Source organism: Microbacterium sp., from assembly GCF_047605725.1.
GTDB lineage: Bacteria > Actinomycetota > Actinomycetes > Actinomycetales > Microbacteriaceae > Microbacterium.
The window spans coordinates 1-47684 of the sequence record NZ_JASGFE010000017.1 but is presented as its reverse complement, the minus strand read 5'-3'; the positions used below and the strand labels follow the sequence as shown (position 1 = coordinate 47684).

42 protein-coding genes and 1 tRNA gene are annotated in these 47684 nt (G+C 70.8%); 26 read left to right on the top strand and 17 right to left on the bottom strand.

Annotation, left to right across the window (positions count from 1 at the left end; genetic code table 11):
• Positions 1 to 350 precede the first annotated feature (350 nt).
• From groES to QM641_RS05635, 3 genes are all read left to right on the top strand, one after another.
• On the top strand, positions 351 to 647 hold the full coding sequence (groES, locus tag QM641_RS05645; protein WP_415114315.1) for a co-chaperone GroES: 297 nt from the start codon (positions 351 to 353) through the stop codon (positions 645 to 647).
• Positions 648 to 792: 145 nt separating this feature from the next.
• A complete protein-coding gene (rarD, locus tag QM641_RS05640; RefSeq protein WP_415114313.1) occupies positions 793 to 1695 on the top strand; it encodes an EamA family transporter RarD in 903 nt (300 codons plus the stop codon).
• A gap of 128 nt (positions 1696 to 1823) precedes the next feature.
• Positions 1824 to 3173, top strand: coding sequence for an ABC transporter substrate-binding protein (locus QM641_RS05635; RefSeq protein WP_415114311.1), 1350 nt, complete (start codon positions 1824 to 1826; stop codon positions 3171 to 3173).
• A 57-nt stretch (positions 3174 to 3230) separates the two neighbouring features.
• Here the strand turns inward: QM641_RS05635 and QM641_RS05630 are convergent, their stop codons facing one another.
• The 4 genes from QM641_RS05630 to QM641_RS05615 are packed head-to-tail and all read right to left on the bottom strand — an operon-like array spanning position 3231 to position 7309.
• Positions 3231 to 3974 (bottom strand): ABC transporter ATP-binding protein, encoded by a 744-nt coding sequence (locus tag QM641_RS05630; protein WP_415114309.1) that lies wholly within the window; start codon positions 3972 to 3974, stop codon positions 3231 to 3233.
• Positions 3964 to 4992, bottom strand: a complete 1029-nt coding sequence (locus tag QM641_RS05625) for an ABC transporter ATP-binding protein (RefSeq protein ID WP_415114307.1) — start codon at positions 4990 to 4992, stop codon at positions 3964 to 3966. Before QM641_RS05625 ends, QM641_RS05630 begins: the two co-directional genes overlap by 11 nt.
• On the bottom strand, positions 4985 to 5971 hold the full coding sequence (locus tag QM641_RS05620; RefSeq protein ID WP_415114305.1) for a branched-chain amino acid ABC transporter permease: 987 nt from the start codon (positions 5969 to 5971) through the stop codon (positions 4985 to 4987). Before QM641_RS05620 ends, QM641_RS05625 begins: the two co-directional genes overlap by 8 nt.
• A gap of 9 nt (positions 5972 to 5980) precedes the next feature.
• Positions 5981 to 7309 carry a branched-chain amino acid ABC transporter permease gene (locus QM641_RS05615; protein ID WP_415114303.1) on the bottom strand — a complete coding sequence of 443 codons (1329 nt, stop codon included), beginning with the start codon at positions 7307 to 7309 and terminating at the stop codon, positions 5981 to 5983.
• 324 nt (positions 7310 to 7633) lie between these two features.
• Here QM641_RS05615 and guaB point away from each other — a divergent pair, with 324 nt between their 5' ends.
• The 4 genes from guaB to QM641_RS05595 all read left to right on the top strand — a co-directional run bounded on the left by guaB (position 7634) and on the right by QM641_RS05595 (position 12783).
• On the top strand, positions 7634 to 9139 hold the full coding sequence (gene guaB, locus QM641_RS05610; RefSeq protein WP_415114301.1) for an IMP dehydrogenase: 1506 nt from the start codon (positions 7634 to 7636) through the stop codon (positions 9137 to 9139).
• Positions 9140 to 9351: 212 nt separating this feature from the next.
• Positions 9352 to 10224, top strand: a complete 873-nt coding sequence (locus QM641_RS05605) for an endonuclease domain-containing protein (protein ID WP_415114299.1) — start codon at positions 9352 to 9354, stop codon at positions 10222 to 10224.
• Positions 10225 to 10850: 626 nt separating this feature from the next.
• Positions 10851 to 11969: a GuaB3 family IMP dehydrogenase-related protein gene (locus tag QM641_RS05600; protein WP_415114319.1), complete on the top strand. Its 1119-nt coding sequence runs from the start codon at positions 10851 to 10853 to the stop codon at positions 11967 to 11969.
• Position 11970: 1 nt separating this feature from the next.
• The gene (locus QM641_RS05595; protein WP_415114297.1) at positions 11971 to 12783 is read left to right on the top strand and encodes an SURF1 family cytochrome oxidase biogenesis protein; all 813 of its coding nucleotides are present in this window, start codon (positions 11971 to 11973) and stop codon (positions 12781 to 12783) included.
• 113 nt (positions 12784 to 12896) lie between these two features.
• On the opposite strand, the gene QM641_RS05590 is transcribed toward QM641_RS05595, so the two are convergent.
• A complete protein-coding gene (locus tag QM641_RS05590) occupies positions 12897 to 13058 on the bottom strand; it encodes a hypothetical protein (RefSeq protein WP_415114295.1) in 162 nt (53 codons plus the stop codon).
• Between the two features lie 308 nt (positions 13059 to 13366).
• On the opposite strand from QM641_RS05590, the gene QM641_RS05585 reads away from it, so the two are divergent.
• Together QM641_RS05585 and guaA are read left to right on the top strand one after the other, a co-directional pair.
• Entirely contained in the window at positions 13367 to 13834 is a 468-nt protein-coding gene (locus QM641_RS05585) for a DUF3817 domain-containing protein (RefSeq protein ID WP_415114293.1), read from the top strand.
• Complete coding sequence (gene guaA / locus QM641_RS05580) at positions 13831 to 15414, top strand: glutamine-hydrolyzing GMP synthase (protein WP_415114291.1); 1584 nt, start codon at positions 13831 to 13833, stop codon at positions 15412 to 15414. The genes QM641_RS05585 and guaA overlap by 4 nt, the downstream gene beginning before the upstream one ends.
• 52 nt (positions 15415 to 15466) lie before the next feature.
• Here guaA and QM641_RS05575 read toward each other — a convergent pair whose 3' ends face one another.
• Both QM641_RS05575 and QM641_RS05570 read right to left on the bottom strand, forming a co-directional pair.
• The gene (locus QM641_RS05575) at positions 15467 to 16411 is read right to left on the bottom strand and encodes a sulfite exporter TauE/SafE family protein (protein ID WP_415114289.1); all 945 of its coding nucleotides are present in this window, start codon (positions 16409 to 16411) and stop codon (positions 15467 to 15469) included.
• 214 nt (positions 16412 to 16625) lie between these two features.
• Positions 16626 to 17525 carry a Bax inhibitor-1/YccA family membrane protein gene (locus tag QM641_RS05570; protein WP_415114287.1) on the bottom strand — a complete coding sequence of 300 codons (900 nt, stop codon included), beginning with the start codon at positions 17523 to 17525 and terminating at the stop codon, positions 16626 to 16628.
• 124 nt (positions 17526 to 17649) lie between these two features.
• Between QM641_RS05570 and QM641_RS05565 the strand changes: the two genes are divergently transcribed.
• Positions 17650 to 18645: a glycerophosphodiester phosphodiesterase family protein gene (locus QM641_RS05565; RefSeq protein ID WP_415114285.1), complete on the top strand. Its 996-nt coding sequence runs from the start codon at positions 17650 to 17652 to the stop codon at positions 18643 to 18645.
• A 12-nt stretch (positions 18646 to 18657) separates the two neighbouring features.
• Here QM641_RS05565 and QM641_RS05560 read toward each other — a convergent pair whose 3' ends face one another.
• Positions 18658 to 19986: an MFS transporter gene (locus tag QM641_RS05560; protein ID WP_415114283.1), complete on the bottom strand. Its 1329-nt coding sequence runs from the start codon at positions 19984 to 19986 to the stop codon at positions 18658 to 18660.
• Between the two features lie 105 nt (positions 19987 to 20091).
• On the opposite strand from QM641_RS05560, the gene QM641_RS05555 reads away from it, so the two are divergent.
• Positions 20092 to 21018, top strand: coding sequence for an ABC transporter ATP-binding protein (locus tag QM641_RS05555; RefSeq protein WP_415114281.1), 927 nt, complete (start codon positions 20092 to 20094; stop codon positions 21016 to 21018).
• Positions 21015 to 22094 carry an ABC transporter permease gene (locus tag QM641_RS05550; RefSeq protein ID WP_415114278.1) on the top strand — a complete coding sequence of 360 codons (1080 nt, stop codon included), beginning with the start codon at positions 21015 to 21017 and terminating at the stop codon, positions 22092 to 22094. The genes QM641_RS05555 and QM641_RS05550 overlap by 4 nt, the downstream gene beginning before the upstream one ends.
• Positions 22095 to 22306: 212 nt before the next feature.
• Here the strand turns inward: QM641_RS05550 and QM641_RS05545 are convergent.
• Both QM641_RS05545 and QM641_RS05540 read right to left on the bottom strand, forming a co-directional pair.
• A tRNA-Met gene (locus QM641_RS05545) sits at positions 22307 to 22382 on the bottom strand.
• Between the two features lie 271 nt (positions 22383 to 22653).
• Entirely contained in the window at positions 22654 to 23052 is a 399-nt protein-coding gene (locus QM641_RS05540) for a YccF domain-containing protein (protein WP_415114276.1), read from the bottom strand.
• Between the two features lie 178 nt (positions 23053 to 23230).
• Between QM641_RS05540 and deoC the strand changes: the two genes are divergently transcribed.
• The 7 genes from deoC (at position 23231) to QM641_RS05505 (ending at position 30594) form a co-directional block, all read left to right on the top strand.
• Entirely contained in the window at positions 23231 to 23884 is a 654-nt protein-coding gene (gene deoC / locus QM641_RS05535; protein ID WP_415114274.1) for a deoxyribose-phosphate aldolase, read from the top strand.
• Positions 23885 to 23889: 5 nt separating this feature from the next.
• Positions 23890 to 25563, top strand: a complete 1674-nt coding sequence (locus QM641_RS05530; RefSeq protein ID WP_415114272.1) for a phospho-sugar mutase — start codon at positions 23890 to 23892, stop codon at positions 25561 to 25563.
• 65 nt (positions 25564 to 25628) lie between these two features.
• The gene (gene deoD, locus QM641_RS05525; protein WP_415114270.1) at positions 25629 to 26342 is read left to right on the top strand and encodes a purine-nucleoside phosphorylase; all 714 of its coding nucleotides are present in this window, start codon (positions 25629 to 25631) and stop codon (positions 26340 to 26342) included.
• Positions 26343 to 26608: 266 nt separating this feature from the next.
• Positions 26609 to 29026 carry an ATP-dependent helicase gene (locus QM641_RS05520; RefSeq protein ID WP_415114268.1) on the top strand — a complete coding sequence of 806 codons (2418 nt, stop codon included), beginning with the start codon at positions 26609 to 26611 and terminating at the stop codon, positions 29024 to 29026.
• 159 nt (positions 29027 to 29185) lie between these two features.
• A complete protein-coding gene (locus tag QM641_RS05515; RefSeq protein WP_415114266.1) occupies positions 29186 to 29437 on the top strand; it encodes a type II toxin-antitoxin system VapB family antitoxin in 252 nt (83 codons plus the stop codon).
• Positions 29434 to 29829: a type II toxin-antitoxin system VapC family toxin gene (locus QM641_RS05510; protein ID WP_415114264.1), complete on the top strand. Its 396-nt coding sequence runs from the start codon at positions 29434 to 29436 to the stop codon at positions 29827 to 29829. Before QM641_RS05515 ends, QM641_RS05510 begins: the two co-directional genes overlap by 4 nt.
• 63 nt (positions 29830 to 29892) lie before the next feature.
• A complete protein-coding gene (locus tag QM641_RS05505) occupies positions 29893 to 30594 on the top strand; it encodes an NUDIX hydrolase (RefSeq protein ID WP_415114317.1) in 702 nt (233 codons plus the stop codon).
• Positions 30595 to 30630: 36 nt separating this feature from the next.
• Here the strand turns inward: QM641_RS05505 and QM641_RS05500 are convergent, their stop codons facing one another.
• The 4 genes from QM641_RS05500 to QM641_RS05485 form a co-directional block, all read right to left on the bottom strand.
• Entirely contained in the window at positions 30631 to 30786 is a 156-nt protein-coding gene (locus QM641_RS05500; RefSeq protein ID WP_415114262.1) for a hypothetical protein, read from the bottom strand.
• 12 nt (positions 30787 to 30798) lie between these two features.
• Positions 30799 to 31158 (bottom strand): hypothetical protein, encoded by a 360-nt coding sequence (locus QM641_RS05495; protein WP_415114260.1) that lies wholly within the window; start codon positions 31156 to 31158, stop codon positions 30799 to 30801.
• A 119-nt stretch (positions 31159 to 31277) separates the two neighbouring features.
• On the bottom strand, positions 31278 to 31559 hold the full coding sequence (locus QM641_RS05490; RefSeq protein ID WP_415114258.1) for a helix-turn-helix domain-containing protein: 282 nt from the start codon (positions 31557 to 31559) through the stop codon (positions 31278 to 31280).
• A 62-nt stretch (positions 31560 to 31621) separates the two neighbouring features.
• Positions 31622 to 32512 (bottom strand): D-alanyl-D-alanine carboxypeptidase family protein, encoded by an 891-nt coding sequence (locus tag QM641_RS05485; protein ID WP_415114256.1) that lies wholly within the window; start codon positions 32510 to 32512, stop codon positions 31622 to 31624.
• A gap of 269 nt (positions 32513 to 32781) precedes the next feature.
• On the opposite strand from QM641_RS05485, the gene QM641_RS05480 reads away from it, so the two are divergent.
• The 4 genes from QM641_RS05480 to QM641_RS05465 all read left to right on the top strand — a co-directional run bounded on the left by QM641_RS05480 (position 32782) and on the right by QM641_RS05465 (position 40768).
• On the top strand, positions 32782 to 35691 hold the full coding sequence (locus tag QM641_RS05480) for a carboxypeptidase regulatory-like domain-containing protein (RefSeq protein ID WP_415114254.1): 2910 nt from the start codon (positions 32782 to 32784) through the stop codon (positions 35689 to 35691).
• A 110-nt stretch (positions 35692 to 35801) separates the two neighbouring features.
• Positions 35802 to 37676: an O-antigen ligase family protein gene (locus tag QM641_RS05475; RefSeq protein WP_415114252.1), complete on the top strand. Its 1875-nt coding sequence runs from the start codon at positions 35802 to 35804 to the stop codon at positions 37674 to 37676.
• Between the two features lie 344 nt (positions 37677 to 38020).
• Positions 38021 to 39049 (top strand): non-homologous end-joining DNA ligase, encoded by a 1029-nt coding sequence (ligD, locus tag QM641_RS05470; RefSeq protein WP_415114250.1) that lies wholly within the window; start codon positions 38021 to 38023, stop codon positions 39047 to 39049.
• A gap of 24 nt (positions 39050 to 39073) precedes the next feature.
• On the top strand, positions 39074 to 40768 hold the full coding sequence (locus tag QM641_RS05465) for a glycoside hydrolase family 13 protein (RefSeq protein WP_415114247.1): 1695 nt from the start codon (positions 39074 to 39076) through the stop codon (positions 40766 to 40768).
• 41 nt (positions 40769 to 40809) lie between these two features.
• Here the strand turns inward: QM641_RS05465 and QM641_RS05460 are convergent, their stop codons facing one another.
• Positions 40810 to 41856, bottom strand: a complete 1047-nt coding sequence (locus tag QM641_RS05460) for an ATP-dependent DNA ligase (RefSeq protein ID WP_415114245.1) — start codon at positions 41854 to 41856, stop codon at positions 40810 to 40812.
• Between the two features lie 96 nt (positions 41857 to 41952).
• Here QM641_RS05460 and argE point away from each other — a divergent pair, with 96 nt between their 5' ends.
• Entirely contained in the window at positions 41953 to 43128 is a 1176-nt protein-coding gene (gene argE, locus QM641_RS05455; RefSeq protein ID WP_415114243.1) for an acetylornithine deacetylase, read from the top strand.
• Between the two features lie 124 nt (positions 43129 to 43252).
• Here argE and QM641_RS05450 read toward each other — a convergent pair whose 3' ends face one another.
• Positions 43253 to 44473 carry an acyl-CoA dehydrogenase family protein gene (locus QM641_RS05450; RefSeq protein ID WP_415114241.1) on the bottom strand — a complete coding sequence of 407 codons (1221 nt, stop codon included), beginning with the start codon at positions 44471 to 44473 and terminating at the stop codon, positions 43253 to 43255.
• A gap of 231 nt (positions 44474 to 44704) precedes the next feature.
• Complete coding sequence (locus QM641_RS05445) at positions 44705 to 45370, bottom strand: TetR/AcrR family transcriptional regulator (RefSeq protein ID WP_415114239.1); 666 nt, start codon at positions 45368 to 45370, stop codon at positions 44705 to 44707.
• A gap of 160 nt (positions 45371 to 45530) precedes the next feature.
• On the opposite strand from QM641_RS05445, the gene sucC reads away from it, so the two are divergent.
• Together sucC and sucD are read left to right on the top strand one after the other, a co-directional pair.
• Positions 45531 to 46694, top strand: coding sequence for an ADP-forming succinate--CoA ligase subunit beta (gene sucC, locus QM641_RS05440; RefSeq protein WP_415114237.1), 1164 nt, complete (start codon positions 45531 to 45533; stop codon positions 46692 to 46694).
• Positions 46695 to 46716: 22 nt separating this feature from the next.
• Complete coding sequence (sucD, locus tag QM641_RS05435; RefSeq protein WP_415114235.1) at positions 46717 to 47619, top strand: succinate--CoA ligase subunit alpha; 903 nt, start codon at positions 46717 to 46719, stop codon at positions 47617 to 47619.
• The last annotated feature ends 65 nt before the right edge of the window (positions 47620 to 47684 follow it).

Below are 47684 nucleotides of genomic sequence, written 5' to 3'. Positions count from 1 at the left end.
CCACCCACCAGCCGCTGCCCCCACCACACCGTCACCAACCTCGCTGCATAGAACACCTAGCCCGCGGCCCCGCGGCCCCGCGGCCCCGCGGCCCCGCGGGCTGGCGCGGTTCGGCGCCAGTTCTCTGCGATGGCGCCACATGTTTCATAGGGCCAAAGCAGGAAAGTAGCGCCCACGAGAGCCGGGGCGACGCCAACGCAGGAAGGTGTCGCCAACAGTCATTGCTCAGGGCCGAGCGGAGGCCACCGATTGGCACTCGCGTTGCGTGAGTGCCAATGGCCCCCTAGACTTGCTTTAGCACTCTCGGCATGTGGGTGCTAACGAGTCTTGAAGCAAGAAAGAGGTAGACCGTGTCGGTTTCCATCAAGCCGCTCGAGGACCGCATCGTCATCAAGCAGGTCGAGGCAGAGCAGACCACCGCCAGTGGCCTGGTCATCCCCGACACCGCGAAGGAGAAGCCCCAGGAGGGCGAGGTCATCGCGGTGGGCCCGGGTCGCATCGACGACAACGGCAACCGCGTCCCGCTCGACGTCGCCGTCGGCGACCGCGTGATCTACAGCAAGTACGGCGGCACCGAGGTCAAGTTCGGTGCGGACGAGTACCTCGTGCTGTCGGCGCGCGACGTGCTCGCCGTCGTCGTCCGCTGACGCTGCGACAGTCCCCGGAGAGGGTCCGGATGCCACGGCATCCGGACCCTCTCGGCATCCCACGAGCCGGCACCGACCGGGATCGCCTGCGAGCCGGCGACCTTCCGCGGCGCCGACGGCCCGAGGCCGACCCTAGGCTGGATGAGTGAACCCGCCGGATCCCGCCCGTGAGCACACGCTCGGCGGGATCTTCGCCTTCTCGGCGTACCTGCTGTGGGGGTTCCTGCCGCTGTACTTCCTGGCACTGGCGCCGACGGGCCCGTGGGAGCTCGTGGCCTGGCGAATCGTGCTCTCACTCGTGGTCTGTGCGCTGCTGCTGACCGTCACCGGCACGTGGGCGCGACTTGTCACGATCCTGCGCAACCGCAGGCTGGCCGGCTGGACGGTGCTGGCCGGCATCCTGATCTACGTCAACTGGCAGGTGTTCGTCATCGGGACGCTCACCGGCCGGGTGCTGGAGACGAGTCTCGGGTACTTCATCAACCCGATCTTCACCGTGCTGCTGGGCGTGCTGGTGCTCAAAGAACGCCTGCGCGCGGCGCAGTGGGTCGCGGTCGCCATCGCGGGGGTCGCGGTCGTGGTGATCGTGGTCGGCTACGGCTCGTTCCCCTGGATCGCCCTCAGCCTGGCGGCGAGCTTCGGTCTCTACGGCCTTGTGAAGAAGCAGATCGGCCCATCGGTGGATGCCGTAAGCGGTCTCACCCTCGAATCGCTCTGGCTCACGCCGGTAGCTGTGGCGCAGTTGGTCGTGGTGGCGGCGACCGCGGGCTTGACCATGGGGCAGGTGAGCACGGCGCACACCGTGCTGCTCGTGTGCAGCGGTGCCGCCACAGCGCTGCCGCTGCTGCTGTTCGCCGCCGCGACGCGACGCGCGCCGCTGACGCTCATCGGCATGCTGCAGTTCCTGACGCCCATGATGCAGTTCGTCACCGGGGTCTGGCTGCTGGGCGAGCCGATGTCGGCTCCGCGCTGGGTCGGATTCGCTCTGGTGTGGCTCGCACTGGTCGTCCTGACGGTGGATTCGGTCCGACACGCGCGGTCGAGGTAACGATTCGATTCCGTTACCGGTCGTTAACAATCAGCGACCGTCGGAGAGCACCTGTTCGGTTTAGGTTGGATGCCAACTGGGGGGCGGCGCTCCGACGCCGTTCCGGGTCCATTCACACAAGGAGCAATATGAGCGTCACACGTTCACGCGCTGCACGGGTCATCGGCGGCATCGCCATGGTCGGTGCCAGCGCTCTCGTCCTCGTCGGCTGTGCCGGATCGAGCGGCGGAGGGGAAGCGACCGCCGAGGCGACGGAGTCGGTCAAGGCCGATCCGGCCGCGGGCTGCACGGCGGGAGACCCGAGCACCGGCCCGCTGCAGATCGCGACGATCCTGCCGCAGACCGGCAACCTCGCCTACCTCAACCCGCCCGCGGTCGCCGGCTCCGGCCTCGCGATCCAGGACATCAACGCGGCGGGGGGCGTGCTCGACCAGCCCGTCGTGGTCGACCCGGTCACCGACTCCGGCGGTGCTGCCGACATGTCGGTGTCGACGGCCTCGGCGAACGAGATCGTCTCGTCGGACGCGCAGATGGCGCTCGGCGCGGAGTCCTCCGGGGTGACGCTGAACTTCATCGACACGATCATGGAAGCGTGCCGCGTGCAGATCTCGCCCGCGAACACCGCCGACGCGCTGTCGGGCTACTCGAGCTACTACTTCCGCACCGCACCGCCGGACCGCGTTCAGGGGCCGGCGCTGGGGAACCTGATCCTCAGCGACGGCAACACCAAGATCGCGTTCCTGGTCTTCAACGACCCGTACGGCACGGGCCTGCGCGACCAGGTGGAGGCGACGGTCACCGACGGCGGCGGGGAGATCACCTACGGCGCCTCCGGCGACGGCACCGAGTTCCCTCCGGGACAGGAGACCTTCTCGTCCGAGGTGACGGCGGCCATCGACTCGGAGCCCGACGCGATCGTCGTGCTCGCGTTCGACGAGACCAAGAAGATCATCCCCGAGCTGCAGGCGCAGGGCTGGGACATGACCAAGCTGTACTTCTCGGACGGCAACACCGCCAGCTACGCGGGCGTGTTCGACGCGGGCACCCTGGAGGGCGCGCAGGGAACGATCCCCGGCTACTACCCGGACGACGCGTTCCGCACGCGTCTGAACGACTACTACAAGACGGTGGCGGGCGCCGACCTGACCGACTACTCGTACTCGCTCGAGTCGTACGACGCGGTCACCCTCACGGCTCTTGCCGCGCAGAAGGGCGGCGGCACCGACGCGGCGACGATCCAGGCCAACCTGGCGGCCGTCTCGGGTGCCGACGGCGGCGAGGAGTGCGAGGACTTCGCCTCGTGCAAGGCGCTGCTGGATGCCGGTGAGGACATCGCCTACCAGGCGAAGTCGGCCATCGGGCCGTTCAACGAGCAGAACGACCCGTCGTCGGCGCAGATCAGCGTCTACAAGTACGACGCGGACAACAAGCCGGTCTGGTACAGCTCCGTCGAGATGGATGTCGACGTCGCAGAGTGACCGTGTGACGCGGAGGGGGCGGATGCCGTGGCATCCGCCCCCTCTTGCGTGTCCGGTTCAGGCGACGTCGTCGGCGAGCGTGCCGAGGTACAGCTCGATGACCTTCGGGTCTTTCGCGAGCGCGCGGCCCTTGCCCTCGTAGGCGTTGCGCCCCTGGTCGAGCACGTAGCCCCGGTCGCAGATCTGCAGGCAGCGCCGCGCGTTCTGCTCGACCATGATGATCGTGACGCCGGTCTTGTTGATCTCACGGGTGCGGATGAAGGTCTCGTCCTGGCGCACCGGCGACAGTCCCGCGCTCGGCTCGTCCAGCAGCAGCACCTTGGGGTCCATCATGAGCGCGCGCGCCATGGCGACGGATTGGCGCTCGCCGCCGGAGAGCGAGCCGGCTCGCTGCCTGCGACGCTCGGCGAGCACGGGGAACAGCTCCCAGATCTGGTCGCGCCGCGTCGCGAAGTCCTTCGGGCGCAGGTACATCCCCATCTGCAGGTTCTCCTCGATGGTGAGCCCCGGGAAGACGTTGTTGGTCTGCGGCACGAATCCCACCCCGGTGCGCACGAGCTTGTCCGCGCGCTGATTGGTGATGTCCTCGCCGTCGAGAGTGACGGTGCCGGAACGGATGTTGACCAGGCCGAACAGCGCCTTCAGCAGGGTCGACTTGCCGGCGCCGTTCGGACCGATGATGCCGATCAGCTCACCGGGGTAGGCCTCGAGGGTGCACCCGTTGAGGATGTTGACGCCGGGGAGGTACCCCGCCACGACGTTGTCCGCCTTCACCAGCGGCCGGCCCGGGTCACCTGTCATCGTCTTCTCCCTTGGCGCCGGCCGCAGCCTCTGCCTCTGCCTCCGCCTCGGCCTCGACCGTCTTGAGGAAGTCGGTGTCGAGTGCGGCGTCGTCGCCGAGATCGGTGTCGTGGTGGGCGCCGAGGTAGGCGTCGACCACGGCCTGGTCGCTCATGACGGTCTGCGGGAGTCCCTCTGCGATGACGCGGCCCTGCGCCATCACGACCACCCAGTCCGAGATGTGGCGCACCATGTGCATGTCGTGCTCCACGAAGAGCACGGTCGTGCCCTCGTCCCGCAGGGCCATGATGTGATCGAGCAGCGACTGGGTGAGCGCGGGGTTCACGCCGGCCATCGGCTCGTCGAGCATGATCATCTTCGGGTCGCTCATGAGCGCCCGCGCCATCTCGAGCAGCTTGCGCTGTCCGCCGGACAGCTCTCCGGCGAGGTCGTTGCGCTTCTCGTACAGCTTGAAGCGGTGCAGCAGCGACATCGCCTTCTCGCTGATCTCCTTCTCGCGCGCGTCCCACAGCGGTTTCACGAGGCCGACGAAGAGGTTCTCGCCCGGTTGCGCGTTCGCGCCGATCATCATGTTCTGCAGCACCGTGAGGCGCGTGAGCGACTTGGTCAGCTGGAACGTGCGGACCATCCCGGCGCGCGCGACCTTGGATGCCCCGGTGTTGGCCATCGGCGTGCCGTCGAACTCCCAGCGGGCCGTGCCCGCGCGGCCGCGCGAGAACAGCCCCGGCGCCGAGGAGGGCTTGTCGAACCCGGTGATGAGGTTGAAGAACGTCGTCTTGCCCGCCCCGTTCGGGCCGATGAGCGCCGTGATCGCCCCGCGCTGGACCTCGAGGTGGTCGACGTCGACGGCCGTGAGACCGCCGAACTGCCGGACGATGTTGTCGACGACCAGGATCGGGTCGGGCTTGGCCGACCCGGGGGAGCGGTCCACGCGCTCGATGGCAGCGCGCAGCAGGGTGCGGTCGTAGGGGTAGCCGGGCTGGTTCTTCAGCGGCGAGGCGGTCGATCGGTCAGACATTGAAGGACAGCTCCTTCTTGTTTCCGAGGATGCCCTGTGGCCGGAAGATCACGATCAGCATGAGGGCGATGCCCACGAGCACCCAGGCGAACTGCTCGGTCTGCTGCGTGTTGAGGATCGTGTCGGGCACGAACTCCCCGGCGACCTGCACGATGAACAGCCGCACGCAGAGGAAGACGACCGAGCCGAGCACCGGCCCGAAGACGGTGACGGCGCCGCCCAGGAGAAGGATCGTCCACACCCAGAACGTCGTGGGTCTGCCGAGCCCGTCCGGCTGCACCGAGGCGGGCATCGTCATGATGATGCCGCCCAGGCCCCCGAGCAGTCCGCCGATCACGAGCGCCTGCATCTTGAACGCGAAGGCGTTCTTGCCGAGGCTCCGCACGGCATCCTCGTCCTCCCGGATGCCCTTGAGTACGCGCCCCCACGGGCTGCGCATGGCCAGCCACACGAACAGGCAGGCCAACGCGACGAGCGACCAGGCGACCAGGCGGGTCCACCAGTCGTTCACGCCGGTGTTCTGGTAGCTGAACCACAGGAACGTGGTCTTTCCGGGCGGGAGGAAGGACAGGGCGCTGAACGCCTCGCGGTACTGTCCGCCGGGGATGCCGTTGGCGCCGCCGGTGACGTTCGTGAGCAGGCTGGACCGGCCGACCATCCGCACGATCTCGGCGGCGCTGATGGTCACGATCGCCAGATAGTCTCCCCGCAGCCGCAGCGTGGGGATGCCGAGGACCAGCGCGAACAGCGTGCACGCGATCATCGAGATGAGCAGGGCCGGCCAGAACCCCATGCCGTTCATCGCGGGGATCGCGAATCCGTAGGCGCCGATGAGCATGAAGCCGGCCTGGCCCATGTTGATCAGCCCGGTGAACCCGAAGTGGACGTTCAACCCGATGGCCGCGAGCGCGAAGGCGGCGGTGGTGGGCGAGAGCGCGGTCTCGGCGAGCAGCTTGAGCAGTTGCATCCAGAAGTCCATGACGCTCCCCTATCCCACTCGCTCGCCGCGGCCGAAGATGCCCTGTGGTCGGAACAACAGGATCAGGATGAGCGCCAGCAGCGCCGTGGCGTATTTGAAATCGCCCGGCAGCCAGATGTTGGTGAGCTCGACCACCAGGCCGATGATCATCGAGCCGGCCAGCGCCCCGAATGCGGTGCCGAGTCCGCCCAGCGTGACGGCGGCGAAGATGAGCAGCAGCATCTGCCCGCCGGTGAACCAGCTGATGCCGTTGAGCACGAGTCCGAGCAGCACCCCCGCGAGGCCGGCCAGTCCTGCCGAGACCGTCCAGACGAGCCGGATGACGCGGTCGACGTCGATCCCCGACGCCGAGGCCAGCGCCGCGTTGTCGGCGATGGCGCGGGTGGCACGTCCCACGCGCGTGTAGAGCAGGATGAGCCCGACGCCGACCAGGACGACGACGGCGATCGCCATGGCGACGTAGGACTGCACCGTGAGGCGGATGCCGGCGATGATCACGCTCTGCGGCGAGGAGGTGTCGATGCGCACGGTGCCGGCCCCGTAGATCATCTGGAACAGGTACGCCATCGCCACCGACAGCCCGATCGAGACGATCATCATCTGCGTGAGGCTCAGGCGTCTGCGCCGAAGCGGGTTCCAGACGATGGCATCCTGCAACCAGCCGGTCGCCGCGCACAGGATCACCGCGAGCAGCCCCGCCACCCAGAGGTTCATGTCGAGCACGTTCGCGAAGGTGTAGGCCAGCAGGCCGCCCAGGGTCACCTGCTCGCCCTGGGCGAAGTTCGACAGCCCGGTGGTGCCGAACACGAGCGAGAGACCGATCGATGCCAGCGCGATCATGAGGCCGAGGCGGATGCCGGAGGCGAACTGCTGCCAGAAGCGCGACCACGAGAACGAGGAGCCCGAGGCGGTCTCGCCGCCCTCCGTGTCGCTGAGGCGGAACGCCTGCGAGATGTTGTTGTGCGGACCGGCGCTGACCGTGCGGGTGGTCTCGCCGACGATGAACTGACCGTCCGGAAGGGACTCCTCATCGAGGGACAGCTCGTACGTGCCCTGCTCGGTGACGGCGAAGACCCAGCGCCCGGTGTCGTCGGTCTCGACCGACTCCTCGTCGCCGCCCGGCGTGGTCAGTGTGATCTCCACGCCGACGGCGGCGTCGCCCTCGCTCGTGCGGATCGTGCCCTGGATGCAGCCGGTGGTCTCGTCGGGCGTGCACGTGACAGCCGCAGCCTGCGCCGGAGCGGGTGCGAGAAGCGCGAGCAGGGCGACCAGCGCCAGCAGCACCGCTCCCGCCCAGGCGCGGGAGCGGTGGACGTTCGATCGTGCGATTGTCGTCACTGCGATCCTTCAGGTTCTGACGTCGTTGCCAGGACGATAGGCGCTCATTGTGTCACTCGTGTTTCGGGTGAGCGGCCCACTCGGGCGGCGTTGTCGGCGTGTGCACTTCAGGACACCATGCGCGGCGGCGAGCAGCACGCCGCCGCGGCGTTCGATGCGCAATCGTTGTGAACATCATAGGGTGCGACGGCGTCTCACGCATGCTGAAACCGGGTCGCAGAGTGGAATGCCGGACCGGCCCGCTGGCTTAGAATGGAGTACGGCGCACCCTCGCGCGCCGGCCGTCGTCGACCAGAGCAACGCGCCGAGCGCGCAGGAGATCATATGGAGCACAACGACCCGTTCGGTTTCGTCGGACTGACCTACGACGACGTCCTGCTCCTTCCCGGGCGCACCGACGTCATCCCCTCCGAGGCCGACACGTCGTCGCGCGTGACCCGCCGCATCACGGTGGCCACGCCCTTGGTCTCCAGCGCCATGGACACCGTGACCGAGGCGCGCATGGCGATCGCGATCGCGCGCGAGGGCGGGCTCGGCATCATCCACCGGAACCTGTCCATCGCCGAGCAGGCCGCGATGGTCGACCGGGTCAAGCGCAGCGAGTCGGGCATGATCACCGACCCGATCACGACGACGCCGGATGCCACGATCGACGAGGTCGACGCCCTGTGCGCGACGTACCGCATCTCGGGCCTGCCGGTGATCGACGCCGACGGCCGGCTCATGGGCATCATCACCAACCGCGACATGCGCTTCGTGTCGGGCTTCGAACGCGAGACCACGCGCGTGCGCGATGTCATGACCAGCGAGGGCCTGGTCACCGGCCGGGTGGGCATCGGCGCGAACGAGGTCATCGCGCTGTTCGCGCGCCACCGCGTGGAGAAGCTGCCGCTCATCGACGACGACGGCAGGCTCGCGGGGCTCATCACGATCAAGGACTTCGACAAGAGCGAGAAGTACCCCCTCGCCACCAAGGACGATCAGGGGCGGTTGCGCGTGGGCGCGGCGATCGGCTTCTTCGGCGACGCGTGGGAGCGGGCCGAGGCGCTGCGCGACGCCGGCGTCGACGTGCTCGTGGTCGACACCGCCAACGGCCAGTCCGCCGGGGTCATCGACATCGTGCGGCGCCTGAAGGCCGACGCGAGCTTCGCGCACATCGACGTGGTCGGCGGCAACGTCGCCACCCGCGCGGGCGCGCAGGCGCTCATCGACGCCGGGGTCGACGCCGTCAAGGTGGGCGTGGGTCCCGGCTCGATCTGCACGACGCGCGTGGTCGCCGGCGTCGGCGTGCCGCAGGTCACCGCCGTGTACGAGGCGTCGCTGGCCGCGCGCGAGGCCGGCGTGCCGGTCATCGCCGACGGCGGGCTGCAGTACTCGGGCGACATCGCCAAGGCGCTCGTCGCGGGCGCGGATGCCGTCATGATCGGGTCGCTGTTCGCCGGCACCGACGAGAGCCCGGGCGAGGTCGTCTTCGTCGGCGGCAAGCAGTACAAGCAGTACCGCGGCATGGGGTCGCTCGGGGCGCTGCAGACCCGCGGCAAGCGCACGTCGTACTCGAAGGACCGTTACTTCCAGGCCGATGTGCCCAGTGACGACAAGCTGATCCCCGAGGGCATCGAGGGCCAGGTGGCCTACCGCGGACCGGTGTCGGCCGTCGCGTACCAGCTCGTCGGCGGACTGCGGCAGTCGATGTTCTACGTCGGGGCCCGCACGATCGACGAGCTCAAGGAGCGCGGCAGGTTCGTGCGTATCACCCCGGCGGGACTCAAGGAGTCGCACCCGCACGATGTGCAGATCGTGGTCGAGGCGCCGAACTACCGGGGGCGCTGAGTCCCGGCATCCACCCCCCTCACGAACTGCGGAGAATTGCGCGTACTTCGGAGGATTCGGCCCAGATCCTCCGAACTTCGCGCGACTCTCCGAACGTCGGATGCCGGGGGCGGGGCCTCGAGGACTCCTCCACAGCCGGGGAATCGGGTCGGGTTGTCCACATTTCGCGGCGGTGGCGCCCACGGAGCGCCTCGATCACGCAGAGTATCGGCATGGCCAGACCGATCAAGACCGTCGACGACCTGCACCGCTGGCTCGTCGCGCGCGAAGGCATCGCGCATCGCGACGACATCCTCCGCGCCGGGTTCGCGGTCGGCGTGCTGCGCGGACTGGTGCGCGATGGCGGGGCGCGCATGCTCCGGCGCGCGTGGGCGGCGCTGCCCGAGGCATCCGCCGATCTGGTGACGGCAGCCCGCGCAGGCGGTCGGGTGACGTGCGTCTCGCTCGCGCGGCGGCGGCGATGGTGGATGCCGGAGAGCGTGGGCGACGAGCTGCACCTGCAGCTGGCTCCGAGTGCGGGCGCGGCGCGGCTGGGTGCGGAGTGGAACGGTGTGCTGCACTGGACGAAGCCGGTCGCGACGCCGGCCGGCCGGGTGCTGGTCGCGCCCGTGCTCGACGCGCTCGCGCACATCGCGGTCTGCCAGCCCCGCGACGTCGCCCTCGTGCTGTGGGAGTCGGCGGCGCGCACGGAACGGCTCGCCCCCGAGGCGCTGCGGGCCGTGCAGTGGCGCACTCGGGCCGCCCGTGAGCTGGCCGAGTCGGTCACGGGCCTGTCCGACTCGGGCCTGGAGACCATCCTGGTGGCGCCGCTGCGCCGCTGGGGCCTGCGCGTCAGGCAGCAGGTGTGGCTCGCCGGCCATCCCGTCGATGTGCTCGTGGGCGATCGGCTGGTCGTGCAGACCGACGGGTACGAGTTCCACTCCACGAGCGCGCAGCGCACGCGCGACGTCGCGCACGACGCCGAGCTGCGGCTGCGCGGCTACACCGTGCTGCGCTTCACCTACGCACAGCTCGTGCATGACTGGCCGGCGGTGGAGCGGACCATCCTGCGCGCCGTCGCCGAAGGCCTGCACCTCGCCGCCTGACGTGCCCCGGCGCACTGCCTGACGTGCCCCGGCGTGCCGCCTGACGTGCCTCGGCGTGCTGCCTGACGTGCCCCGGGCGCCGCGGCTCCCGGCATCCGCCCGCCCTGCCTGCACGAACTGCGGAGTATCGCGCGTACTTCGGAGGATTCGGCCGAGATCCTCCGAACTTCGCGCGACTCTCCGAACTTTGGATGCCGGGGGGCCGGGACTGGGGCCGGGGCTGGGGGCCGGGGGCCGGTGCCGGGGGCCGAGGCCGAGCCCGGGTCCGGGGCTGGGGCCGGGGACCGGGGCTGGGGCTGAGGCGGGGCGGGGGCCGTGGGCCGGGGCGGGGCGCCGCCTGACGTGCCCCGGCGTGCCGCGTGACGTGCCTCGGCGTGCCGCTTGACGTGCCCCGGCGTGCCGCGGCTCCTGGCATCCGCCCGCCCTGCCTGCACGAACTGCGGAGTATCGCGCGTACTTCGGAGGATTCGGTCGAGATCCTCCGAACTTCGCGCGACTCTCCGAACTTCGTGGGCCGGGGGCCGGGCCGGGGGCCGGGGCTGGGCGGGGGCCGGGGGCCGTTGCCGGGGCCACGCACGGGACCCCGGAGGCCCGCGGACGACCCGGGTAGGCTGGAGCGCGTGACCATGGAGATCGAGCTCGGCCGCGCCAAGCGCGCCCGCCGGGCGTATGCGTTCGACGACATCGCGGTCGTCCCCTCGCGGCGCACGCGCAACCCCGAGGACGTCTCGACGGCCTGGTCGATCGACGCCTTCCAGTTCCAGATCCCGGTCCTGGGCGCTCCGATGGACTCCGTGATGAGCCCGCGCACGGCGATCGCGCTCGGCCGGCTCGGCGGCCTCGGCGTGCTCGACCTGGAGGGCCTGTGGACGCGCTACGACGACCCCGAGGCGCTGCTGGCCGAGATCTCCTCGCTCGCCGACGGCGAGGCGACGCGACGGATGCAGGAGCTCTACGCCGAGCCGATCAAGCCCGAGCTCGTGCGCGAACGGCTCGCCGAGATCCGCGCGGCGGGGGTCACCGTCGCGGGCGCCCTCACCCCGCAGCGCACCCAGGAGCTCTACGAGACGGTCGTGGCCGCCGGCGTCGACGTGTTCGTGATCCGCGGCACCACGGTCTCGGCCGAGCACGTCTCCAGCGTCGACCGGCCGCTGAACCTCAAGAAGTTCATCTACGACCTCGACGTGCCGGTGATCGTCGGGGGCGCGGCGACCTACACCGCTGCCCTCCACCTCATGCGCACCGGCGCGGCCGGTGTGCTCGTCGGGTTCGGCGGGGGCGCGGCATCCACCACCAGGGCGACCCTCGGTGTCCACGCTCCGATGGCGACAGCCGTCGCCGACGTCGCCGGCGCCCGTCGCGACTACCTCGACGAGTCGGGCGGCCGCTACGTGCACGTCATCGCCGACGGCGGTGTGGGCACATCGGGCGACATCGTCAAGGCGCTCGCGATGGGGGCGGATGCCGTCATGCTCGGCGTCGCGCTCGCCCGGGCGACCGACGCCCCCGGCGGCGGCTACCACTGGGGACCGGAGGCGCACCACGCCGAGCTCCCGCGCGGCCGCCGGGTCGCGGTCGAGCGGGTGGCCGACCTCGACGCGGTGCTGTACGGGCCCGCGCCGGTCGCCGACGGCACCGCGAATCTGATCGGGGCGCTGCGCAAGTCGATGGCGACGACCGGGTACTCCGACCTCAAGGAGTTCCAGCGCGTCGAGGTCGTCGTCGCCCCGTACACCGCCGGCTGAGATGAGCTCGACCGGTCCCGAGGTCTTCCCGCCGACCCTGCGCGAGGTCATGCTGCGGCCGTGGTGGCTCGGGATGCTCGTGTTCGCGCTCGCCGTCGCGGCGCTGTTCGCGTGGCTCGGGCAGTGGCAGCTCAGCCGTGCGGTCGACACGTCGGCCGCGCCGCCGGGCGCGACCGAGACGGTGCGTCCGATCGCCGACGTCGTCGCCCCGGGCGAATACCTCGCGGGGCCCCTCGTGGGGCAGAAGGTCGAGGTCGCGGGCTCGTTCGTGCCGGGCGACTTCCTCGTGGTCTCGTCGCGCTTCAACGACGGAGTGCAGGGCTATTGGGTGACCGGGCAGTTCCGGGTGGCCGGCACCGAGACACCGACCTCTCTCGCCGTCGCGGTCGGCTGGACCGACGACCGCGCGCAGGCGGATGCCGCGGCATCCGCTCTCGACGCCGACCCGCCGCAGGAGGTGACCCTCACCGGTCGCGTGATCTCGGACGAGGGCCCGGCGATGCCGCCTCGGGGCGGGCCGGTGACCGAGCTGACCCGCATGTCGCCGGCGATGCTCCTGAGCCGCTGGCACGATATCGCGGGGTTGGACGTGTACCGTCCGTACCTCACGTCGGCGGAGCCCTTCGGCGGGTTGACGGCCATCCACTCGCCGCCGCCCGACGAGGGCTCGGGCGTCAACTGGCTCAACATCTTCTACGCCCTCGAGTGGGCGGTGTTCGCAGGCTTCGCGTTCTACATGTGGTACCGGCTCGCGCGCGACGCCTGGACCCGGGAGGTCGAGGACCTGGAGGCCGCCGCCCCCGGCCCGGCGTGACCCGCCCGTCCCCGCGAGACTTCACCGGTGCACCGAGACAGCACGCTGGGCATGCAGTCTCGGTGCACGGCTGGAGTCTCGCGGATGTTAGGTGGGTGTGGGCGCGGGCGCGGTCACCACACGGCGATGCCGAACGACGGCGCGGTCAGGTCGAGACCGGACTCGTCCAGCGCGATCATGCTCCACGTGTTGCCGGTGCTGTCGGTGAACTCGTACGCCGGCACGACGTAGCGCTGGTAACCGTGTCCCGCGACCGTCGTCAGCCCGAGCCGCACCGAGACGATGGTGTGCTCGCCGATGTGCCAGGGGATGGCGGAACCGGCCGCCGGCGGTTCCGGAGGGCCGGTCGGCGGAGTCCACGTCGGGGTCGCACCAGCATCCGCGTCGCCGGCCGAGGTCCTGCCGCGGTGAACGGCGGACGAAGTAGCGGTAGACCGCGTCAAGGTGCGTTGCGACCTCGGCCGTGAACCATGCTCCGTCCCGGTTCATGGCGCTCCTCTCGGCGGCCCGCCGGTCCGCTCGAGGGGGATATGTCGCCTACCGGCCGATTCTTGCACGCGGCCCGCCGACTAGACTGGACGCCATGCCCCAGCCCAAGCTCGCCTCGTTTCCGGCGATCCGCGGGGCCCTGCGGTTCTACCAGATCGCCTCGGTGATCACCGGCACCATGCTGCTGCTGCTGTGCGCTGAGATGTGGGTCAAATACGGTCTCGGCTACGAGCTGTTCGCCGGCGGATCGGGCGGCCCGCTGTGGTTCGCGCCCGTCGTCGAGGGCCCGCACGGCACCGAGTCCACCGGCGACGGGGCCAACCTGTCGCTCGGCATCCTCGTCGCCCACGGCTGGTTCTACGTCGTATACCTCTTCGCCTGCTTCCGGGTGTGGAGCCTCATGCGCTGGGGATTCCCGCGCTTCCTGCTCCTGGCCCTCGGCGGCATCGTCCCGTTCCTGTCGTTCATCATGGAGGCCCGCGTCGGCCGCGAGGTGCGGGCGTATCTCGCGCAGCGCGAGGCCGCGGCATCCGTCCACGCCGCCCCGGAGGCCGCCCGGTGACCACCCAGACCGAGACCGCCCAGCGACCCGTCCTGGTGGTCGACTTCGGCGCGCAGTACGCGCAGCTCATCGCGCGGCGCGTGCGCGAGGCCGGCGTCTACAGCGAGATCGTGCCGCACACCGCCTCCGCCGCCGACATCGCGGCGAAGCAGCCGGTCGCGATCATCCTCTCCGGCGGTCCGTCGTCGGTGTACGAGCCGGGCGCTCCCACGCTCGATCCCGGAGTGCTCGGGCTCGGCGTGCCGACCCTGGGCATCTGCTACGGCTTCCAGGTGATGGCCCAGCAGCTGGGCGGCGAGGTCGCCAACACCGGGCTGCGCGAGTACGGGGCGACGGATGCCGCGATCACCGGCGACGGCGGCGTGCTGCTGGGCGGGCAGCCGGACGCGCAGACCGTCTGGATGAGCCACGGCGACCAGGTCTCCCGCGCCCCCGAGGGGTTCGAGGTGCTCGCGGCGACCGCCGCGACGCCGGTCGCGGCGTTCGGCGACTCCGAGAGGTGCTTCTACGGGGTGCAGTGGCACCCCGAGGTGAAGCACTCGGACTACGGGCAGCGGGTCATCGAGAACTTCCTGCACGGTGCTGCGGGCCTTCCCGCCGACTGGAACAGCGGCAACGTCATCGCCGAGCAGGTCGCCCGCATCCGCGAGCAGGTCGGCTCCGCGCGCGTGATCTGCGGGCTCTCCGGCGGGGTCGACTCCGCCGTCGCCGCGGCCCTGGTCCACGAGGCCGTGGGCGACCAGCTCGTGTGCGTGTTCGTCGACCACGGCCTGCTGCGCAAGGGCGAGCGGGAGCAGGTCGAGCACGACTACGTCGCCGCCACCGGCATCCGCCTCGTCACGATCGACGCGCGCGAGCAGTTCCTCACCGCGCTCGCCGGCGTGAGCGACCCCGAGCAGAAGCGCAAGATCATCGGCCGCGAGTTCATCCGCACCTTCGAGGCGGCCGAGCGCGACCTGGTGGCCGAGGCGGCGGCGGGCGGCGAGCCGATCCGCTTCCTCGTGCAGGGGACGCTCTACCCCGACGTCGTGGAATCCGGCGGCGGAGCGGGAACGGCGAACATCAAGAGCCACCACAACGTCGGCGGGCTCCCCGACGACCTGCAGTTCGAGCTCGTCGAGCCGCTGCGCACACTCTTCAAAGACGAGGTGCGCGCGATCGGGCGCCAGCTCGGGCTGCCGGAGGCGATCGTCGGGCGTCAGCCCTTTCCGGGTCCGGGACTCGGCATCCGCATCGTCGGCGCCGTCACCGCCGATCGCCTGGAGATCCTGCGCGAGGCCGACGCCATCGCCCGCGACGAGCTGACCAGGGCGGGCCTGGATGCCGAGATCTGGCAGTGCCCGGTCGTGCTGCTGGCCGAGGTGCGCTCGGTGGGCGTGCAGGGCGACGGCCGCACGTACGGGCATCCGATCGTTCTGCGGCCGGTCTCCAGCGAAGACGCCATGACCGCGGACTGGACCCGGCTGCCCTACGACGCGCTGGCACGCATCTCGAACCGCATCACCAACGAGGTGCGCGACGTCAACCGCGTCGTGCTCGATGTGACCTCGAAGCCTCCCGGCACCATCGAGTGGGAGTGACGCCGGCCGCGTGCCCGACGGGGCACGCGGCCGAGCTGCGACCGATCCGAGGTCAGACCACGGTCCCGCCGTGCGCTGCGGCGGCATTCCGCTTGGCGAGCTCGCTGATCGCGTCGGCGGACTCCAGGTTCGCCTCCAGTCGCCACTCGCGGAACGAGTAGACGAACGCCCCGACCCAGATCGCGATGACCACCGCGTAGGCGACCCACGTCGCGGTGGGGCCGAAGTCGAGCACGCTCGACCCGATCAGCGTCCGAACGTTCGTGAAGATGATCAGACCGCCGACGGTCGCACCCAGCAGCCGCGGGGGCAGGTGCCTCACGATGTAGGCCGCGAACGGTGCGGCGATGGCGCCGCCCAGGAGGATGAAGCCCGCATACGCGAAGTCGATGCCCTCGCCGCCGAGGTTGGCCAGGAACCCGATGGAAGCCGCGAGCGCGATGAGGAACTCGGACGTGTCGATGGTGCCGACCACCTTGCGCGGCTCCATGCGACCGGAGGCGAGCAGCGCCGGTGTGCCCACCGGCCCCCACCCGCCGCCACCGGTGGCGTCGATGAAGCCGGCGAACACCCCGAGCGGGGACAGGAACCGGGACTTCAGCGGCTTGCCGAGATTCTTCGTGTCGATGCCGCGGAAGGTGAACCTGACCAGCACGTAGACGCCCAGGAGCAGGAGGATCGTCGACATCAGCGGCTTCGCGAAGTCGGTGGAGAGGTTCGAGATCACTGTCGCACCGAGGAACGCGCCGATGGCGCCGGGGATGCCGATCCGGGCGACGACCTTCCAGTCCACGTTGCCGAAGCGCCAATGCGACAGGCCGGAGACGAAGCTCGTGCCGATCTCCGCCAGGTGGATGGTCGCGCTGATGACGGCGGGGGACATCGTCGTCAAGGCGATGAGGAACGTGGTCGCGGTGACGCCGAACGCCATGCCGAGGCTGCCGTCGACCAGCTGACCGAAAAGCCCGACGAGAGCGACGATGAGAAGGGTGGGCATGATGATTCTCCGAGCCTGGGGTCTGGGGCGGCAGCGTCCGTGTGGACGGTGCACGAACCGTGCGGTTGACCCACCTTCACAAAGATCATCGCGAAACGCGATCAGCCCGTAACGCGACGTCACGTCTCGCCGGAAGAAGGGCGATGCCGGGCGTCGCGGGGACGAAGGGGCCGCCCGGCGCGATGCCGGACGGCCCCTTCGGGAGGCGCTGAGGTCAGTTGTCGCCGCGCAGGATCGCGAGGATCCGCAGGATCTCGACGTACAGCCACACCACCGTGACCATGATGCCGAAGCCGCCGATCCAGCCCATCTCGCGCGGCGCGCCGTTGCGCACGCCCTGCTGGACCAGGTCGAAGTCCTGCACGAGCGAGTAGGCGGCCATGATGACCACGACCACGCCGATGACCAGACCCAGCGGGATGCCCATGAACGTCTGGCTGTAGAGGCCGAACGCGCCGGGTGCGACACCGGTCCACATGAGCACGAGGTTCAGCAGACCGAAGATCATGTAGCCGACGATCGCGACCATGAAGATCTTGTTCGCGCGGGCGCTGACGCGCACCTTGCCGTTGGCGAACAGCGCCAGGGTCGCCCCGACCACGGCGAGGGTCGCGAGGACGGCCTGGATGACCACCCCCGGCCAGATGAACTCGAAGAAGCCCGAGATGCCGCCGACGAACAGGCCCTCGAACGCCGCGTAGCCGAGGATGAGCCCCGGGCGCACCTTCTTGCGCGAGGTGAAGGTGACGGCCATCGCGAGGCCGAAGCCGCCGATCATGCCGATGATCCACGGCATCATCGTCGGCGCCCCGGCGGTGGCGACCGTCGACATCGTCCACAGCCAGCCGACCGCGGCTGTGACGACCAGGACCGCGAACAGGGCGAGCGTCTTGTGGACGGTGTCCTCGACGGTCATGCGCCCGGTGTCGATCGAGCCGGCCGGGGGAGCGGCGTACATGCCCTCCAGCTGCGCGCTCGTCGCGGCGTCGATGCCCTGGTGGGCCGTCGTCGCGTACTGGGTCTGGGTGCCCGCCTGCTGCGCAGGGGGCGGGGTCAAGCCCGGTCGTCGTTCCTGGAACGCCGGGTTGTTGAACGCGAAATTACCCGCGGCCATGAGCTATCACACTCCAAAGTCGATGCACAGCGCGGTGCTGTGTGTCCCAGAGTAACGGATCTGCCCCCGCAGGAGGTGGGCGCCGCTGGGAGAGCGCCAAGAAAACGGCCGGTAGCCTAGATGAATGCGGCGGCGGCATCCTCTCGTGATCGGTCACCGCGGCGCGCCGGGGTACCGCCCGGAGCACACCCGCTCGTCGTACGCGCTCGCCCTCGCCCTCGGCGTGGACGCGGTCGAGCCCGACGTGGTCGTCAGCGCCGACGGCGTGCTGGTGGTGCGGCACGAGAACGAGATCGGCTCCACGACCGACGTGGCGGACCGGCCCGAGTTCGCGGGACGCCGCGCGACGAAGACCGTCGACGGGGCCTCGACGACCGGCTGGTTCACGGAGGACTTCACGTGGGCCGAGCTGGCCACGCTGCGCTGCCGTGAGCGGCTGCCGCACGTGCGACCCTCCAGCGCCGCGTTCGACGGCGACGAGCCGCCGCTGCGGCTGCGGGACGTGCTCGACCTCGTGCGCACGGCCTCGATCGAGCAGGGCCGCGAGATCGGCGTCGTGGTGGAGCTCAAGCATGCGAGCCTGTTCACTGCCCTCGGTTTCGACCTCGCCGCGCTCGTGGCCGCGCAGCTGCGCGAGAGCGGATGGGATGGCGACCCGTCGCTCGTGATCGAGTCCTTCGAGCCCACCGTGCTCGACCGGGTGCGCGATGACGGCATCCGCGCGTCGTTCGTGTTCCTGCTGGAGGCGGCGGGGCACCCGCACGATCTGGGCGACGACGGTCCGTCGTACGCCTGGTTCGCCTCGCCCGCGGGTCTTGACGCGCTGGCCGGCCGCATGGACGGGATCAGCCTCGACAAGCGCATGATCCTCGCCCCCGACCGGCTCGGCCGCGCGACCGGTCCGTCGCGCGTCGTGACCGACGCGCACGAGCGCGGGCTGCGCGTCTACACGTGGACCTGCCGCCCGGAGAACATGTTCCTGCTGCCCGAGTTCCGCCGCCTCGGTCCGAAGAGCGCGTGGGGGCGCTATGAGGACGAGTGGCGCATCATCGCGGATGCCGGTGTCGACGGGGTGTTCGTCGACCACCCCGACCTGGGGGTGTCGCTCTTCCGCAGGTGACGCGGCGGGCGGTCAGGCGCTCGCGAGCTCCTCGGGAGCGCGGTCGTCGGCGTGGAGCAGATCCGAGCCGGCGGTCTCCGGCATCCGCCACACGATCAGCAGCACGATCACCGCGATCGAGATCATGTAGATGCCCGGCGCGATCAGGGAGCCGGTCTGCTGGATCAGCCAGGTCGACAGGAGCGGCGCGGTCCCCCCGAAGATCGTGTAGGCCACGTTCCAGCTGATGGTCGCGCCGCTCAGGCGGTTGCGGGTGGGGAAGAGCTCGATCACCGTGATGCCGAACGCGCCCCAGTACACGCCGAACACGAGCGCGATGACGATCTGTCCGCCCAGGGCCGCCCAGAAGGTTCCGACCCCGGCCAGCGACAGCGCCGGCAGGTAGAGCACGATCGTGGCGATGATGGCCCCGATCAGCACCGGGCGCCGGCCGAACCGGTCGGACAGGGCGCCGCCGACCCAGAAGCTGACGAACGCGAACACGAGGGCGATGCCGTTGCTCAGCAGCGCGTCGCCGCTGGGCAGGTTCGCCCCGGTCGTGAGGAACGTGACGAAGTACCCGCTCAGCGTGTAGAAGGCCAGGCTCGACAGCGCGGCGAGCGCGAGCACGCGGGCCACCGAGCTCCGGGTCGACGTGCGCGTGCCGGCACCGGTGGCCGCGCGCGCCTTCTTGGCAGCCTGCGCGGCCTCGAAGACCGGCGACTCGTCCACCTTGGTGCGGATGTAGAGGCCGATGAGGGCCATCGGGCCGCCGGCGAGGAACGCGATCCGCCAGCCCCAGGACTCGTAGGTCTCGGCGGGGAGCACGGTGGTCAGCAGCAGCACGAACAGGGCCGCGACGACCGAGGGCACCGTGGAGAACGAGTAGGTGAAGCTCACGTAGAGCCCGCGACGCCGCGGCGGTGCGTGCTCGGCCACGAAGGCGTTCGAGCCGACCGTCTCGCCGGCCGCCGAGAACCCCTGCACCATGCGACACGCGACGAGCAGGATCGGAGCGAGGACGCCGACCTGCGCATAGGTCGGCAGCACGCCGATCGCCATGGTCGCCAGGCCCATCGTCAGGATGACGATCACCAGCAGGCGGCGGCGCCCGATGCGGTCGCCGATCAGGCCGAAGAAGATGCCGCCCAGCGGCCGCATCAGGAAGCCGACCGCGTATACGCCGAACACCGACAGCACGCTGGCGACCGGATCGTCGTTCGGGAAGAAAAGCTTCGCGATGATCGCCGCGGAATAGGCGTAGATCACGAAGTCGTACCACTCCACGAACTGTCCCATCGCCGCCGAGGCGATGACCTTGCGGAGGGCGGAGGGGCGGCGGGTGTCGGGCTGTGCGTGCATGTCTCGTCTCTCGGTGGGCGAACCCGGTGCACGTTAGCCGAACGGCGTTCCCGACGGCGCCTTTCTTAAGAACAATGTCGGGCGGATGCCGCCTAGGTTGGAGGCATGTCCGGCATCAGCGCCCGCAACGTCCGCCGCTCGTTCGGGAACGTGCACGCCGTGCGCGATGTGAGCCTGGACGCCCGGCCCGGCGCGGTCACGGGCCTGATCGGTCCGAACGGCTCGGGCAAGACCACGCTGCTGCTCATGCTCGCCTCGTTGCTCGCACCGGATGCCGGTGAGCTGCGCGTCGACGGCATCGATCCGGTCGTCGATCCCGCCGGCGCCCGCGCGCGCCTGGGGTGGATGCCCGACGCGCTCGGTGCCTGGCCCTCGCTCACGGCCCGCGAGACGATCGTCACGACCGGGCGGCTCTACGGGCTCGACAAGGAGTCCGCGCGGGCCCGGGCCGCGGTGCTGCTGCAGTCGGTCGGCCTCGACGACCTCGCCGACGCGCCCGCGCGCGTGCTGTCGCGGGGGCAGAAGCAGCGACTCGGGCTCGCCCGCGCGCTCGTGCACGACCCCCGGGTGCTGCTGCTGGACGAGCCGGCCTCCGGCCTCGACCCGCAGGCGCGCGTCGACCTGCGGGTGCTGCTGCGCCGGCTCGCCGGCGAGGGGCGCACGATCCTCATCTCCAGCCACATCCTCGCCGAACTGGAGGAGGTGGTCGACGACGCCGTGTTCCTCGTCGCGGGTGCGACCGTGAGCGCCGACCGCGTCGCGGCCGCGGCCGGGCGCGAGCGCGTGTGGCGCATCAGGATCGCGGATCGGGAGCCGGACGCGGCGGCGGCGGACGTGGCATCCGCTCTCGGCGTGCCGCCCGCGGACGTGCGCGTCGATCGACGGGAGCTGCTGCTGTCGTTCGCCTCCGATGCGGCGGCGGCCACGGCACTGGCCGCGCTCGTGCGCGCGGGCCTTCCCGTGGTCGAGTTCTCCGCGGCGACGGGCCTGCTCGAACACACGTTCCTCGACCTCGAGGGGGGCCCGCGATGAACCCGGACCGGCTCTGGACGATCGCTCGCCTCGAGCTGACCCAACGCGTGCGCACCGTGTCGTGGTACGTGCTGCTGGGCGTGTTCGCGCTGCTGCTGATCGTGGTCACCGTGCTCGCCTTCCTCTCCTTCGGGTACATCGACGACCGCGGGCCGGGGGTGTACTCGACCGTCGTCTACCTGACGCTGCTGCTGGCGGTGCTGGTCTCGCCCACCCTCAGCGGCAACTCGATCAACGGGGATCGGGATGCCGCGACCCTCGCCCCGGTGCAGGTGACCCTCGCCACGACCGGCGAGATCCTGCTCGGAAAGCTCCTCGCGGCGTGGATCACCGGGCTCGCGTTCGTCGTGGTGGCCGTGCCGTTCCTGCTGGTGGCGATGCTCGGCGGCGGCGTGCAGGTCGGGACGGTGCTGGTGTCGATCGTCGTGCTCGTCGTGGAGATCGGCGTGGTGGCCGGCATCGGGGTCGGGCTCAGCGGCATCCTCGCCCGCCCGCTGTTCTCGGTGGCGACGACGTATCTCGTCGTCGCGGCATTCGTGGTCGGTACGGTGATCGCCTTCGGGCTGGGCGGGGCGAGCGCGACCAGCGAGGTCGTCGCCAAGAACCGCATGGCGGAGTACGACCCCGACACGGGGGCGCCGCTCTGCCGCGACGGCTCGGCGGACTGCTGGGACGAGCCGCAGCTGATGCTCTGCGGGCAGTGGGAGACGAGCACGTACCGCGTGCCGCGTTTCGACCGCGTGTGGTGGATGCTGGCCGCCAACCCGTTCGTCATCCTCGCCGACGCGACCCCGACGCAGTACGACGAGCACGGCAACCCGATCGACCTGTTCGGTCAGCTGAAGGCCGGCGTGCGCTACGCGCAGCTGCCGCCGCCGCTGGAGACGGCGTGGGACGAGTGCGATCCGGTGTCCGAGGAGCCGCGCACTCCCGCCGAGGTCGTCGCCGAGACCGTGCCGAGCTGGTTCGTCGGTCTCGGGATCCAGGTGGTCGTCGCGGCGGGGCTCCTCTGGGGCGGCTGGGCGCGCACCCGCACACCCGCGCGCACCCCGCCGCCGGGCACCCGCATCGCCTGAGCGTTCGCCCGTCGCCCCCGCTCGCCCCTCCACACCCGCGAGACTGCAACCGTGCACCGAGACTGCAGGCTGGGCATGCAGTCTCGGCGCACCAGTGCAGTCTCGGCGGAGAGGGGGGCGAGCGTGCCGCACGGGGCGAGCGCGCCGCACGGGGCGTCGCGCCGCACGGGGCGGCGCCGGGAGGGCCCGGCGCGCCGGGAGGGCCCGGGGAGTGGACGCGACGGCGGGAGTCGAACCCGCAACGCTCCCGGGTATGAGCCGGTGCCCGGGACCGCCCGGATCGCCGCGATGACTTCACGCTAGCCCCGGCATCCGACTCGTGGGCTGTGTATGACCTGTGGTTTCGGGATGTGTCGCCCGGTGACGGCGCGGGGTGCGCTTCTGGGCCCCCACGAACTGCGGAGAGTCGCACCGACTTCGGAGGATTTCGCCGAAATCCTCCGAAGTTCGCGTGAGACTCCGAAGTTCGTGCGCGCGGGCAGGGGCCCGGGCGGGCGGGCAGGGGCAGGGGCGCGGGCGGGCAGGGGCAGGGGCAGGGGCTCGGGCGGATGCCGGGGGCTCAGCGCCGCGCGGCGTCGAAGGCGCCGCCGGTGGGGACGATGTCCTTGCCGAGGGGCATGAGGGAGATCGGCACCATCTTGAAGTCGGCGATGCCGAGGGGGATGCCGATGATCGTGACGCACAGCGCGATGCCCGAGGCGATGTGTCCGAGCGCCAGCCACCACCCGGCCAGGATCACCCAGATCACGTTGCCGAGGAACGACATCGTGCCGGCCGTGGGCTTGTCCACGATCGTGCGGCCGAACGGCCACAGCGCGTAGACGCCGATGCGGAAGGAGGCGATGCCCCACGGGATCGTGATGATCAGGATGCACAGCACGATCCCTGCGCCCAGGTACCCGAGGAAGAGCCAGAAGCCCGCGAGGATCAGCCAGATGAGGTTCAGCAGCGTGCGCACGCGTCCATTGTGTCGCGGTTCGGGCCGCGGGTCATCAGACCGAGCGGTCCCTCGAGCTGCGGTGCGGCGCCGGGTAGTGTGGGCACGACGTTCCCGCTGAGGAAACGGTTGTTCACCGGTGGCCGACGCAGCCCGCACGCCGCGGTTCGGTTCCACCCCGTCTGCGAAGAAGGATGCGATGGACCGGAACGATGTCGCGGCGATGATCGACCACACGCTGCTCAAGCCCTCGGCCACGGCCGACGACGTGCGGGCCCTGATCGCGGAGGGTGCCGAACTGGGCGTCTACTCCGTGTGCGTCTCGCCCAGCATGCTCCCGGTCGAGACGCCGGAGGGGCTTCTCGTGGCCACGGTGTGCGGCTTCCCCTCGGGTGCCCACCAGCCCCGGATCAAGGCCGCCGAGGCGGCCGACTCGGTCGCCCGCGGTGCCGACGAGGTCGACATGGTCATCAACCTCGCAGGCGCGGTCACCGGCGACTACGACGCCGTCGAGGCCGAGATCCGCGCGGTGCGCGAGGCGTGTCCGGCCCCGGTCGTGCTGAAGGTCATCATCGAGTCGGCCGCGCTCACCGACGACCAGATCGTCGGCTGCTGCAAGGCATCCGAGGCCGCCGGCGCCGACTTCGTGAAGACCTCGACCGGCTTCCACCCCGCGGGGGGCGCGAGCGTCCACGCGGTCGAGCTCATGGCCCGCACCGTCGGCGGCCGGCTGGGCGTCAAGGCGTCCGGCGGCATCCGCGACGCCGAGGCCGCGCGCGCGATGATCGCCGCGGGCGCCACTCGCCTGGGGCTCTCCTCGTCGGCGGCGATCCTCGCCGGATTCGAGGGGTGAGCGCCATGGCCGACGTCATCGCGCAGGCACGTGAGTGGATCGCGCACGACCCGGATGCCGCGACCCGGGCCGAGCTGTCCGAGATCGCCGATCGCGCCGAGCAGGGCGACGAGGCGGCGCTCGCAGACCTCGCGTCGCGCTTCAGCGGTCCGCTGATGTTCGGCACGGCGGGCCTCAGAGCGGCCGTCGGCGCCGGCGAGTCGCGCATGAACGTCGCCGTCGTCACCCGCGCGACGGCGGGTGTCGCCGCCTACCTCGCCGACACGATCGGCCCGGGCGCGCGGGTCGTCGTCGGCTGCGACGCGCGGTACGGATCCGACGAGTTCATGGATGCGGCGTGCGAGGTGCTGACCGCGGCGGGCGCCGAGGTGCTCGCCCTCCCTAAGAAGCTGCCGACGCCCGTCACGGCCTACACTGTGCGGGCGCTGGACTGCGAGTGCGGCATCATGGTGACCGCCTCGCACAACCCTCCCGCCGACAACGGCTACAAGGTGTATCTGGGCGGCCGCGCCGCCGACGAAGACGGTCGCGGCGTCCAGATCGTTCCCCCCGCGGATGCCGAGATCGCGGCCCGCATCGCGGCGGCCCCGCCCGCCGACGAGGTGCCGCGCTCGGCCGAGGGCATCCAGCAGGTCGACCAGGCGGTCGTCGACGCGTACGTCGACCGGGTCTCGTCGCGGCGCGGCACGACCGAGCCCTCCGGCATCCGCATCGTCCTCACGCCGATGCACGGCGTGGGCGGCGCGACGTGCGAGCGGGCGCTGCACGCGGCGGGCTTCGCCGACGTGCACCTCGTGCCCGAGCAGGCCGAGCCCGACCCCGACTTCCCGACGGTGGCCTTCCCCAACCCGGAGGAGCCCGGCGCGATCGACCTGGCGCTGGAGCTCGCCCGCCGCATCGACGCCGACGTCGTGATCGCGCTCGACCCGGACGCCGATCGCTGCTCGATGGCCGTTCCGCTCACCGACGGCACGTGGCGTCAGCTCACCGGCGACGAGATCGGCGCCGTGCTCGGCGAGCAGGCCGCCGCCGACGACAGCCGCTCCGGCGACGCGCTGGCCAACTCGATCGTCTCGGGGCGCCTGCTCAGTCGCATCGCCGCGGCGCACGGGCTGAAGCACGCGGCCACCCTGACCGGCTTCAAGTGGATCGCCCGGACCCCCGGCATCCGATTCGGCTACGAAGAGGCGATCGGCTACTGCACCGACCCGGATGCCGTGCACGACAAGGACGGCGTGGGCGCGGCGATCCGCGTGGCGACCCTCGTGCATGACCTCAAGAGCCAGGGGAAGACCGTCGAGGACCTGCTCGACGACCTCGCGCGCGCACACGGCTTCTTCGCGTCGGCGCCGCTGAGCTTCCGCGTGTCGGACCTGTCGCTCATCGCGGACGGCATGGCGCGGCTGCGCGCCGACGGCATCCCGTCGCTCGCGGGATCCCCCGTCGTCGAGGCGCGCGACCTCGCCAAGGGGAGTCCCGAGCTGGGGCCGACCGACGGCCTGCTGTACCTCACCGAGGCCGACGACCGCGTCATCGTGCGCCCGTCGGGCACCGAGCCGAAGCTCAAGTGCTATCTCGAGGTCGTCCTTCCCTGCGAGGACGGCGTCGTGCCGCGCGCCGCCGCCGCGGAACGGCTCGAGCGCATCCGCGCAGACGTCACCGCCGCGCTCGGGTTCTAGCCCCACCGCCCCGACACGAGGCCGATCGCTCGAACGACCGGCATCCCGAACCCACGGAGTCCCCGATGAGTACCAGCAGCACCGCGCACATCGACCCCAAGGGGGTGGAGATCGCCGAGACGATCCTGCTCCCCGGCGACCCGCTCAGGGCGAAGTTCATCGCCGAGACGTATCTCGACGACGTACGGCAGTTCAACGAGGTGCGAAACATGCTGGGCTTCACTGGCACGTATCGCGGCGCCCCGGTGTCGGTGATGGGCACCGGCATGGGGATCCCGTCCATCTCGCTGTACACGTACGAGCTCATCCACTTCTTCGGCGTGAAGAACCTCATCCGCGTGGGCAGCTGCGGGGCGCTGCAGGAGGGCATGGAGCTCTACGACGTCGTGCTCGCGCAGGGCGCGTCGACCGACTCGGCGTACGTGCAGCAGTTCGGCGTGCGCGGCACGTTCGCACCTCTGTCGTCCTTCCGGCTGCTGGAGGCCGCCGCGCGCGCCGCCGACGCGCTCGGCCAGCGCACGCACGTGGGCAACGTGCTGTCGTCGGATGTGTTCTACAACGCGGATGCCGCGGCGCTGGACCCGTGGCGCAGGCTCGGCATCCTCGCGGTCGAGATGGAGTCGGCGGGACTGTTCGCCAACGCCGCGGCCGCGGGCGTCGATGCGCTCGGCATCTTCACCGTCAGCGACCACCTGCTGACCCACGCCCAGACCACTCCGCTGGAGCGCCAGACCGCGTTCAACGGCATGGTCGAGATCGCCCTGGAGCTGGTGCGGTGACCTGATCCGCATGCGGCCGTTCGCACTGACTTTTCTTGCCGAGTCACTGCCTTGTGCGCGAGTCACTGCGCTGCAGGGCAGTGACTCGGCGTTTGGGCAGTGACTCGCGCGCTCGTGAGGGCGAACACGCAGCGGGAAGGGCGGGCGGGCGCGCGGGGGCAAGGGGTGCGGGCGGGCAAGGGGTGCGGGCGGGCGCGCGGGGCAAGGGGCGGGGGGCGGGGATGCCGGGGGCCGGTGTCGGCGGGTCGACCTAGACTTGGGGGGCCATGACCGACACCCCTGCGCTCGTGCCGATTCCGGCCGCGCGCCCCGACGCCGACCTGCTCGAGGGGCTGAACCCGCCGCAGCGCGAGGCGGTCACCTACCGCGGGCAGGCGCTGCTCATCGTCGCGGGAGCAGGGTCGGGCAAGACCCGCGTGCTCACCCACCGCATCGCGTCGCTGCTGCGGAGGAGGGAGGCGTGGCCGAGCCAGATCCTCGCGATCACGTTCACGAACAAGGCCGCGGGAGAGATGCGCGAGCGGGTGCAGCAGCTGGTCGGCGACAGCGCGCGCGGCATGTGGATCTCGACGTTCCACTCCGCGTGCGTGCGGATCCTGCGCCGCGAGGCCGAGCAGTTCGGGTTCACCAGGAACTTCACGATCTACGACTCCGGCGACTCGCGTGCGCTCGTCAAGCGGCTCGTCAAAGAGCACGAGGCCGACGCGTTCGGGCTCACCCCGGCGAGCGTGCAGAGCCGCATCTCCAAGCTCAAGAACGAGCTGGCCGATGCCGAGTCCTACGCCCGACAGGCCAACCTGTCAGATCCCGCGGAGCGCATGTTCGTCGAGCTGTTCGCCGACTACCAGCGCGCCCTGCAGAAGGCGAACGCATTCGACTTCGACGACCTCATCGCCCAGACCGTGTACCTGTTCCGCGCGTTCCCCCAGGTCGCCGACGTGTACCGGCGGCGCTTCCGGCACATCCTGGTCGACGAGTACCAGGACACCAACCACGCGCAGTACGCGCTCATTCGCGAGCTGACCCGTCCACCGGGCGCGACTGCGCCCATCGCCGCCAGCGGCGGCATGATGATCTTCGAGCCCGAGCCGGCCGCGGAGGATGCGGCATCCCTCACCGTCGTCGGCGACTCCGATCAGTCGATCTATGCGTTCCGCGGTGCCGACATCCGCAACATCACCGAGTTCGAGCGCGATTTTCCGGGGGCGAAGGTCGTGCTGCTGGAGCAGAACTACCGGTCGACGCAGAACATCCTGTCGGCGGCGAACGCCGTCATCGCGGGCAACTTCGACCGCAAGGACAAGAAGCTGTGGACCGATGTCGGCGCGGGGGAGCCCATCGTCGGCTTCACCGGCTACTCGCAGCACGACGAGGCCCAGTTCGTCGCCGACGAGGTCGGGGCGCTGCACCGCAGCGGTGTCGACTACAGCCAGATGGCGGTGTTCTACCGCACGAACTCGCAGTCCCGCGCGCTGGAGGAGATCCTCATCCGCTCGGCGGTGCCGTACAAGATCATGGGCGGCACGAGATTCTACGAGCGGGCCGAGATCAAAGACGCTCTCGCCTACCTCGTCGCGGTGGCCAACCCGGCCGACGAGCTGGCCGTGCGGCGCATCCTCAACCGGCCGCGCCGCGGCATCGGCGAGGTCACAGAGACCGCGATCGCCCGTTACGCCGCCGATCAGGGCATCACGTTCCGCGCCGCGCTCGCGAACGCGTCGGCGCTCGGGGTGGGGCCGAAGATCCAGGCGGCGATCGCGCAGCTCGACGCGGTGCTGGCCGAGGCATCCGAGCTCATGCTGCCGGGTTCCGGAGAGCTGGCGCCGCCGACCGCGGTCGCCGACGGGCTCGTCGTGCTGCTGAACAAGAGCGGCTACCTCGCCGCGCTCCGCCGCAGCAAGGACCCGCAGGACGAGGCGCGGCTGGAGAACCTCGACGAGCTGGTCGCCGTCACGCGCGAGTTCGCGCGGAACAACCCCGACGGGACGATCCTCGACTTCCTCACCGAGGTCGCGCTCGTGTCGGATGCCGACGACCTCGACGACGCGTCGGGCTCCGTCTCGCTCATGACGATGCACACCGCCAAAGGCCTCGAATACGACGCCGTGTTCGTCACCGGTGTCGAGGAGGACCTCATCCCGCACCGCATCTCGGCGGGGGAGCCGGGCGGTCCGCAGGAGGAGCGGCGGCTGTTCTACGTCGGCATCACGCGGGCGCGCAAGCGCCTGTACCTGTCGCTCGCGATGACCCGCGCGCAGTTCGGCGAGGTCTCGGTGGCCATGCCCAGCCGCTTCCTGCAGGAGATCCCCGCCGAGCTCATCCAGTGGCGCCAGTCGCCGGGAGATGTCAACTCGCGCGGCGGCACGCAGTCGCGCGCGCTCAACGCCCGCCGGCCGGGCGGATTCGGCGGCGCCGCGGGGCCGAGGAGGTACGGCGACGACCTCGTGCCGCTGCCGCGCCGTGACCGGCCCGTCGCCCAGTTCCCCAACCGGGTGCCGGCCAGGGTGCGCGACAACGGCGATCTCGAGCTGGCCGCGGGCGACCGCATCCGTCACGACGACTTCGGCGAGGGCCGCGTGGATGCCGTCACCGGAGAGGGCGCGAAGCGCATCGCGCACGTGCGGTTCGACAAGGTCGGAGCCAAGAAGCTCCTGATCAAGATCGCGCCGATCGAGAAGCTCTGACCTCGGGGCGCTTCTGCTGCTCGGGTTGGCAGTTGTGGTCGCGTGCATGCGCGCCGGGCGTCAACGACTGCCAGGTCGAGTGGATGTCGGGGGGAGCGCCGCAGCGGCAACGCCGACGGCGAGGGTATCGAGGTGTATGCCTTGGGGTATCCTTACACCATGAGTCTCAGCATCAAGAATCCCACGGTGCTCGAACTGACCCGTGAGCTGGCGGGCGTGCTGGGCACGAGTCAGGTCAGCGCGCTCGAAGTGGCCGTGCGAGAGAAGCTCGAGCGAGAGCTGACGAAGAGCGATGCCCGTCGTGAACGCGTGCTTCGCGATCTGATTCAGCTTCGCGAGCTGGCATCCGGCGGTCCGACGCGACAGCAGATCGACGACGACATGTACGACGAGTGGGGTCTGCCACGATGATCCTCGACACGTCGGCGATCGTCGCCGTGATCGACGGAGAGGCGGATGCCGAGAGGATTGCGGCGAAGATCGCCGCCGCCCGGCGTCTCGCTGTATCGGCGGCGACGCTCGTAGAACTCACCGGCGTGCTCGTGCGCTACAAGCGTCCGGAGCTGCACGCGATCGTTGGCCGCAGGCTGAAGGAATGGGGCGTCGAGACGGCGCCTCTCGATGCCGAGCAAGCGCAGATCGCGCAGCAGGCCTACCGCGACTACGGGCGCGGCAGCGGGCATCCCGCCCGTCTCAATCTCGGAGACTGCTACAGCTACGCCCTTGCGATCGCCTCGAATGAGGAACTGCTCTTCGTCGGCGACGACTTCTCGAAGACGGACGTACGCGCGGCCCTCGGGTAGGGCGCTGCTCTTCTGCGGTCTACGCGTCCGGGGGTCGTGAGTGAGGGATAGCCTCGACGGGTGATGATCCGACCGGATGCCGCGTCCGCGCGTGCGCAGCTGGAGCGACTCGCGGCTGCCGGCGGGCCGCTCGGCCCGTGGCCGATCGCACGCGGGGCGGTGGATGCGGCATCCGCTCGCGCCGCCGCCGTGCTGGTGCTGTTCGGCGTGCTCGATGACCGCCCGAGCGACCGTGCGGCGCAGGCGCGCGCCGTCTCGCGCGACCTCGATGTGCTGTTGCTCGCGCGGGCCGAGACGCTGCGCGCGCACGCCGGTCAGGTCGCGTTCCCGGGCGGAGGCGTCGACCCGGGCGACGACGGCGCGGTCGCCGCGGCGCTGCGCGAGGCGCAGGAGGAGACCGGGCTCGACCCGGCCGGTGTGGACGTGCTCGGGCCGCTCGACCCCGTTCCCATCCCGGTCTCGGGGTACCTCGTCACGCCGGTGCTCGGCTGGTGGACCCGCCCCACGGTCGTCGCGGCCGTCGACCTGGCCGAGTCGGTCGAGGTCTTCCGGGTTCCGGTGGCGGACCTGCTCGACCCGGGGCATCGGCGCACCACGGTGTTCCGCCGTGACGGCCAGACGTGGCGCGGACCGGGCTTCGTCGTGTCGCCGAACGGGCGGGACCACCTCGTCTGGGGCTTCACCGCCCTCGTGCTCGACCGGCTCTTCGACCGGCTCGGCTGGAGCGAGGACTGGGACCGCGAGCGCACCGTCGAGGTGAACTGAGCGCGGCGCTGGGAGCTCGAGCATCTGGTCGGTCTACTATTCGTCGTCGAGGACCGCGAGCCGTGAGGCCGAGAGGTCGGCCCAGTCGAGGCTCTCCTGCTGGGCAGGATCGCGGTCGATCGTCACATTGAGCTGCGCGGTGACCGGGTCGTCGCATGCATCGCCGGCGCTGTGAGGGTTGTGATCGATCACTGATCGTCTCCTTTATGAAGGCTGGGGTTCGGAGGAGGGGCGGTGGAGCGCCGCGCGCAGTGCCGGGTCGCGCAGCACAGTCCGAACCAGGGCCCGCGCGGTGTCGAGGGTGACCTCCAGGTGCACGTCGGCGCCGTCCTCGATCACGAGCCAGCACTCGGCATCGTGCCGGCGCCGGAGGAGCCCGATCTCCACCTCGGTCTCGAGCCAGCGAGACTCCCTGGCGCGGACGATCGCGGGAGCGAGGATGCCGTGGCTTCGATGATCCTCGTCGTCGGGATGGGTCGTGGTGCCGTGCGCGGTCGCGCACCAGTCATGGCCGCACGACGGTGGGGCATGCGCGGCGGCTGCGCGTGGGCCGTGTTCTCTCATGCCGTGGCTCCTCCATGCGTCGCCACGGAGGGCGACCTCGGGGTGATCCGATGGGCACGTCGGTACGGCTATTCCAGCACGGAGGTACGACATGGCCCGGACCGCGCCCGGGCGGGAAATCACCGCCCTGGCGCGACGCCATCCGGATCAGGAGGCAGGAGCGCTGCGACGGGAACGCCCAGCACCTCGGCGAGGGAGACGAGGGTGCGAAGCCGCGGGTTGGCGGGCGTTCCCGGGTTGGACTCGCCCTTCTCCAGCTTGCGGTAGGTGAACGCCGAGAGGCCGGCCGCGGCGGCGACCCGCTCCTGCGAGAGTCCGCGCCGCGCCCGTGCGCGGCTGAGCGCGATGCCGAGCTCGCGCACGTACGGCGTCCACGTATCGTGCGGGCTGGACGCTGCCATCGCTCCAGCCTGAACGCGGCGGCACCCTCACTTGAGCATGTAAACATGCTCAAGCGGCCAATCTATCCAGCGCGTTGTGCGCGCACGTGGGCGATGAGCCGGGTGACGTCGGTTGTCCGCTGGGTGTCGGACGGTGCGCCGAGGACGACGCCGATGAGCTGCTCGCCTCCGACGGGCGCCGTGAACAGTGCCGTATACCCCGCTTCGGTGGTGTGCCCCGTCTTCAGGCCCGTGATGCCGAGTGTGCCGAGGAGGTCGTTGGTGTTGGGAAGGGGCTCGCCGATCGGTGAGATCGTCATCGGGCGGGCGGCGAGCTCCGCGATCGCCGGGGTGGCGGCGGCGAGACGGCCGAGGGTGATCAGGTCGCGCGCGGAGGCGCGGTTGTCGGGCGACATGCCAGAGGCGTCGGCGATCTGGATGTGCGACAGCCGATGTTCATCGAGCCAGCGACGTGCGGCCGCGAGATAGGCCTGCTCGTCACCGAACAGGTGGGTGACCAGCGACGTGGCGTGGTTGTTGGACGACGCCACGAGGACGTATTCGAGGAATTGACGCTCGGTGAGCACCTGTCCCGGGAGCACGGCCACGCTGGAGCCGTCGCGGGCCTGTTCCGCCAGTGCGTAGCCGGCGTCGGCGTCGGTCAGCAAGAACGACGGCCCCGATTGATCGGGTTCGAGCGGCGCGGCGTCGAGGGCGACGAGCGCGGTGACGAGCTTCGTGAGGCTCGCGATCGGGCGTGCTTCGTCGCTCCCCGGTGAGCCGACAGTGGTCGTGCCGATCGAGAGCGCGGAGGTCCCCGTCGTGGGCCAGGCCGGCTCACTCAGGCGCGAGTGCGACGCCTGGTTCGAGAGCATCCAGACCACACCGACGACGGCGAGAGCGAGCCCGCAGGCCACGAGCGTGATGACGGTGCGGCGACGGTGCGGCGTCGGCGCGGCGCGCGGAGAGAGCATGATCCGATGATCGCATGCATGCATGCGCATCGGGCAACCGATGGACAACCTTAACCAACAGATTGAATGCTAGAAAGCTGAACTAGCGCTATGAGTCAGTGGTGCACTATACATGAGCAGGTATACATCTATCCGGGGCAGGGGGATGTGTGATCGTTCCTGCCTCCGTACGGGGAAGCAGGAACATGGGAGTTCAGTCCAGGGGCTGGCGATGGACGCGTGCGGTTGCCGCGGTCGTCGCCACATTTGCGCTGGTGGGGTCGGGTGCTGTGGCAGCATCGGCCGCGCCGGTTGAAGAATCGACGGCGACCGCATCGATCTCGGGGGTGGTGACGGATGCCGCTACGGGCACCGGCATCGCAGACGCCAGCGTCGTCGTGCTGACAGCCGACGGAGCCGAGGCCGCCGCGACATCGTCGGGATCGACCGGCGGCTACACCGTCTCGGGTCTCGAACCCGGCGACTACCGCGTCTCGATCAGCGCCGCACCGGCCTACGAGCCGACGTTCTGGCCCGCCGCGACGTCGCTCGACGGAGCCGAGGCGGTCACGCTGGCCAGCGGTGAGGCGCGCACCGGTGTCGACGTGACTCTCATCGCCGTGGTTGTAGATGAGCCTGTCGTCGCGGACGAGCCCGTTGTTGCGGACGAGTCTGAAGTGGTCGTGTCGGCAGAGGACGCGCAGTCGCAGGCGGCGGATGCCCCTGCGGACGAGGCGCCGGCCGTCGGCTCTCTCGCCGTCACACCGCTCGCCGACGCCACCGGTTCGATCAGCGGTCGTGTGACACGCGAGGACACCGGTGCGCCGGTGGAGGGCGTCTATGTGAGTGCGGTCGGAAGCCTCTCGGCGGGCTCTGCAACGACCGCCGCCGATGGCACGTACCTGATCGAGGGACTCGCAGCGAGCGACTACAAGATCTCGTTCCATTCGTGGACGTCTGGGTTCATTGGGGAGTACTGGGACGACCAGGTCGACTGGAGCACCGCGACACCGGTCGAGCTGGCGTCGGGCGAGAATCGGACCGGCATCGACGCGTCGCTCGTAGAAGGTGTGCATATCAACGGGTACGTCACCGCTGCGAGCCCCATCGCGAGCACCATCGAGTACCCCTGGGGTGGCATCGAGCCGATCGAGGCTGCGGCCTACCGATGGAGCGGGTCGGCATGGACCATGGCGACCAGAATCACGGCCTGGGGCGACTACACGTTCCTTGCCGCGTTGCTACCTGCTGGCACGTACACGGTCGGGTTCGAGTATCCGGGGCACTGCACGCAGTACTGGGACGGCGAGCTGTCGCTCGACGCCGCGGACTCGTTCGAGCTCGCGTCCGGTGAGACGCAGAGCGGGATCGATGCCTTCTTGACCGCCGAGTGCGCCATACCGTCCGTGGTCCCGGGGACGCCGTCCATCTCAGGCACGACGCAGGTCGGGCAGACGCTCACGGCGACGCCGGGCACCTGGTCTCCGGATCCGGTCGAGCTCACGTACGAGTGGCTCGCGGACGGCACGCCGATCGAGGGCGAGACGGGCTCCACACTCACCCTGACGGCGGCGCAGGAGGGTGCGAACATCTCGGTGCGCGTCACCGGCTCGCGACCCGGATACACGAGCGCGACGGCGACAAGCGCTCCGGTCGGCCCCGTGACGGCAGCGCCGCTGCCGCCGGTGACACCCGGAACGCCGACGATCAGCGGCTCGACCGTCTCGGGCAGCACGCTCACGGCGGCGCCCGGCAGCTGGACCCCCGGCGATGTGACGCTCGCTTACCAGTGGAACGCCGACGGCGTTCCCGTGGTCGCGGCCACGGGTTCGACGTTCGTCACCGGCGACGCCGAGGTCGGCAAGAGCATCACCGTGACGGTCACCGGCTCCAAGAGCGGCTACACACCGGCATCCGCCACGAGCGCTCCGATCGGCCCGATCACCGCGGCGCCGCTCCTCGACCTCACGGTGGGCACGCCGTCGATCGACGGCACGCCGACCGTGGGCGAGACGCTGACCGCGGCGCCCGGCACATGGGGCCCTGCACCAGTCACGCTCGCCTATCAGTGGCTGCTCGACGGCGCTCCGCTTGCGGGCGCCACCGAGGCGACGCTGACGCTGGGAGCCGATGCCGCGGGCAAGACCGTCACGGTCACCGTGCGCGGCACGAAGTCGGGCTACAGTCCGGCATCGGCCACGTCCGCACCCGTCGGCCCCGTGGCGCTGGCCACGCTGACCACTGAGGTGCCGGTGATCTCCGGCACGCCGCGGGTCGGCGAGCCGCTCACGGTCGACGCCGGCGAGTGGGGTCCGGCTCCGGTCGAGCTGTCGTACCAGTGGTCGGTCGGCGGCACGCCCGTCGACGGTGCGACCGGTGAGACGTTCACGCCGGGTGCCGCACACGTCGGCCAGACGGTCACGGTCGCCGTCACCGGCACGAAGCCTGGCTACACTCCGGCGACCGAGGTCAGTGCGCCGACAGTGCCGGTGGCTCCCGGCATCCTCGCCGTGAGCGACCCCAAGGTCACCGGAACGCTGGGTGTCGGCCGCGAGGTCGTCGTCGATGCGAGCGAGTGGGGCCCGGCTCCGGTCGAGCTCTCGTATCAGTGGCTGGCGGACGGCGAGCCCATCGAGGGTGCGACCGGCGACCGGTTCACCCCCGACGCGACCCTGGTCGGCGCGGAACTCAGTGTCACGGTCTCGGCGACCAAACCGGGCTACGAGTCGGCCGAGCGCACGGTCGTGGTCGGTACGGTGCCGCCCTCGGTCACGGTGTCTACGCCTCGTGCGCAGCGCGGTGAGGAGATCGTCGTCACCGGTGAGCACTTCATCCCCGGCGAGGATGTGCTGCTCCAGCTGCACTCCGACCCGATCGACCTGACCACGGTGGTGGCAGACGATGAGGGTGCGTTCACCGTGACGGTCACCGTTCCCGCCGCTGCAGAGCTGGGTCAGCACGACGTCGTCGCGACAGGGCTGACGTCCGGGCTCGTCGGCAGTGCCCCGCTCGAGGTCTACGAGGACGCACTGGTTTCGGGTGGTACGGGTTCGACCGGCAGCAGCTCGACCGCGGCAGGCTCCACGGCTGGTGGTCTTGCGCGCACCGGTGGCGAGCTGTCGACGCTGGTGCTCTCGCTGGGTCTCATGATGGTCGCGGCGGGCCTCGTGCTCGCGCGGCGTCGGCGGGTGCTCGGCTGACGCCGTCACGCAAGCGTCGGGCGGGGCGGACGGCACACGCTGTCCGCCCCGCTCCGGCGCGTGCGGGTCAGCGCGGTTCCGGCGTCAAGCCCTACGGCGCGCAGCGTGGGGTGTCGGACTCCACCGCGCCCGGAAAGCTGCGCCGTCTCGACGTCGCTGCGCTGTGGCTGCTGTGCCTGGCCCCGATCGCGGTGCTGCCGGGGCTGAACGACCGGTGGGGATGGCCCACCCTCCTGTGCGTGGTCATCGCGGCACTTCTTGCGGTGTGGGGCCGTCCGAACGGGCGCCTCCCGCTCTGGCTCGTCGCCGCGATCGCCGCGGTCTCCCTCGTGCTCTGCGTCGCTGCGCTCGGTGGGCCGGCCCCGCTCAGTCAGCTGTTCGGGCGCGCCCCGCGTTACGAGGGGCTCGTCACCCTGCCGGTGCTCGTGGTGGCCGGTTGGCTGGGCGCGCGTCTGCTCGGGCCCGCCGCGCCCACGAGCGGGTATCGGCATGCCGCGAACGCGATGTCGGTGGCATCCGTCTTGCTCGGCGGCGTCGCCGTCCTGGAAAGCTTCGGACTCCGACCGCTGGAGAGCGACCTGGCGCGTCCCGGGTCGCTCGCGGGCAACGCCACCGATCAGGGCATCTTGGGTGCGATCTTCGTCGGCGTGCTCGGCTCGGTGGTGCTCGGAACCTGGAGACGCACGGGATCGGTGCCGCTGTGGCCGATCGCGGGCGCGATCGCGGGCGTCGTCTCGGTCGCCACCTCGGCGTCGCGCGCGGGCCTGCTCGCTGTCGCGATAGTCGTCATCGCCCTCGTCGTGCGCCTGATCCTCTCGTCGCGCCGCCGCGGCCGCGATGCGCTTGTCGCGGCCGGTGTGGTGGCCATCGTGGCCGCGACGGCGCTCGCCGTGCCGCTCACACGTGACCGGCTGTTCGGGCCCGGCGGCTTCGCGCAGCAGACGATCGCGGATCGCTTCTACATGTGGGACGACGCGTGGGGGCTCCTGCTGACGCGGCCGTGGCTCGGCGTCGGCCCGAGCGGCTTCGCCGACGCGATCACGCCCCGCTTTGGTGACGAGTGGTTCACCCGCGCCGAGGTCGGCGCAGTGCTCGACTCGCCGCACAACATCCTCATCCAGGCGGGACTGGCCGGCGGGTGCGTCGGGCTCGTCATCGCGCTCGGGCTCGCCGGTGCCGTCGTGGCTATCGGCGTGCGGCGCTGCCGTGAGGCATCCGGTCCACGACGTGACCTTCTCATCGGGGCGCTCATTGCTGTTCCCGCGGCTGGCGCCGCCTTGCTGACACATCTGACTTCGGCTACGACACTCACGCCCTTGGCGATGCTCGTCGGGCTGCTCGTCGCCTCGGCGCCGCGTTCGGGCTCCCGTGTCTGGCGGATGACGGCGACGGCGGTGGGGGCATTGTGGCTGGCGTTCCTCCTCGCGTGCACGGTCGCGGATGCCGCCCTGCTCGATGCGCGCCGTGCCGTCATGAGCGGCGACCTCGATCGGGCACTCGCGTCGTTCGACACCGCGCAGTCGCTGCGCCCCTGGGATGCCGACGTCGCTCTGCTCGCCACCCAGTCGCTCGGTGCCGCCGTCGAGAACGGCCTCGCCGGCGCCGCGGATCCCGCCGAGGAGTGGGCCGAGCGGACGCTCGAGTGGCTGCCGTTATCGGCCCAGGCGCAGTATGCGGCCGGCGTTGTCGCACTCGACCGCGCCGACTACGCCCTCGCGCGTGACCGGCTCGGCGAGGCTGCGCGGCTCTCGCCGGCCGACCCTCGCATCCACCACACGCTCGGGGTGGCATCGCTTCTTGACGGCGACCCCGCGTCCGCGCGCGTGAGCCTCGAGCGTGCTCTCGAACTCTCACCCGACTCGGCGGTCACGTGGACGGCACTCCGCGACGCGTGCGAGCGGCTCGGCGATCAGGCGTGCGCGGCGGATGCCGAGGCGCAGCGTGCGCGGCTCGCCCCCGAGGACACACCGAACGGCGACGAGTAGGGAGGCACCAGCTCGCAGTGCTCCCCTCGGGCTTGCCGAACCCTGCACTCAGGCGTCAGGGGCGGTCGGACCGGTGAGGGCGCCAGTCCCCTGCAATGGCGCCACAGATATGTAGCGCCATCACAGGAAGTTGGCGCCCACGGCATCCGAGACCCTCGAAAGCACGGTCGTGGCGGTACGGCCGAGCAGGAAGGTGTCGCCAACAGCACACCTCAGGCGCGGCGGGAGGAGCCCGCGGGACCACCTCAGGCGCGGCGGGAGGAGAGCCAACAGGACCACCACAGGCGCGGCGGGAGGAGCCCACAGCACACCACGTGTCGGCGGGGTCGCGTAGGGTCGGTCGCATGGCGTCGGAGCGCATCACGGTGACGGTCCCCGGTCCGGACGGCGACCGCGAGGTGGGCCTGTCCAGCCCGAACCGGGTGATCTGGCCCGAGCCGGGCATCACCAAGCACGAGCTCGCAGAGTACGTCGTCGCGGTCGCCGACCCCTTCCTGTCCGCGAACGGCCACCGCCCGGTGTCGCTGGAGCGGTTCCCCGACACCGTCGACGGCGAGAGGTTCTTCTCCAAGAACCCGCCGCGCGGCGCGCCCGGCTACGTCGGACAGGTCATGTGCACGTACAACAGCGGGCGGCGGCATCCGCAGGTCGTGCTCGACGAGCCCGCCGCGATCGTGTGGGCGGTCCAGATGAACACCGTCGTGTTCCACCCGTGGGCCTCGCTCGCCGCCGACGTCGACAACCCGGTCGAGCTGCGCATCGACCTCGACCCCCAGCCGGGCACGGATTTCGCGGATGCCGCAGCCGTGGCTCCCGCGCTGCGCGAGGTGCTCGCGGAGGCGGGCCTGACCGCGTTCCTGAAGACGAGCGGCAACCGCGGCATCCACGTGTTCTGCCCCATCGAGCCGACCCACGAGTTCCTCGACGTGCGGCACGCCGTGATCGCCGCGGGGCGGGAGCTGGAGCGCCGGCTGCCCGACCGCGTCACGATGAACTGGTGGAAGGAGGAGCGCGGGGAGCGCATCTTCGTCGACTTCAACCAGGCCAACCGCGATCGCACGATGGCGGGCGCGTACAGTCCGCGCGCCCTTCCCGCAGCGACCGTGGCCACGCCGATCACGTGGGACGAGCTGGCGGCGGGCGTCGATCCGGCCGCGTTCACGGTGCGCACGGTGCCCGAGCGGCTGGCATCCGTCGGCGACCCGTGGGCCGGGATCCAGGACGCACCGGGACGCATCGACACGCTCCTGGAATGGTGGCGGCGCGACCTCGACGCGGGGCTCGGAGAGCTGCCGTTCCCGCCCGAGTTCCCCAAGATGCCCGGCGAGCCGCCGCGCGTGCAGCCGAGCAGGGCGCGAAAGATCGGAGACTGAGCCGGCCTCTGCGAGGATGATCGGATGCACGCCCCCCAGAGCCCGTGGTGGACCTCCGCCGTCGTCTACCAGATCTACCCGCGGAGCTTCGCGGACTCGAACGGCGACGGCGTCGGGGACCTCCGCGGCATCATCGACCGGCTGGACCACCTCGAGGACCTCGGTGTGGACGTGGTGTGGCTCTCGCCCGTCTACCGCTCCCCGCAGGCGGACTTCGGCTACGACATCAGCGACTACCGCGACATCGACCCACTGTTCGGCAAGCTCGCCGACCTCGACGAGCTCATCGCCGCGCTGCACGCACGGGGCATGCGGCTGGTCATGGACCTCGTGGTCAACCACACCTCCGACGAGCACCCGTGGTTCCAGGCCGCGCGCTCGTCGCGCGACGACCCGAAGCGCGACTGGTACGTGTGGCGCGATCCGCGCGACGGCGGCGAGCCGAACAATTGGGGCTCGTTCTTCGGCGGATCCGTGTGGGAATGGGACGAGGCATCCGGTCAGTACTACCTGCACCTGTTCGACGTGAAGCAGCCCGACCTGAACTGGGAGAACCCCGCGGTGCGCGCCGCCGTGCACGAGCTGATGCGATGGTGGCTCGACCGCGGCGTGGACGGGTTCCGGATGGACGTGATCAACTTCATCTCCAAGGCAGAAGGGCTGCCGGACGCGCCGAATCCGACCGGGGCGAGCGTCGTGAACGCGTTCCAGCTGTTCGCCGACGGCCCGCACGTGCACGAGTACCTCGCCGAGATGACCCGCGAGGTCTTCTCCGGGCGCGACGGCTCCTTCCTCACCGTGGGGGAGATGCCCGGCGTGACCGCCGAGCAGGCCCGGCTGTACACCGGCGCCGACCGTGGCGAGCTGGACATGGTCTTCCAGTTCGAGCACGTGCAGCTCGATCAGAGCCGGTACAACAAGTTCGACTACCTGGGGCTCGATCGGCTCGCCCTCAAGGAGACGCTGTTCCGCTGGCAGCGCGAGCTGGCCGACGTCGGCTGGAACAGCCTGTACTGGAACAACCACGACCAGCCGCGCGCGGTATCGCGCTTCGGCGACGACGACCCCGAGTGGTGGCAGCGGTCGGCCACGGCGCTGGCCACCGTACTGCACGGGATGCGCGGGACCCCCTACGTCTACCAGGGCGAAGAGCTCGGCATGACCAACTACCCGTTCCGTCGCGGCGAGGAGCATCGCGATCCGGAGGCGGTGCGCTACTACGCGAGCGTGCTCGAGCGGGGGCTGGATCGGGATGCCGCTCTGACCGGGCTCGCGAAGATCAGCCGTGACAACGCCCGCACGCCGATGCAGTGGGATGCCGGTCGGCATGCCGGCTTCACCACCGGCGACCCGTGGCTGCCGGTCAACCCCAACCATGTGTGGCTCAACGCCGCCGCGCAGGTCGGCGACCCCGCCTCGGTGTTCGCGCACTACCGCGCGCTGATCCGCCTGCGGCACGAGCGGAGAGTCTTCGCCGACGGCGACTTCCGGCCGCTGTTCGAGGACGACCCGGACATCTGGGCGTACGTGCGTGAGGATGCCGACGAGTCGATGCTCGTGGTGGCCGTCCTCGGCCGTGAGCCTCGCTGCGTGACGGTGGGGGAGGAGTGGGTGGGGGCGCAGCTGCTGCTGGCCAACGACGCCGCACCGGCCGTCCTCGACGCCGCCGAGCTGGAGCTCGACGGCTGGAGCGCGCGCATGTACCTGCGCCGCCGCTGACGGCGGAGGTGCCGGCCTGGCGGGCGGCGCGCCGCCCGCTGCTACGCCAGCACGTCGGCGAGGTCGTAGGCGGCCACGGTCTCCAGCTGCTCGTACGTGCATGAGCGCGGATCGCGGTCGGGCCGCCAACGCTCGAACTGCACCGTGTGGCGGAAGCGCCGGCCCTCGAGCTGGTCGTAGCGCACCTCGAGCACGCGCTCGGGACGCAGCGCGACGAACGACGAGTCGGCGCGCGCGGACTGGAAGCGGGACCTCTCGCCCTCCCCGCGCAGCGCCTCGCCCTCGGCGTCGCGCTCGACGAGCGGCTCGAGCTCGTCGACGAGCTCGAGCCGGCGCCGGTTGCTCCAGGCGGCGACGCCGCCGACGCTGTGCAGCGTGCCGTCCCGGCCGTACAGGCCGACCAGGAGCGATCCGAGGCCCGTGCCGGACTTGTGGATGCGATAGCCGAGCGCGACCACGTCGGCGGTGCGGGCGTGCTTGACCTTGAACATCGTGCGCCTGCCCGGCGCGTACGGCTCGTCGAGGGGCTTGGCCACGACGCCGTCGAGGCCGGCGCCCTCGAACTCGGCGAGCCAGCGCCGGGCGAGCTCGGCGTCGGTCGTCGTGCGGGTGAGCGAGATCGGATGCGGCATCCCGCCGACCAGGTCCTCCAGCTCCGCCCGGCGCACCCGGAACGGCTCGGGCTGCAGGTCGCGTCCGCCGCGGGCGAGCAGGTCGAAGGCGATGAACATCGCCGGCGTCTGCTCCGCCAGCAGGGCGACGCGGGAGGCTGCCGGATGGATGCGCTGCGACAGCGACTCCCAGTCGAGCCGTCGGCGGCCGTCGCGCTCGACCGGCACGACGATCTCGCCGTCCAGGAGACACGGCTCGGGGAGCAGGCGCGCGAACGCATCGACGAGCTCGGGGAAGTAGCGCGTGAGCGGCTTCGCGCCTCGGGAGCCGATCTCCACCCTCTCCCCGTCCCACGCCACCAGGGCGCGGAAGCCGTCCCACTTCGGCTCGAACGCGAGCCCTCCGGGCGTGCCGGCCGGGTCCGGCACGCCCGGCACCGACTTCGCGAGCATGGGGGCGGGGATCTCGTACGCCATGCGACCATCCTGCCCCGGGTGCGCGCCGGGGCCCAGAGACGCGGCATCCGTGCGACGATCGGTGGGCACCCACCCGCCCCGATCCGAGGAGGACCCGTGTCGTCCACTCCCGCTGAGGCCACGCTCGAGCACGTCCGCCGGCTGATCGCGTTCGACACGACCAGCCGCGACAGCAACCTTCCGCTCATCGAGCACGCGGCGGCGCTTCTGGCGGGGGTGGGGGTGGATGCCACGCTCGTGCTCGACGAGACCGGCGCCAAGGCGAACCTGTTCGCGACGTTCCCCGCCGCGGACGGTGCGGTCGATGGCGGCATCGTGCTGTCCGGCCACACCGACGTCGTACCGGTGGACGGGCAGGCGTGGTCGAGCGACCCGTTCGCCGCGGAGGTGCGCGACGGCCGGCTGTACGGTCGCGGGGCGTGCGACATGAAGTCGTTCGTCGGCGTGGTGCTCTCCCGGCTCCCGGCGATCGCGGCGATGCCGCTGGCCGAGCCCCTCCACCTCGCGCTCTCGTACGACGAGGAGGTCGGCTGCTTCGGCGCCGCCGACCTCGTGCAGGCGATGACGGATGCCGGCATCCGCCCGCGCGGTTGCATCGTCGGCGAGCCCACCGGCATGCGCGTCGTGCGCGGGCACAAGTCGATCACCGTGATCCGCGTCGACGTCCGCGGTGTCGCGGCGCACTCCTCGCTCACCCCCGACGGCGTCAACGCGATCGCGCTCGCCGCCGAGTTCGTGCACTTCGTCGAGGAGGTCGCGGCCGAGTTCCGCCAGAGCGGGCCGTTCGACGACGCCTACGTCGTGCCGTACACGACGGCGACCGTCAACCGCATCGACGGCGGCATCGCGGTGAACACGATCCCCGCGGACTGCACGCTGACCTTCGAGTTCCGCGCGCTCGCCGCGGTGGACCTCGACGCCACGATCGGGCGGTTCCGCGCGCAGGCGCAGCGGATCGCCGCGGCCGCGGCGCAGCGGCATCCCGAGGCCGGGGTGGAGCTCACGGTGCTCGCCTCGGTGCCGGGCGTCGACACGGCCGCGGATGCCTCGATCGTCGCGCAGGCCGCCTCGTGGGGCGGCATCCCGTCAGACGGCAAGGTCACCTACGGCACCGAGGCCGGGCTGTTCGATCGTGCCGGCATCCCCACCGTCGTCTGCGGGCCGGGTGAGATCGCCCAGGCGCACGCGCCCGACGAGTTCATCGAGCTCGACCAGATCGCCGCGTGCGAGAGGTTCATCGACGCGCTCGTGGCGTCGCTGCGGGCGCGCTGACCGGGGCCCGGGTCTTGGTTGGCGCGTATGGTCGCGTTTCGCGCCGGGGGCGGCAGGATGCGCCAAGTGAGCGGCTGGAAGGGGCGGCGCGGCCGTCGGACGAGCACCCAGCTCCGCGCGCGGATCAGACGAACGCGCTCATCCCGGTGATGTCGCGACCGATGAGGAGCGCCTGAATCGACTCCGTGCCCTCGTACGTGTGGATCGCCTCGATGTCGGCGAGGTGCTGCATGACGCCGTGCTCCAGCAGGATGCCGTTGCCGCCGAGCAGGTCGCGGGCCGTCGAGGCGATCCGCCGCGCCGCGCGTGTGTTGTGGTATTTCGCGAGCGAGGCCTGGGTCGGGCGAAGCCCGCCGGCCGTCTCCAGGTCGGCGAGGTGTCGGCAGTACAGCTGCATGCCGGTCAGCTCCTCGAGCATCTGCGCGAGCCGCTCCTGCACCATCTGGAACTTCGCGAGCGGCCGGCCGAACTGGGTGCGCTGCTGCGCGTACTGCAGCGCCGCCTCGTAACAGGCGGTCGCGTGCCCGAGGGCCGACCACGCGACGCCGGAGCGGGTGGCGTAGAGCACGGTCGAGGCATCCTTGAAGGTGTGCGATCCGGGCAGGACGGCATCCGCCGGCAGGCGCACGTCGTCGAGGGCGATGTGGGCCTGGTGGATGCCGCGGAGCGATCCCTTGCCGGCGATGACGGTGCCCGTGTAGCCCGGGGCGGACTGCTCGACGAGGAAGCAGCGGACCTGGCCGTGGTCCGGGGCGGAGGCGTCGTCGACGCGCGCCCACACGAGCGTGATGCCGCCGGACGCGCCGTTCCCGATCCACTTCTTGGCCCCGCGCAGCACCCACTCGTCGCCCCCGCGCCGGGCGACGGTCTCCAGCGACACGGAGTCGGAGCCGTGGTCGGGCTCGGTGAGGGCGAAGGCCGCCAGGACCTCTGCGCGCGCGACCGGGACGAGCCAGCGCGCCTGCTGCGCGGCACTGCCGTACAGCGCGAGGGTGCGCAGCGCCAGCCCGCCCTGCACGGCCACGACCGTGCCGAGCGAGCCATCGCCGCGCGAGATCTCCATCGTCACCAGGCCCGCGGCCAGCGGCGAGAACGACGTGACGGCGGGATGCTGCACGCCGTCGACCAGCAGGTCGAGCTCGCCCAGTCGGCGAACCAGGTCGAGGGGGTACTCCGCCGCGTCCCACGCGGCATGCATGCGACCCCCAACCTCGTCGACGAACGACTGCGCGCGTCGCCATACCGCGAGGTCGTCTCCGGCCACATCGGCGAAGACGGCGTAGTAGTCCGTGCCCAGGCGCGCGGAGACGTCGTAGCGGGGGACGGCATCGCCGGGAAGAGTCATGCCGACAGGGTAACTGTTGACACTGAATTCCGCAGCTTATGAGACTTGATGTCAGATTCTGGCGCAGAGGGGGCGTCGCGGCAGAGGTCAGGGCGCGTCCGTGTCCCGCTTACAGGGCGAATCCGCACGCAGACCCCGCTTACAGGGCGAAACAGCCGTTTCGCCCTGTAAGCGGGACGACTTCGGGCTGAGACCGGGGCCGTAGGCCTGAGACCGGGACCGCCCGCGGGCTCAATCGAGCTGGTTGCGGAGGCGGCGGGCGACCTCGGCGGCCGGCATGCGGCGTGGGAAGACCGCGATCACCACGTCGTCGTCGGATGCGGGCGCCCCGTCGGCGTGCACGCCGAACCGCCGCAGCACGTCGTCGTAGGCGGAGGCCAGCACCGAGACCGGAACCCGCTTGCCCCCGCGCAGCAGGCGCCGCAGCACGTGGTTGTGCACCGCGGTCACCGTCGCGGCGAAGGCCACCGCGTCGAGCGGGTCGATGCCCGGCAGCGCGCCGCGCAGATACTCGTCGAAGAGCCGCTCGTAGCGCGAGGCGGCGATGATCTCGCGGTCGCGCAGCGACGGCACGCGCCGGACCACCGCGTAGCGGCGACGCGCGAGGTCCGGGTCGGCGGCGAAATGGCGGAAGACGCGCACGGATGCCGCGCACACCGCCTGCCACGGATCGTCGTGCGGCTCGGCGAGGAACCCGCGCAGCTCGTCGAGCAGCAGCTCGTGGTCGGCGAAGACGACGTCGTCCTTGCCGCCGAACTGCCGGAAGAACGTCGAGCGTGACACTCCGGCTGCCTGCGCGATCTGATCCACCGACGTCGCCTCGAACCCCTGCGCGTCGAACAGGTCGAGGGCCGCTGCGACGACGGCGTTACGGGACGAACCGGCGGTCTCACTCATCTCGGGTCGAGCCTAGCCGTGGTGCCGAGACGGCGGGCGGCGCCCGCGAAGCGCGAGCGGCGTCGGTAGTAGGCTGGTGACTCGGTCGACATCGTCGACACCCCCGATGAATCCGGCGCCGACGGCGGCGCTCTCGCTCGCACCCAGCGAAGGACGGCACGTGGACCTTTACGAGTACCAGGCACGAGACCTCTTCGAGAAGTACGAGGTGCCGGTGCTCGCCGGCCTCGTCGCGGACACCCCCGAGGAGGCGAAGGCCGCGGCCGAGCAGCTCGGTGGCGTGGTCGTCGTCAAGGCCCAGGTCAAGACCGGCGGCCGGGGCAAGGCCGGCGGCGTCAAGGTCGCGAAGAACCCCGACGAGGCGTACGAGGCGGCGAAGGCGATCCTCGGGCTCGACATCAAGGGCCACGTCGTCAAGCGGGTCATGGTCGCCGCGGGCGCCCGCATCGCCCGCGAGTTCTACTTCTCGGTGCTGCTGGACCGCGCGAACCGCTCATACCTGTCGCTGTGCTCGGTCGAGGGCGGCATGGAGATCGAGCAGCTCGCGGTCGAGAAGCCCGAGGCGCTCGCCCGCGTCGAGGTCGACCCGCTCACCGGCATCGACGCCGCGAAGGCGCTCGAGATCGCTCAGGCCGCGGGCTTCGACGACGAGCTCGCGCCCAAGGTCGCCGACGTGTTCGTGACGCTCTTCCAGGTCTACCGGGGGGAGGATGCCACGCTCGTCGAGGTCAACCCGCTCGTGCAGACCGAGGAGGGAGAGGTCATCGCCCTCGACGGCAAGGTGTCGCTCGACGACAACGCGCAGTTCCGCCACCCCGGACACGCGCTGCTGGAGGACAAGGGCGCGACCGACCCGCTCGAGGCCAAGGCGAAGGCCCACGACCTCAACTACGTCAAGCTCGACGGCGAGGTCGGGGTCATCGGCAACGGTGCCGGGCTCGTGATGTCCACGCTCGACGTCGTCGCCTACGCCGGCGAGAACCACGGCGGCGTCAAGCCGGCGAACTTCCTCGACATCGGCGGCGGGGCGTCGGCCGAGGTCATGGCCGCGGGACTGGACGTGATCCTCGGTGACCCGCAGGTCAAGAGCGTGTTCGTCAACGTGTTCGGCGGCATCACGGCGTGCGACGCCGTCGCCACGGGCATCGTCGGCGCCCTTGCGGAGCTGGGGGCCACGGCATCCAAGCCTCTCGTCGTCCGCCTCGACGGCAACCGCGTCGAAGACGGCCGCCGCATCTTGCAGGAGGCGAACCATCCGCTCGTGACGCTCGCCGAGACCATGGACGAGGGCGCCGACAAGGCCGCCGAGCTCGCGAACGCCTGAACCCGGACAAGGAACCACAGACATGTCGATCTTCCTCAACAAGGACTCCAAGGTCATCGTCCAGGGCATCACCGGCGGCGAGGGCACCAAGCACACCGCGCTCATGCTGAAGGCGGGCACCCAGATCGTCGGCGGCGTCAACGCGCGCAAGGCGGGCACGACCGTGCTGCACCGCGACCTCGACGGCGCGGAGGTCGAGCTGCCCGTGTTCGGGTCGGTCGCGGAGGCGATGGCCTCCACCGGCGCGGACGTGTCGATCGCGTTCGTCCCGGCGGCTTTCACGAAGGATGCCATGGTCGAGGCCATCGACGCGGAGATCCCGCTCCTGGTCGTGATCACCGAGGGCGTGCCGGTGGGCGACACCGCCGAGGCGTGGGCGTACGCGACCGCGAAGGGCAATAAGACCCGCATCATCGGCCCGAACTGCCCGGGCATCATCACGCCGGGCGAGGCGCTGGTGGGCATCACGCCCGCCAACATCACCGGTACCGGCCCGATCGGCCTGGTGTCGAAGTCGGGGACGCTCACGTATCAGATGATGTTCGAGCTGCGCGACCTCGGCTTCTCGACCGCGATCGGCATCGGCGGCGACCCGGTCATCGGCACGACGCACATCGACGCGCTCGCCGCGTTCGAGGCCGACCCCGACACGAAGGCGATCGTGATGATCGGCGAGATCGGCGGGGATGCCGAGGAGCGCGCGGCCGAGTACATCAAGGCGAACGTCACCAAGCCCGTCGTCGGTTACGTGGCCGGCTTCACCGCGCCCGAGGGCAAGACGATGGGTCATGCCGGCGCGATCGTGTCCGGTTCGGCGGGCACCGCGCAGGCCAAGAAGGAGGCGCTGGAGGCCGCCGGGGTGCGCGTGGGCAAGACGCCGTCGGCCGCCGCCGCGCTCATGCGCGAGATCATCGAGTCCCTGTAGCGCGGCCCGCGCGCGTCGCCGCGCCCCCGTCCCCGCGCTGCCGCGCTGCCGCGCGCCCGCGTCCC

Coding starts and splice junctions, on each gene's coding strand:
- QM641_RS05635 (WP_415114311.1), top strand. CDS start 1,824: ATGAGCGTCACACGTTCACGCGCTGCACGGGTCATCGGCGGCATCGCC.
- QM641_RS05630 (WP_415114309.1), bottom strand. CDS start 3,974: ATGACAGGTGACCCGGGCCGGCCGCTGGTGAAGGCGGACAACGTCGTG.
- QM641_RS05625 (WP_415114307.1), bottom strand. CDS start 4,992: ATGTCTGACCGATCGACCGCCTCGCCGCTGAAGAACCAGCCCGGCTAC.
- QM641_RS05620 (WP_415114305.1), bottom strand. CDS start 5,971: ATGGACTTCTGGATGCAACTGCTCAAGCTGCTCGCCGAGACCGCGCTC.
- guaB (WP_415114301.1), top strand. CDS start 7,634: ATGGAGCACAACGACCCGTTCGGTTTCGTCGGACTGACCTACGACGAC.
- QM641_RS05605 (WP_415114299.1), top strand. CDS start 9,352: ATGGCCAGACCGATCAAGACCGTCGACGACCTGCACCGCTGGCTCGTC.
- QM641_RS05600 (WP_415114319.1), top strand. CDS start 10,851: ATGGAGATCGAGCTCGGCCGCGCCAAGCGCGCCCGCCGGGCGTATGCG.
- QM641_RS05595 (WP_415114297.1), top strand. CDS start 11,971: ATGAGCTCGACCGGTCCCGAGGTCTTCCCGCCGACCCTGCGCGAGGTC.
- QM641_RS05585 (WP_415114293.1), top strand. CDS start 13,367: ATGCCCCAGCCCAAGCTCGCCTCGTTTCCGGCGATCCGCGGGGCCCTG.
- QM641_RS05575 (WP_415114289.1), bottom strand. CDS start 16,411: ATGCCCACCCTTCTCATCGTCGCTCTCGTCGGGCTTTTCGGTCAGCTG.
- QM641_RS05570 (WP_415114287.1), bottom strand. CDS start 17,525: ATGGCCGCGGGTAATTTCGCGTTCAACAACCCGGCGTTCCAGGAACGA.
- QM641_RS05565 (WP_415114285.1), top strand. CDS start 17,650: ATGCGGCGGCGGCATCCTCTCGTGATCGGTCACCGCGGCGCGCCGGGG.
- QM641_RS05560 (WP_415114283.1), bottom strand. CDS start 19,986: ATGCACGCACAGCCCGACACCCGCCGCCCCTCCGCCCTCCGCAAGGTC.
- QM641_RS05555 (WP_415114281.1), top strand. CDS start 20,092: ATGTCCGGCATCAGCGCCCGCAACGTCCGCCGCTCGTTCGGGAACGTG.
- QM641_RS05550 (WP_415114278.1), top strand. CDS start 21,015: ATGAACCCGGACCGGCTCTGGACGATCGCTCGCCTCGAGCTGACCCAA.
- deoC (WP_415114274.1), top strand. CDS start 23,231: ATGGACCGGAACGATGTCGCGGCGATGATCGACCACACGCTGCTCAAG.
- QM641_RS05530 (WP_415114272.1), top strand. CDS start 23,890: ATGGCCGACGTCATCGCGCAGGCACGTGAGTGGATCGCGCACGACCCG.
- deoD (WP_415114270.1), top strand. CDS start 25,629: ATGAGTACCAGCAGCACCGCGCACATCGACCCCAAGGGGGTGGAGATC.
- QM641_RS05520 (WP_415114268.1), top strand. CDS start 26,609: ATGACCGACACCCCTGCGCTCGTGCCGATTCCGGCCGCGCGCCCCGAC.
- QM641_RS05515 (WP_415114266.1), top strand. CDS start 29,186: ATGAGTCTCAGCATCAAGAATCCCACGGTGCTCGAACTGACCCGTGAG.
- QM641_RS05510 (WP_415114264.1), top strand. CDS start 29,434: ATGATCCTCGACACGTCGGCGATCGTCGCCGTGATCGACGGAGAGGCG.
- QM641_RS05505 (WP_415114317.1), top strand. CDS start 29,893: ATGATCCGACCGGATGCCGCGTCCGCGCGTGCGCAGCTGGAGCGACTC.
- QM641_RS05495 (WP_415114260.1), bottom strand. CDS start 31,158: ATGAGAGAACACGGCCCACGCGCAGCCGCCGCGCATGCCCCACCGTCG.
- QM641_RS05490 (WP_415114258.1), bottom strand. CDS start 31,559: ATGGCAGCGTCCAGCCCGCACGATACGTGGACGCCGTACGTGCGCGAG.
- QM641_RS05485 (WP_415114256.1), bottom strand. CDS start 32,512: ATGCTCTCTCCGCGCGCCGCGCCGACGCCGCACCGTCGCCGCACCGTC.
- ligD (WP_415114250.1), top strand. CDS start 38,021: ATGGCGTCGGAGCGCATCACGGTGACGGTCCCCGGTCCGGACGGCGAC.
- QM641_RS05465 (WP_415114247.1), top strand. CDS start 39,074: ATGCACGCCCCCCAGAGCCCGTGGTGGACCTCCGCCGTCGTCTACCAG.
- QM641_RS05460 (WP_415114245.1), bottom strand. CDS start 41,856: ATGGCGTACGAGATCCCCGCCCCCATGCTCGCGAAGTCGGTGCCGGGC.
- QM641_RS05450 (WP_415114241.1), bottom strand. CDS start 44,473: ATGACTCTTCCCGGCGATGCCGTCCCCCGCTACGACGTCTCCGCGCGC.
- QM641_RS05445 (WP_415114239.1), bottom strand. CDS start 45,370: ATGAGTGAGACCGCCGGTTCGTCCCGTAACGCCGTCGTCGCAGCGGCC.
- sucD (WP_415114235.1), top strand. CDS start 46,717: ATGTCGATCTTCCTCAACAAGGACTCCAAGGTCATCGTCCAGGGCATC.